At 71.0% G+C, this 56,906-nt stretch carries 50 protein-coding genes and 4 tRNA genes (2 of these 54 cut by a window edge); 24 read left to right on the top strand and 30 right to left on the bottom strand.

Features of this window, described 5'->3' with window-relative positions; translation table 11 throughout:
* The 6 genes from BM339_RS06840 to BM339_RS06815 form a co-directional block, all read left to right on the top strand.
* Positions 1–408 carry the final stretch of an ABC transporter substrate-binding protein gene (locus BM339_RS06840; RefSeq protein ID WP_235206398.1) on the top strand. Its footprint begins 888 nt before the window's first position, so only the last 408 of its 1,296 coding nucleotides appear in the window; its start codon lies beyond the left edge, outside the window; the stop codon is at positions 406–408.
* Positions 409–519: 111 nt separating this feature from the next.
* On the top strand, positions 520–1,506 hold the full coding sequence (locus tag BM339_RS06835) for a carbohydrate ABC transporter permease (RefSeq protein ID WP_021595657.1): 987 nt from the start codon (positions 520–522) through the stop codon (positions 1,504–1,506).
* Between the two features lie 77 nt (positions 1,507–1,583).
* Positions 1,584–2,405 (top strand): carbohydrate ABC transporter permease, encoded by an 822-nt coding sequence (locus BM339_RS06830; protein WP_033331439.1) that lies wholly within the window; start codon positions 1,584–1,586, stop codon positions 2,403–2,405.
* Positions 2,402–3,826, top strand: a complete 1,425-nt coding sequence (locus BM339_RS06825; protein ID WP_075020270.1) for a GH1 family beta-glucosidase — start codon at positions 2,402–2,404, stop codon at positions 3,824–3,826. The genes BM339_RS06830 and BM339_RS06825 overlap by 4 nt, the downstream gene beginning before the upstream one ends.
* A gap of 35 nt (positions 3,827–3,861) precedes the next feature.
* On the top strand, positions 3,862–4,872 hold the full coding sequence (locus tag BM339_RS06820) for a LacI family DNA-binding transcriptional regulator (protein ID WP_021595654.1): 1,011 nt from the start codon (positions 3,862–3,864) through the stop codon (positions 4,870–4,872).
* Between the two features lie 145 nt (positions 4,873–5,017).
* Positions 5,018–5,500 (top strand): tRNA-specific adenosine deaminase, encoded by a 483-nt coding sequence (locus BM339_RS06815; RefSeq protein WP_033331437.1) that lies wholly within the window; start codon positions 5,018–5,020, stop codon positions 5,498–5,500.
* A 12-nt stretch (positions 5,501–5,512) separates the two neighbouring features.
* On the opposite strand, the gene BM339_RS06810 is transcribed toward BM339_RS06815, so the two are convergent.
* From BM339_RS06810 to BM339_RS06800, 3 genes are all read right to left on the bottom strand, one after another.
* On the bottom strand, positions 5,513–5,836 hold the full coding sequence (locus tag BM339_RS06810) for a protealysin inhibitor emfourin (RefSeq protein WP_075020269.1): 324 nt from the start codon (positions 5,834–5,836) through the stop codon (positions 5,513–5,515).
* Between the two features lie 73 nt (positions 5,837–5,909).
* Complete coding sequence (locus BM339_RS06805) at positions 5,910–6,302, bottom strand: SSI family serine proteinase inhibitor (RefSeq protein ID WP_083597359.1); 393 nt, start codon at positions 6,300–6,302, stop codon at positions 5,910–5,912.
* 236 nt (positions 6,303–6,538) lie between these two features.
* Positions 6,539–7,267: an SDR family NAD(P)-dependent oxidoreductase gene (locus BM339_RS06800; protein WP_075020585.1), complete on the bottom strand. Its 729-nt coding sequence runs from the start codon at positions 7,265–7,267 to the stop codon at positions 6,539–6,541.
* On the opposite strand from BM339_RS06800, the gene BM339_RS06795 reads away from it, so the two are divergent.
* On the top strand, positions 7,260–8,207 hold the full coding sequence (locus BM339_RS06795) for a helix-turn-helix transcriptional regulator (protein ID WP_337959904.1): 948 nt from the start codon (positions 7,260–7,262) through the stop codon (positions 8,205–8,207). The genes BM339_RS06800 and BM339_RS06795 overlap by 8 nt on opposite strands.
* A 33-nt stretch (positions 8,208–8,240) precedes the next feature.
* Here the strand turns inward: BM339_RS06795 and BM339_RS06790 are convergent, their stop codons facing one another.
* The 14 genes from BM339_RS06790 to BM339_RS06730 all read right to left on the bottom strand — a co-directional run bounded on the left by BM339_RS06790 (position 8,241) and on the right by BM339_RS06730 (position 28,340).
* Positions 8,241–11,075, bottom strand: coding sequence for a beta-galactosidase (locus BM339_RS06790; protein ID WP_075020268.1), 2,835 nt, complete (start codon positions 11,073–11,075; stop codon positions 8,241–8,243).
* 60 nt (positions 11,076–11,135) lie between these two features.
* Positions 11,136–14,123, bottom strand: coding sequence for a glycoside hydrolase family 3 protein (locus BM339_RS06785; protein ID WP_256255235.1), 2,988 nt, complete (start codon positions 14,121–14,123; stop codon positions 11,136–11,138).
* 91 nt (positions 14,124–14,214) lie between these two features.
* Positions 14,215–15,222 (bottom strand): LacI family DNA-binding transcriptional regulator, encoded by a 1,008-nt coding sequence (locus tag BM339_RS06780; RefSeq protein WP_024935069.1) that lies wholly within the window; start codon positions 15,220–15,222, stop codon positions 14,215–14,217.
* Complete coding sequence (locus tag BM339_RS48475; RefSeq protein ID WP_021595645.1) at positions 15,206–15,946, bottom strand: hypothetical protein; 741 nt, start codon at positions 15,944–15,946, stop codon at positions 15,206–15,208. Before BM339_RS48475 ends, BM339_RS06780 begins: the two co-directional genes overlap by 17 nt.
* A gap of 464 nt (positions 15,947–16,410) precedes the next feature.
* A complete protein-coding gene (locus BM339_RS06775; RefSeq protein WP_075020267.1) occupies positions 16,411–17,775 on the bottom strand; it encodes a GH1 family beta-glucosidase in 1,365 nt (454 codons plus the stop codon).
* A complete protein-coding gene (gene yicI, locus BM339_RS06770; protein WP_075020266.1) occupies positions 17,775–20,066 on the bottom strand; it encodes an alpha-xylosidase in 2,292 nt (763 codons plus the stop codon). The genes BM339_RS06775 and yicI overlap by 1 nt, the downstream gene beginning before the upstream one ends.
* Positions 20,066–20,959, bottom strand: coding sequence for a carbohydrate ABC transporter permease (locus BM339_RS06765; protein WP_083597357.1), 894 nt, complete (start codon positions 20,957–20,959; stop codon positions 20,066–20,068). The genes yicI and BM339_RS06765 overlap by 1 nt, the downstream gene beginning before the upstream one ends.
* Positions 20,956–21,867 (bottom strand): carbohydrate ABC transporter permease, encoded by a 912-nt coding sequence (locus BM339_RS06760; protein ID WP_075020265.1) that lies wholly within the window; start codon positions 21,865–21,867, stop codon positions 20,956–20,958. The genes BM339_RS06765 and BM339_RS06760 overlap by 4 nt, the downstream gene beginning before the upstream one ends.
* Positions 21,864–23,153 carry an ABC transporter substrate-binding protein gene (locus tag BM339_RS06755; RefSeq protein ID WP_075020264.1) on the bottom strand — a complete coding sequence of 430 codons (1,290 nt, stop codon included), beginning with the start codon at positions 23,151–23,153 and terminating at the stop codon, positions 21,864–21,866. Before BM339_RS06755 ends, BM339_RS06760 begins: the two co-directional genes overlap by 4 nt.
* Positions 23,154–23,314: 161 nt before the next feature.
* Positions 23,315–24,799, bottom strand: coding sequence for a protein kinase domain-containing protein (locus tag BM339_RS06750; RefSeq protein WP_075020263.1), 1,485 nt, complete (start codon positions 24,797–24,799; stop codon positions 23,315–23,317).
* Positions 24,800–24,819: 20 nt separating this feature from the next.
* Positions 24,820–25,611 carry a putative hydro-lyase gene (locus BM339_RS06745; RefSeq protein WP_075020262.1) on the bottom strand — a complete coding sequence of 264 codons (792 nt, stop codon included), beginning with the start codon at positions 25,609–25,611 and terminating at the stop codon, positions 24,820–24,822.
* The gene (locus tag BM339_RS06740; protein WP_075020261.1) at positions 25,608–26,498 is read right to left on the bottom strand and encodes a 5-oxoprolinase subunit C family protein; all 891 of its coding nucleotides are present in this window, start codon (positions 26,496–26,498) and stop codon (positions 25,608–25,610) included. Before BM339_RS06740 ends, BM339_RS06745 begins: the two co-directional genes overlap by 4 nt.
* A complete protein-coding gene (locus BM339_RS06735; protein WP_075020260.1) occupies positions 26,495–27,103 on the bottom strand; it encodes a 5-oxoprolinase subunit B family protein in 609 nt (202 codons plus the stop codon). The genes BM339_RS06740 and BM339_RS06735 overlap by 4 nt, the downstream gene beginning before the upstream one ends.
* A gap of 7 nt (positions 27,104–27,110) precedes the next feature.
* Positions 27,111–28,340, bottom strand: coding sequence for an NRAMP family divalent metal transporter (locus BM339_RS06730; protein WP_021598762.1), 1,230 nt, complete (start codon positions 28,338–28,340; stop codon positions 27,111–27,113).
* 158 nt (positions 28,341–28,498) lie between these two features.
* Between BM339_RS06730 and BM339_RS06725 the strand changes: the two genes are divergently transcribed.
* The gene (locus BM339_RS06725; protein ID WP_021598761.1) at positions 28,499–29,194 is read left to right on the top strand and encodes a GntR family transcriptional regulator; all 696 of its coding nucleotides are present in this window, start codon (positions 28,499–28,501) and stop codon (positions 29,192–29,194) included.
* Between the two features lie 22 nt (positions 29,195–29,216).
* Here BM339_RS06725 and BM339_RS06720 read toward each other — a convergent pair whose 3' ends face one another.
* Positions 29,217–29,849 carry a GntR family transcriptional regulator gene (locus BM339_RS06720; RefSeq protein WP_021598760.1) on the bottom strand — a complete coding sequence of 211 codons (633 nt, stop codon included), beginning with the start codon at positions 29,847–29,849 and terminating at the stop codon, positions 29,217–29,219.
* A 209-nt stretch (positions 29,850–30,058) separates the two neighbouring features.
* Here BM339_RS06720 and pdhA point away from each other — a divergent pair, with 209 nt between their 5' ends.
* The 10 genes from pdhA (at position 30,059) to BM339_RS06670 (ending at position 41,176) form a co-directional block, all read left to right on the top strand.
* Positions 30,059–31,162, top strand: a complete 1,104-nt coding sequence (gene pdhA, locus BM339_RS06715; protein ID WP_075020259.1) for a pyruvate dehydrogenase (acetyl-transferring) E1 component subunit alpha — start codon at positions 30,059–30,061, stop codon at positions 31,160–31,162.
* A gap of 11 nt (positions 31,163–31,173) precedes the next feature.
* Entirely contained in the window at positions 31,174–32,190 is a 1,017-nt protein-coding gene (locus BM339_RS06710; protein WP_021598758.1) for an alpha-ketoacid dehydrogenase subunit beta, read from the top strand.
* Complete coding sequence (locus tag BM339_RS06705) at positions 32,187–33,449, top strand: dihydrolipoamide acetyltransferase family protein (RefSeq protein ID WP_024935065.1); 1,263 nt, start codon at positions 32,187–32,189, stop codon at positions 33,447–33,449. The genes BM339_RS06710 and BM339_RS06705 overlap by 4 nt, the downstream gene beginning before the upstream one ends.
* Before the next feature lie 243 nt (positions 33,450–33,692).
* Entirely contained in the window at positions 33,693–35,249 is a 1,557-nt protein-coding gene (locus tag BM339_RS06700) for a DUF4331 domain-containing protein (RefSeq protein ID WP_075020258.1), read from the top strand.
* Between the two features lie 8 nt (positions 35,250–35,257).
* Positions 35,258–36,568, top strand: a complete 1,311-nt coding sequence (locus tag BM339_RS06695; protein ID WP_143118307.1) for a tetratricopeptide repeat protein — start codon at positions 35,258–35,260, stop codon at positions 36,566–36,568.
* Positions 36,565–37,959, top strand: a complete 1,395-nt coding sequence (locus tag BM339_RS06690) for a sulfite exporter TauE/SafE family protein (protein WP_075020256.1) — start codon at positions 36,565–36,567, stop codon at positions 37,957–37,959. The genes BM339_RS06695 and BM339_RS06690 overlap by 4 nt, the downstream gene beginning before the upstream one ends.
* Positions 37,960–38,024: 65 nt before the next feature.
* The gene (sigK, locus tag BM339_RS06685; RefSeq protein WP_075020255.1) at positions 38,025–38,636 is read left to right on the top strand and encodes an ECF RNA polymerase sigma factor SigK; all 612 of its coding nucleotides are present in this window, start codon (positions 38,025–38,027) and stop codon (positions 38,634–38,636) included.
* The gene (locus BM339_RS06680) at positions 38,633–39,367 is read left to right on the top strand and encodes an anti-sigma factor (RefSeq protein WP_024935060.1); all 735 of its coding nucleotides are present in this window, start codon (positions 38,633–38,635) and stop codon (positions 39,365–39,367) included. Before sigK ends, BM339_RS06680 begins: the two co-directional genes overlap by 4 nt.
* Positions 39,368–39,407: 40 nt before the next feature.
* Positions 39,408–40,058 carry a nicotinamide riboside transporter PnuC gene (gene pnuC, locus BM339_RS06675; RefSeq protein ID WP_075020254.1) on the top strand — a complete coding sequence of 217 codons (651 nt, stop codon included), beginning with the start codon at positions 39,408–39,410 and terminating at the stop codon, positions 40,056–40,058.
* A 14-nt stretch (positions 40,059–40,072) separates the two neighbouring features.
* The gene (locus BM339_RS06670) at positions 40,073–41,176 is read left to right on the top strand and encodes an AAA family ATPase (protein ID WP_075020253.1); all 1,104 of its coding nucleotides are present in this window, start codon (positions 40,073–40,075) and stop codon (positions 41,174–41,176) included.
* 21 nt (positions 41,177–41,197) lie between these two features.
* Here BM339_RS06670 and BM339_RS06665 read toward each other — a convergent pair whose 3' ends face one another.
* The 4 genes from BM339_RS06665 to BM339_RS06650 all read right to left on the bottom strand — a co-directional run bounded on the left by BM339_RS06665 (position 41,198) and on the right by BM339_RS06650 (position 46,976).
* Positions 41,198–41,419, bottom strand: a complete 222-nt coding sequence (locus BM339_RS06665) for a hypothetical protein (protein ID WP_143118306.1) — start codon at positions 41,417–41,419, stop codon at positions 41,198–41,200.
* Between the two features lie 62 nt (positions 41,420–41,481).
* A complete protein-coding gene (locus tag BM339_RS06660; RefSeq protein ID WP_075020251.1) occupies positions 41,482–41,790 on the bottom strand; it encodes a hypothetical protein in 309 nt (102 codons plus the stop codon).
* Positions 41,791–41,869: 79 nt separating this feature from the next.
* Positions 41,870–45,601, bottom strand: coding sequence for a glycoside hydrolase family 2 (locus BM339_RS06655; protein WP_075020581.1), 3,732 nt, complete (start codon positions 45,599–45,601; stop codon positions 41,870–41,872).
* Positions 45,602–45,776: 175 nt separating this feature from the next.
* A complete protein-coding gene (locus tag BM339_RS06650) occupies positions 45,777–46,976 on the bottom strand; it encodes an ROK family transcriptional regulator (protein WP_218163584.1) in 1,200 nt (399 codons plus the stop codon).
* Positions 46,977–47,102: 126 nt separating this feature from the next.
* On the opposite strand from BM339_RS06650, the gene BM339_RS06645 reads away from it, so the two are divergent.
* On the top strand, positions 47,103–48,386 hold the full coding sequence (locus BM339_RS06645; protein WP_075020249.1) for a Gfo/Idh/MocA family protein: 1,284 nt from the start codon (positions 47,103–47,105) through the stop codon (positions 48,384–48,386).
* Positions 48,383–49,666 carry an ABC transporter substrate-binding protein gene (locus BM339_RS06640; RefSeq protein ID WP_075020248.1) on the top strand — a complete coding sequence of 428 codons (1,284 nt, stop codon included), beginning with the start codon at positions 48,383–48,385 and terminating at the stop codon, positions 49,664–49,666. The genes BM339_RS06645 and BM339_RS06640 overlap by 4 nt, the downstream gene beginning before the upstream one ends.
* A gap of 60 nt (positions 49,667–49,726) precedes the next feature.
* Here the strand turns inward: BM339_RS06640 and BM339_RS06635 are convergent, their stop codons facing one another.
* From BM339_RS06635 to BM339_RS06615, 6 genes are all read right to left on the bottom strand, one after another.
* Entirely contained in the window at positions 49,727–51,571 is a 1,845-nt protein-coding gene (locus BM339_RS06635) for a glycoside hydrolase family 3 protein (RefSeq protein WP_143118305.1), read from the bottom strand.
* 59 nt (positions 51,572–51,630) lie between these two features.
* Positions 51,631–51,702 (bottom strand) — tRNA-His (locus BM339_RS06630).
* Between the two features lie 2 nt (positions 51,703–51,704).
* A tRNA-Arg gene (locus BM339_RS06625) sits at positions 51,705–51,777 on the bottom strand.
* A gap of 13 nt (positions 51,778–51,790) precedes the next feature.
* Positions 51,791–51,863, bottom strand: a tRNA-Met gene (locus tag BM339_RS49640).
* 1 nt (position 51,864) lies between these two features.
* Positions 51,865–51,949, bottom strand: a tRNA-Ser gene (locus BM339_RS06620).
* A gap of 195 nt (positions 51,950–52,144) precedes the next feature.
* Entirely contained in the window at positions 52,145–52,993 is an 849-nt protein-coding gene (locus BM339_RS06615) for an oxidoreductase (protein ID WP_024935055.1), read from the bottom strand.
* An 81-nt stretch (positions 52,994–53,074) separates the two neighbouring features.
* Here BM339_RS06615 and BM339_RS06610 point away from each other — a divergent pair, with 81 nt between their 5' ends.
* Complete coding sequence (locus BM339_RS06610; RefSeq protein WP_075020247.1) at positions 53,075–53,953, top strand: LysR family transcriptional regulator; 879 nt, start codon at positions 53,075–53,077, stop codon at positions 53,951–53,953.
* On the opposite strand, the gene BM339_RS06605 is transcribed toward BM339_RS06610, so the two are convergent.
* Positions 53,941–54,204 carry a sigma factor-like helix-turn-helix DNA-binding protein gene (locus BM339_RS06605; protein ID WP_235206397.1) on the bottom strand — a complete coding sequence of 88 codons (264 nt, stop codon included), beginning with the start codon at positions 54,202–54,204 and terminating at the stop codon, positions 53,941–53,943. The two genes, BM339_RS06610 and BM339_RS06605, sit on opposite strands and share 13 nt — an antisense overlap.
* A gap of 262 nt (positions 54,205–54,466) precedes the next feature.
* On the opposite strand from BM339_RS06605, the gene BM339_RS06600 reads away from it, so the two are divergent.
* The 3 genes from BM339_RS06600 (at position 54,467) to BM339_RS48470 (ending at position 56,440) form a co-directional block, all read left to right on the top strand.
* On the top strand, positions 54,467–54,688 hold the full coding sequence (locus tag BM339_RS06600) for a hypothetical protein (RefSeq protein ID WP_075020246.1): 222 nt from the start codon (positions 54,467–54,469) through the stop codon (positions 54,686–54,688).
* Positions 54,681–55,280: a DUF2637 domain-containing protein gene (locus BM339_RS06595; protein ID WP_256255234.1), complete on the top strand. Its 600-nt coding sequence runs from the start codon at positions 54,681–54,683 to the stop codon at positions 55,278–55,280. The genes BM339_RS06600 and BM339_RS06595 overlap by 8 nt, the downstream gene beginning before the upstream one ends.
* Before the next feature lie 290 nt (positions 55,281–55,570).
* Complete coding sequence (locus BM339_RS48470; RefSeq protein ID WP_143118304.1) at positions 55,571–56,440, top strand: hypothetical protein; 870 nt, start codon at positions 55,571–55,573, stop codon at positions 56,438–56,440.
* 139 nt (positions 56,441–56,579) lie between these two features.
* Here BM339_RS48470 and BM339_RS06590 read toward each other — a convergent pair whose 3' ends face one another.
* A protein-coding gene (locus tag BM339_RS06590) for a DUF4238 domain-containing protein (protein ID WP_075020245.1) crosses the window boundary here: on the bottom strand, positions 56,580–56,906 show its end. The gene runs 585 nt beyond the window's last position; 327 of the gene's 912 nt are visible here — the last part of the coding sequence; its start codon lies off the right edge, out of view — the gene reads right to left on this strand; its stop codon occupies positions 56,580–56,582.

The raw sequence follows: 56,906 nt of genomic DNA, 5'->3' as shown, positions 1-56,906 counted from the left end.
TGGGACGTGGCGACCACGCCCGGCGGCTCCGGTTACTGGGGCGGGTCGTGGCTGGCCGTGCCGAAGCAGACCAAGCACGCGAAGGCCGCCGCCGAGCTGGCCAAGTTCCTGACCTCCCCCGAGGGCCAGGTGGGCGCGTTCAAGGCCGCCAACGTCTTCCCGTCCTCGCCGCAGGCCGCGCAGGACCCGGCGGTCGCGGGCGCGAAGAGCGCGTACTTCAACGACGCCCCGATCGGCCAGATCTTCGGGCAGCTCGTGGCCTCGGTGAAGCCGGTCCACCTCGGGCCGAAGAACGAGGACGTGCGGTCCGCGGTGGAGAACGTCCTGATCTCCGTGGGCCAGGGCAAGCAGAAGCCGGAGGACGCGTGGTCGAAGTCCGTCGAGGAGGCCGAGAAGGCCGCCCGGTGACCCCCCGGGCACGCTGACCACGGCGGCGGCGCCGCGCCGTCACCTCCCCGCCGGCGCCGCCGCCGTTCCCATCCTCTGCTCAGACCGTCCTCGGAAAGGAGGCGCACGACGATGACCACCGATCTGCGCCCCAGCCGGAACGGCCCGCCGCCCACGCCGGCGCAGGCCCGCCCGGCACCCCGCCGCACCTGGCGGGCCCGCCTGGCGCGGCTCGATGTGAAGGGCGCCCCCTATGCCTTCATCTCGCCGTTCTACATCGTCTTCCTGCTCTTCGGCGCGTTCCCGCTCGTCTACACGCTGTGGGTCTCCCTCCACGAGTGGGAGCTGGCGTCCGGCACGCGGGAGTTCATCGGCCTCGACAACTACGACTACCTGCTGACCGACGCCGACTTCTGGCACGCCACGGTCAACACCATCGGGATCTTCGCGGTCTCGACCGTCCCGCAGCTGCTGATCGCGCTGATGATCGCCAACGCGCTGAACCGGCGGATGCGGCTGCCGACCCTGTTCCGGATCGGGATGGTCGCGCCGCTGGTCACCTCGACCGCCGCCGTCGCGATCGTGTTCACCCAGATGTTCGACACCGACTGGGGCATGATCAACTGGGTGATCGGGCTGGTCGGCATCGACCCGATCAACTGGACGAGCAGCCGCGGCTGGTCCTGGATCGCCATCGCGATGATGGTCGACTGGCGCTGGACCGGCTACAACGCGCTGATCTACCTGGCCGCGATGCAGGCGATCCCGAAGGACCTGTACGAGGCCGCCGCGATCGACGGCGCGTCGCGCATCCGGCAGTTCTGGCAGATCACCGTGCCGATGCTGCGGCCCACGATCATCTTTACGGTGATCATCTCGACCATCGGCGGGCTCCAGCTGTTCACCGAGCCCGTGCTGTTCAGCGTCGGCACGCCGAACAAGATGGACGGCGGCGCGTCGCACCAGTTCCAGACGATCACGATGTACATGTACGACAACGCGTTCGGCCATGACCGGTACGGCTACGGCGCCACCGTCGCCTGGGCGCTGTTCGTGATGATCATCGTGTTCTCCCTGATCAACTTCCTGGCCGTGCGGCGCACCGGAGGCACCAAGTGACCACGCTCCTGGCCGGCCCGGGAGGCCGGCGCACCGACGCCAAGCACGCCGCCGCGCGTCCCGGCCGCTTCCGCGGCATGTGGAACGCCAGCCCGCTGACCTACATCACGCTGATCGTCGCGCTGGTGCTGTCGATCTTCCCGATCTACTGGATGATCATCGTGGCGACCCGCACCAACAGCGTGGTCGCCGACGTCCCGCCGCCGCTGCTCCCCGGCGGGCAGGGCGCCGACAACGTCGGACGGCTGTTCGACAACCCGGAGGCCTACTTCGCCAAGGGCCTGCTGAACTCCGCGATCGCCTCCGCCGCGGTGACGGTCTCCACGGTGTTCTTCGCCTCGCTGGCCGGGTTCGCCTTCGCCAAGCTGCGCTTCCGCGGCAAGAACGGGCTGATGCTGACGATCATCGCGACGATGATGATCCCGGTGCAGATGGGCATCATCCCGCTCTACATGATCATGGTGGAGCTGGGCTGGCAGAACCAGCTCCAGGCCGTCATCGTCCCGTTCCTCGTCACCGGGTTCGGCGTGTTCATGATGCGGCAGTACGCCGACCAGGCCGTCCCGGACGAGCTGATCGAGGCGGCCCGCGTCGACGGCTGCACCACGTTCGGCATCTACTGGCGCGTCGTGCTCCCCGCGCTGCGGCCCGCCGCGGGCGTCCTCGGGCTGTTCACGTTCATGCAGACCTGGAACGAGTTCATGTGGCCGCTCGCGGTGCTGAACCCCGACAACCCGACGGTGCAGCTGTCCATCAACAACCTGGCGAACGCGTACTTCAAGGACTACACGCTCATGTTCGCCGGGACCAGCGTGGCGATCCTGCCGCTCCTCATCGTGTTCATCGTGTTCGGCCGCCAGATCATCGGCGGAATCATGGAAGGTGCAGTGAAAGCGTGACCTCCCTACAGGACGACACCAGCGCGGCTCCCGCCGCACCCTTCCCGACCGGGTTCCGCTGGGGGGCCGCCACCGCCGCCTACCAGATCGAGGGCGCCGCGGGCGAGGGCGGACGCGGACCGTCCATCTGGGACACGTTCTGCCGCACCCCGGGCAAGGTCCTCGGCGGCGACAGCGGCGACGTCGCGGTCGACCACTACCACCGCTTCCCCGAGGACGTGGCGCTCATGTCCGGCCTCGGGCTGACCGCGTACCGGTTCTCGATCTCCTGGTCGCGGGTTCAGCCGACGGGTACCGGCGCTTTCAACCAGGAAGGCCTGGACTTCTACCGGCGGCTGGTGGACGCGCTGCTGGAGGCCGGCATCGAGCCCTGGCCGACGCTCTACCACTGGGACCTCCCGCAGCCCCTGGAGGACAAGGGCGGCTGGCCCGAGCGGGAGACCGCGCACCGGTTCGCCGAGTACGCGTCCCACGTGCACGCGGTGCTCGGCGACCGCGTCCGGCAGTGGATGACGGTCAACGAGCCGTGGTGCGCGGCGTTCCTCGGCTACGCGTCCGGGGAGCACGCGCCCGGGCGCCTCGACCCGCCGGCGTCGCTGCTGGCCGCGCACCACCTGATGCTCGGCCACGGGCTGGCCGTCGAGGCGATGCGGGCCCGGCACCCGGACAACCGGTTCGGCGCGGCCGTCAACCTGTACGCGGTGTCCCCCGCGACCGACGACCCCGCGGACGTGGACGCGGCGCGCCGCATCGACGGGCTGCAGAACCGGCTGTTCCTCGACCCGCTGCTGCTCGGCCGCTACCCCGAGGACGTCCTCACCGACACGGCCCGGTACGGGTTCGCGCCGCCGGACGCGGACACCGCGAAGATCAACCAGCCGATCGACCAGCTCGGCATCAACTACTACTCGCGGCACACCGTCGCCGGCACGCCCGGCGAGGCGGCGCAGACCGCGTCGTCGCCGTTCTCGACGCACTCCCCCTGGGTCGGCAGCGACCACGTCCGGTTCGTCCCGGCCGGCCGCCCGGTCACCGGGATGGGCTGGGAGATCGACGAGCGCGGCCTGTACGAGGTGCTGACCCGGCTGCACCGCGAGTACCCGTCCGTCCCGCTGTACATCACCGAGAACGGGGCGGGCTACGACGAGACGCCGGACGGCGATGGCACGGTCCAAGACGCGGGGCGCATCGCCTACCTCGACGCGCACCTGCGCGCGTGCCACGACGCCATCTCCGAGGGAGTGCCGCTTCACGGCTACTTCACCTGGTCCCTGCTGGATAATTTCGAGTGGGCTTGGGGCTACTCCAAGCGTTTCGGGCTGGTCCACGTCGATTACGCCACGCAGCGCCGGGTGCCCAAGGACAGCGCACGGTGGTACGCCGGGGTGATCCGGCGGGGCGGGCTGCCCGAACGCGGCTGACCGCGGGCGGGCGAGGTACGGACGGAGGGGGCCAGATGACGGGCAGGAGCACGCGCCCGACCCTGGAGGAGGTCGCGTCGCGGGCCGGCGTGGGCCGCGGGACGGTGTCCCGGGTGGTCAACGGCTCGCCGCGGGTCAGCCCGCAGGCCCGCGAGGCGGTGCTGAAGGCGATCGAGGAGCTCGGGTACGTCCCGAACCGCGCGGCGCGCACGCTCGTCACCCGCCGCACCGACACCGTGGCGCTGGTCGTCGCCGAGTCGGACCAGCGGCTGTTCGGCGAGCCGTACTTCGCCGGGATCATCCGCGGGATCAGCAACGGCCTCGGCGACACCGGGCTGCAGCTCCTGCTCGCCCTCGCCCGCTCCCCCGCCGAGTACGGCCGGCTGGAGGAGTACCTCACCACCCAGCACGTGGACGGGGTGCTCCTCACCTCCCTGCACGCCGAGGACCCGCTGCCCGCCAAGCTGGAGGCCAACGGCGTGCCGACCGTCCTCGGCGGCCGGCCGCCCGGCCTGCACCCGGTCAGCTACGTCGACGTCGACAACCGCAGCGGCGCCCGCGAGGCCGTCTCCCACCTCATCGCGGGCGGCCGGCGGCGCATCGCGACCATCGCCGGCCCGCAGGACATGGGGGTGGGCATCGACCGGCTGGCCGGCTACCGGGAGGCGCTCGGCGAGGCGGGCCTGCCCGAGTACGTCGAGTACGGCGACTTCGGCGAGGCCAGCGGCATCGCCGCCGCGGAGCGGCTGCTGGCCGCCGAGCCGGCCCTGGACGCGGTGTTCGCCGCGGACGACCCGATGGCGCTCGGCGCGATGCGCGTCCTGCACCGGCACGGCCGCGCCATCCCGGGCGACGTCGCGGTGATCGGCTTCGACGACTCGGCCGCCGCCCCGCTGGCCGACCCGCCGCTCAGCACCGTCCACCAGTCGCCGGAGGAGATGGGCCTGGAGATGGCCCGGCTGCTGGTCTCGCGGATCCGCGGCGAGACCGTCGAGGAGCCGGTGATCATCCTGCGGCCCCACCTGGTCCTGCGCGAGTCCGCCTGAGAACGTGCCGGTGAGGGGGCGGCGCCGCCCGTCGGCGCCCCTCAGCGGGCCCCCTCACCGGCGCCCTCGGGGAGACGCGGTCCGCGCCCTCCGCGTCCCCGGCCTATGATCATTGGCGGTCCGCCACGCCGAGGAGCTGACGTCCATGACCTACGAACCGACCGCCGCCGAGCTCGTCCACCTGAACCGCTGCGTCGAACTGGCCGCCGAGGCCCTGGAGGCCGCGGACGAGCCGTTCGGGACCGTGCTGGTGTCGGCGTCCGGCGAGGTCCTGTTCGAGGACCGCAACCGGACCGCGGACGGCGACCAGACCCGCCACCCCGAGTTCGAGGTGGCCCGCTGGGCGGCGCGGAACATGGCGCCCGAGGACCGGGCGGACGCCGTGGTGTTCACCTCCGGCGAGCACTGCCCGATGTGCTCGGCGGCGCACGGCTGGGTCGGGCTCGGCCGGATCGTCTACATCCACTCGTCCGCGCAGGTCTCCGCGTGGCGCTCCGAGCTCGGCGTGCCGCCCGGGCCGGTCAACGCGATCCCGATCCAGGAGGTCGTGCCGGGGATCCGGGTGGACGGGCCGGTCGCCGCCCTCGAAGCGGCGATGCGCGAACTGCACACCCGCGCCTGCTCCTAGGGCGGCGAGCGCCTAGCGCCCGGCCAGTGCCTCCAGCCTTGTGACGGCCGCCCGCCAGTCGAGGGGCAGCCGGCACCGCGTCGTGCGGTGCCCGCGGTAGGTGAGCGTGTAGGTGAAGTGGTCGGCGACCTCGCAGCCCCGCGTCGAGGACCGCGTCGTCGTCACCTGCCCCAGCGCCTCCCGCAGGCCGCGCATTTCCTCGTCCTTCAGCTTGACCTTTCTGTCGTTGACCAGAGCCGTGCCCGCGGCGTCGACGGTCACCTTTTCGCGAATTCCGGCGAAACCGCCGGAGCGCTCGTAGGCGACCAGCACATCCGGCCCGGTGAATGCCAGCATGGACGCTCCTTTTCATGCGGGCCGCCGGACAGCACCCCGCTCCCCATTCCGGCGGCCCGCGGTCTGTGGGTGGTTATCCGTCGAAAAGGATTCCGCCGGTGTCGCGCACCGCGGCGCACCGGTTGGGATACGTCCGCGCGAAATGGCGGGCGGCGCCGCGCCACGAGCCGTCCGCGGTCACCCTGACGGGCGCGTACTCCAGCGTGCAGGCCCCGGGCCTCGCGGGAACGCGCCCCACGTCGCCGTCCACGGCCTCCAGCTGGTCACAGGCCGCGGACGCCGCGCCGTGCGTCCCGCCGTCCGGGTCGCAGGACAGGCTCCACGTGCTGGTCGGACCGTGCTGCGGCGCCATGGTGAGCAGGTAGACGCCGACCGGTTCGGCCGCCTGCGCCGGTGTGGCCGAGGTGACGGCCGCCATCCCGGCCAGCACGGCCGCCCACCGGAAACGGGCACGCGACATGTGCATCTCTTCCTCCCTGGATTCGCCACCGCGATCTGCGGTATCGGCCGGCCGGACGCCGAATTGTGGTGGGCGCCCCGCCGCATCCAGACATTAGGTGCCGCAAACTCCCCCAAACAAGGCCGAACTCCGGCCCAACCTGGCCACCGGTTCACTCTTAAATCAAGTCTGCCCACCTGTGCAATGCCGATTGCCCGCACATTACCCCGACAATGTGATATTCGGGCGAACGGGCGCGTCGCTTACCAGGGATAGATTCCGCCGTTCTCGTTGAGGAAGGCCCCGCTCTCGGGGCGGGAGAGCTGCTCGGCGATGCAGGCGCCGCCCTCGTCCGCGGTGAGGACTCCGGTGTGGCCGTTGAGGTCGGTGGCGCAGAAGCCCGGTGAGAGCGCGTTGACCCTGATGCCGGAATCGCGGAGGGCGTTGGCGTAGATCAGCGTGACCGCGTTGAGGGCCGCCTTGGACGAGTTGTAGCCGAGCAGGTTCGCGTACTCGCCGAACTCCTCCTCCGGCTCGCTCAGGAACGCGAACGTGCCGAGGCCGCTGGAGACGTTGCCGATGCAGGCGGACGGCGACCGGCGGAGGAGCGGGAGCATCGCGTTGGTGACGGCGATGACGCCGAGCACGTTGGTCTCGTAGACCTCCCGCAGGGCGGTGACGGGCAGCTCGTCCGGTGGGCAGTGGCCGCCCTGGGCGATGGCGGCGTTGTTGACGAGGACGTCCAGGCGGCCGTAGCCGGCGTCGATCAGCTCGGCGGCGGCCGCGATGGTCGCGGGATCGGTCACGTCCAGCCGGACGAACCGGGCGTCCAGCCCCTGCTCGGACAGCCCGGCGGCGGCAGCGGTCCCGCGCTCCGGATCGCGGGCCCCGAGCAGAACCGTGTGCCCGGCCCGCGCCAGGGCGCCGGCCGTCCCGAGGCCGATGCCCTTGTTGGCACCGGTGATGAGGACGATCTTGTTGGTCGTGGTCATGGGGCCCACCCTCGCCGCCGGCGGGCGGTACCGGGAGAGCACCGTCGAGGCTGGTATCGGCGGTCCCATGGTGACCTCGCGGGTCCGCGGCCACACTGGAGGGGTGGAGCACAGAGACCGGGCGGAGCTGGCCGCCTTCCTGCGGCGGTGGCGGGCGCGGGTGCAGCCGTCCGAGGTCGGGCTGGAGCGGGGACGCCGCCGCACGCCCGGCCTGCGGCGGCAGGAGGTGGCGAACCTCGCCGGGATGTCGGTGGACTACTACGTCCGGCTCGAACAGGGCCGGGGACCGCGGCCGTCGAGGCAGATGCTCGCCGCGCTCGGGCGGGCGCTGCGGCTGACCGACGACGAGCGGTCCCACCTGCACTACCTGGCGGGTGAGATGCCCGGGCCGCCGTCCACGCCGGTGCGGGAGGTGCGGCCCGGCCTGCTGCACCTGCTGGACCGGCTGGACGACACGCCGGCGCTCGTCTGCGACGCCAAGTACGACATCCTCGCGTGGAACCCGATGGCCGCCGCCCTGCTCGGCGACTTCTCCGCGGTGCCCGAGCGCGAGCGCAACGTCGTGTGGCGGGCGTTCACCCGGCCGGAGAGCGATGACCGCATCGATGCCGCCGACGCCCGCCGCTTCGCCCGGGGGGCGGTGGCCGACCTGCGCGCGGTGGCCGCCCGCTACCCGCGGGATCCCGGCGTCCGCGATCTGGTCGAGCGGCTGCTCGCCGCGAGCGCCGAGTTCCGGGCGCTGTGGCACGAAGGGGACGTCCAGGTCAGGCACTCGACCCGCAAGCGGATCCACCATCCGGTGGTCGGCCGGCTCGATCTCGAATGCGAGGCGTTGCACGACCCGGCCTCTGACCAGTGGACCGTCTTCTACACGGCGGCCCCCGGTTCCGCCGCGTCCGAGGCGCTCCGGTCGCTGAGAGGGCTGGCCGCGAGCGGGTGACCCCGGCGCCGGAGAGCCGGGGTCATGCGCGGGTCAGGGGGCCGGGGCGCCTCCTCTCACGTTGGCGGCCGCCTTCAAGGAGACGCGGCCCGGCTTTGAGTCTTCTTCTGCGATGACGGCGAGGGTCACGGTGTTGTGGCCGCGCGGGCGGAGAACTCCCTCCGGAAGGGTGAAGTCGTGCTGGACCCCGCCGTTCACGTATTCGCCCATGTTCCAGCCGTTGATGAAGATGAGGGTTCGGTAGCGGCCGGTGCCAGGTTCGAAATGGAGGGTTACGGGGACGTCCTGGTCCTTCGGAAGGGCCAGGTGGGTTCTGGTGCTGTACCAGTGGACGCCTGGTCCTATGAGGTCGGCCGGTGATGTGGCGGACCAGGTCTTTGCGGGGGCGGACGGCAGGTGCCAGCCTTCTCGTTCGCCGTACAGGCCGCCCGTGTTCAGCGGGCCGCGCAGCGGATCGCTGATGCGGGTGCCCTGGATGCGCCAGGTGATCGGATTGGTCGTCACTTCGGCGTTGACCAGGCCGCGCGGCTGTTTCTGGCGGTAGTCGTCGGCGGTCCAGTCGTCGTTGTGGCCCATGTTCTCGACCAGGACGGAAAGGACGGCCTTCTCGCCCTTGGGAAGGGCGCCGGCGGGGATTTCAAAGGTCCCCGGGCCGGGATCGTCGTTGATGGGGGCGTCGGCGTCCTTCTGTTCGCCGCCGGCGGCCGAGCCCAGGTAGCGGCCGTTGAGCCAGACCTGGTAGATGCCTCCCTTTCCGGTGATGGCGTTGAGGTTGACCGTTGTCTCGTCGCCGGTCGCGGTGAAGTGGCCGCGGTACCAGACGTGGCCGTAGTGGAATCCGTAGTCGTCGGCGTAGAGGACGGGTGGCTTCTTCGGTTTGATCGGGCCGGCCGTGGTGGTGTGGTCGGCGGGTTTCCAGGACGAGTCGTCGAAGCCCGGGGACGACTCGGGGGCTCCTTCCTCGCCACGCCAGTGCTTCAGGGCGGGCAGCGTGATGGGGCGGGGACCCTTGGTCCGGGCCAGGAGCGTCCCGCTAGGGGTCGTCCTGGTGTGGAGCCGTTCGCCGTTGAGGGTGATGCGGCGGGCCGATGCGAAGACCTCGATGTCGCCTGTCTCGGCGACGTCGGCTCTAATCACCGCCGTGTCGTTCTTCGTTTCCGCCGAACGGACCAGATCGGTGCCCCGGACAAGCGTGTTCCCCGAACGCCAGAACTTGGCCGCTTCCGCCTCCGTGCCGAGAAGGAGCAGTAGGGGCCTACGGCCACCTCCCGTTATCTGGACGCGGGCCAATCCCTGATGGGTGTAGTCGAGCCTGAGGTTGCCGTTGGAGTAGGTGGGCTTCACCGAGCCGCTGAGGACCTTGACGTCGGGCCGGGTGTTGTAGCGGAGGACGGTTGTTCCTTCGACCCCTTCGGTGCCGTAGAGGACTGCCATGTCTCGCCCGTTGGCGGTCGTGTGGGTGAGGAGTTCGGACGTCGATGCCGCGAGGCGCTGGCCGCCCATGTCATAGCCGGCGACGAGGATCTTGGCGTCGCGGCCCTTCAGGGTGACCGGAACGTCGTAGGTGCCGTCCGGTGTGTTCCAGGCGAGGTTCGCGGATTGGTCGTCGTCGGTCTTCCGGTCGGCGTGCCGGACGAGGACGAATTGCGTTCCGGTGTCGGGGTTGGCCCGCGCCTCGGTGTGGACGGAGGAATTGCCGGACGCGGGGGCCGCCGCCGGATCGGTCTTCGCGAGCGGTGCGACGGTGGTGACGAAGAGGCCCTGGCGTTTGAACTCGTCGTACTTGGCGGTGAGCCGCCGGTTCTCGGTGATGGGCGCGCCGTAGTCGTAAGACGTGTAGACGTCGTTCGGCTGGGCGAGCCGTCCCCAGTTCGTCCCGCCGAAGGCCATGTAGTAGCCGAACATCGTGGCGCCCGAGGTGATGAGGTTCGACTTGTAGTAGACCTTCATGTAGTTCGGGCCGGTGAGTTCGCGGCATTTCTCGTAGCCGGCGCGGTTCAGGTCGATGGCGCCGGCCTGGTATTCGGCGGCGTAGGCGGGGGCGTCCGGGCTCAGGCGTTCGGTGACGCCCTCTCCCCACGTTCCCCAGGTGTCGGGGTCGCGGCATTCGAAGGCCTGCGGATAGTCGTCCACGCCGGGTATCTGCACGGCTCCCCGGCCGGTCGCCCAGGTGGGCGTCCAGGACGCGTCGCAGCATTGGTTATGGCTGATGGGAACGTCGATTCCATGGGCGCGGGCCTGACGCTGGAGGTCCTCCATATAGGCCGGGTCGGTGTTGGCGGCGTACTCGTTCTCGGCGTTGTAGACGATGACCGATCCGCCACGCGTGACCTGGTGACGGGCGATGATCGGGTCGATTCGGGCGAGCCATTCCCGGTAGGCGCGGGTGTAGTTCGGGTCGCTGGAACGGGCGCGTCCCGGGACGGTCTTCAGCCACGCGGGAAAGCCGCCGCCGGTGGTCTCGGCGTTGATGTACGGGCCGGGACGCGCGACGACGTAGAGGCCGATCTTCTCGGTCAGGCGGAGGAGCCGGTCGACGTCCCTGACGCCGGTGAAGTCGTATTTCCCAGGGGCCGGTGAGTGGTAGGCCCAGTCGAAATAGAGCGACACTCCGTTGAATCCGGCGGCCTTGATCTTTTCCAGGACGTCCCGCCAGAGGACCGGGCTGGGGAGCCGGAAGTAGTGGAATTCGCCCGACCACAGCAGGACGCGCCGCCCGTCCACGGTGAGCGAATGGCGGTCGTAGGCGACGTGATGTGCCGCGGCCCCGGCCGGCGGAGCGGGAGCCGGGGCGAAGAGGAGCGCGGCGGCGGTGAACAGGGCGGCCGCGGCGGCGAGGGGGGCGGCGAGTTTGCTGTTGGCACGCATGGGTGGCGTCCTTTGCAGCGGACCGGCCCGCCCCGGGCGAACCGGGGCGGGCCGAGGGATTCATCGAGTGAGGGAGAAGGTGCTCAGGCGCGTTTCACCGTTGAAGACCAGGTAGACGTCACGGTTTCCGCGGGCGTCGCCGAGCCGTGCGGTGATCTCCTTGTAGGCGTACCTGTCGCCGGTGGACGGCACGGTCAGCGTTCCGGCCAGGGGGCCGTCGGGGCCGTCCAGGCGGACCTGGATCGTGGTCGCCGACGTGCCCGCGACGCGTGCGGTGATCGTGCCGGCGGACCCGCCGAGATCGGCGTCCGCGAACTTCAGCCAGGAGCCGGCCGTGCCGGCCACCGCGTCGCCCTTCGCCTTCGACTCGTCGACCAGCTCGATGCCGTTCTGGTCGTCGAAGTCGGCGGCGCGGGTCGGCTTCGACAGGTCGCGATCGGGGATCGTCTGGCCGCGCACGTCGAGCGTGGTGCGCTGCCGGATGTCGGTGGACGAGGAGCCGATCAGCAGGTCGTGCTTCGACTTCTCCACCGTCCACGTGTTGCGCGTGACGTCCCAGATCGCGAGGTCGGACGCGGTCAGCCGCAGTTTCGCCGTCACCGTCTTCCCGGGTTCGACATGGACCTTGTCGAAGGCGCGCAGCCTCTTCACCGGCTGCTTCACGCGCGAGTCGCGCTGGTGCGTGTAAAGCTGGACGACCTCGTCTCCGGCCTCCTTGCCCGTGTTGGTCACCGGCACGGTGACCGTCACCGTTCCGTCGCGTCCCACGGAATGGCCGTTGAGCCTCGGCTTGCCGTACCGGAAGCTCGTGTAGGAGAGGCCGTGACCGAACGGGTAGAGCGGCTGTCCCTTGAAGTACTGGTACGTCCGGTCCGACTTGATGATGTCGTACTCGAGAATGTCGGGCAGGTCGCTCTCGGAGCGGTACCAGGTCTGCGGAAGCTTGCCCGACGGGCTTTCGTCGCCGAACAGGATGGACGCGAGGGCGTTGCCCGTCTCGGCGCCGGCGTGGCTCGTCCACAGGATCGCCGGAACGTTCTGCTGCTCCCAGGTGAGGGTCGTCGGATAGCTGTTCTCCACCACGACGACCGTGTTCGGGTTCGCCTTCCGGACGGCCTTGACGAGTTCCGACTGCCCTTCGGCGAGCGCCATCGTGGTGCGGTCGTGGTCCTCGCGGCCGTTGATGAACGGCATGCTGCCGACCACGACGACGGCGCTGTCCGCGCCGGTGACGGCCTTGACCGCCGAGTCGACGCCACTGCTGACGACGTCCTTGGCGAACCGGGAGGCGTCGTCCTTGGTGGTCAGGGCCAGCGTGCCGTCGTCCTGCGTCTTCACGTAGGTCTTCGCCGGGTCGGCCCAGTCGTACGCCTTCTCGTAGCCGGCGTAGCGGAGCAGGTATTCGCCGTCGTCCTGCTTCTCCAGCTTGAACATCTGCTGGACGAACCAGTTGTTCGGCTGGTCCTGGTCGTTGGCGAAATTGTCGCCCCAGTTGTAGCGCCCGACGGTCTTGCCGTTGGCGGCGCTGCGCAGGGTGACGATCCCCTGGCCCCAGTCGAACACGTCGAACTGGGTGGTCACGTCGGCCGACGAGGCAGGCCCGGTCTTCAGAATGGAACCGGGGCCCGTACCGCCCGCGATGTACTCGCCGGTCTCGACGTCCTTCAGCGCGATCCGGTCGACGCCCTCGCTGGACGCCACCGAGCCGGCCCGCTTCTTGATGCCGTCCAGCGGCGTGACCCGGTACGGCAGCGAACCCGAGTACCAGTCGGTGTAGAGCGTGTTCGAGAGCGGCCCCACGACTGCGACCTTCCCGGACGAGAGGGGCAGCGCCCTGCCCTGGTTCTTCAGCAGCACCATCTGCTCGGCCGCGGCCTTGCGGGCGAGGGCGCGGTGGGCGGGACTGTCCACCACGTCCTTGGTGATCTTCCCGTAGGGACCGCCGCCCGGGTCGAACTCGCCGAGCCGGACCCGGATGCTCAGGATGTGCCCCACGGCCCGGTCGATGTCGGACTCGGCGAGCAGCCCGCGCGACAGCGCCTCCTTCACCGCGTTGATCGTGATCGAGGAGTTGGCGTCGTCGCTGGTGAAGCTGTCCACGCCCGCCTTGATGATCGCCGCGTCGCCGGTGGCGAGGTCGGGGTGGTACCGCTGGGAGTTGATCAGGCCGTTCGGCGCGCCCGCGTCGGTGACGTTGAACAGCGTCCGGTCGCTCCACGAGCGGACCAGGCCGCCCGCGTCGGGCGTGACCGTCGCGGGACGCCCGTTGACGAGGTTGTAGGACGTCATGATCCCGGTCGCGGCGTCCCGGGTCAGCGGCATCTTGAACGGGACCTCGTCGTACTCCTTCTTCACCCGGGGCCGCAGGCTGGAGGACGTCTGGTCGCGGCGGATCTCGTTGTTGTTGGCCATGTAGTGCTTGAGGACGGGCGCGGCCCGGAGGCGGTCCGGGTCGTCGCCCTCGATGCCGCGGCCGTAGGCGGTGGCGAGCAGGCCGGTGAGCAGCGGGTCCTCGGAGTAGCCCTCCTCGTTGCGGCCCCAGCGCGGGTCGCGGAGCAGGTTGACGACCGGCGCCCACAGCTGAAGGCCCCAGACGTCGGGGTTCTCGCTGTGGTAGCCGCGGGCCTCGTCGCCGACGGCCGAGCCGATCCGCTTCAGCAGCGCCGGGTCCCAGGTCGCGCCGAGCCCGACCGACTGCGGGAACACGGTGCCCTTGGCGGTCACGACCGCACCGTTGTTGTGGACGTCGGTGGACCACGCGACCCCGTGCAGCGCCTCGGTGCCGGTCTTGAACCGGCCGATGCCGAGGCGCGGGATCGCGGGCTGGTACTGGTGGAGCAGCGAGACCTTCTCGTCGAGCGTCAGCCGCCCGACCAGGTCGTCCACGCGGGCGTCGACGGACAGCCGCGGGTTCCGGAAGGGCAGGGTCTCGCGGGCGGCGGCGGGCGCCGTCCACGCGACCGGGGCCACCAGCGCGGCGGCCAGGACCAGGGTCAGCGACCGGCTGCGCCGGCCGGGGGAACGGGGACTTCGATGGATTCCGTACACCGATTCTCCTCTTGGACTAGCCCCCCGAGCATGACTGTCGAAGCGCTTCGATAACGGGCCGGAACGGCCCCTCACCTCCTTGTCGTGCCGGTCAGCGTGCGGCGGGCGCGCTGCTGGCGCGCCTGGTCAGGGTGGGCGGAAGCAGGGTCGCGGCCGGGACGGGGACGCCGTCGAGCTTGTCCATCAGCAGCTCCACGGCGCGCCCGCCGACCTCCTCGGCGGGGATCGCGACGGACGACAGCGGCGGCTCGGCGTGCTCGGCCATCTCGTCCGGGCACAGCGCGACGACGGACACGTCCTCGGGGACGCGGCGGCCGGCGGCGCGCAGCGCCCGCACGACCGGGCCGACGACCGGCTCGTTGTGGACGAGGACGCCGGTGAGCCCGGGACGGTCGGCGAGGAGCCGCGCGACCAGCTCGCGGGCGGCGTCCGCGGTGGCCTCGCAGGGGTGGACGTCCCCGGTCAGGCCGTGCTCGCGGACCGCCTCGGCGAACCCGTCCGCGACGCGCTGGGCGTAGCCGGTCTGCCGCGCGTACACCTCGGGCGGCGAGCCGATCAGCGCGATCTCCCGGTGGCCGAGGCCGGCCAGGTGCTCGACGCAGACGGCGCCGGCGGCGTGGAAGTCGAGGTCGATGCAGGTCAGGTCGTCGGCGTCGGCGGGGAAGCCGATGAGCACGCTCGGCCGGTCGAGGGAGCGCAGCAGCGGCAGCCGCGGGTCCTTCATCTGCACGTCCATGACGATCAGCGCGTCGACGAGGGCGCTGTCGGCGACGCGGCGCAGGCCGTCCTCGCCCTCGTCCTGGGTGAGCAGCAGGACGTCGTGGTCGTGGCTCCGGGCGGCGGTGACGACCGACACGGCGAACTGCATGACGACGGGCACCGCGATGCCCGAGCGCAGCGGGATCATCAGCGCGAGCACGTTGGAGCGGCTGCTGGCGAGCGCGCGGGCGCCCGCGTGCGGCCGGTACCCGAGTTCGCGGATGCTCTCCCGGACGCGCCGCCGGGTCTCCTCGGAGATCGAGCGCTTCCCGCTCAGCACGTAGGAGACCGTGCTCGGCGACACTCCCGCGTGCCGCGCCACATCAGTGATCTTGACCACGGACCGTCCCGTCGTCCTCGAAGGGGTGCAGAGTGCGAACGATGCTAGCCGTGCCGGCCCCGGTCGGAGCGCGGGCGCGCGACGGCCGTTCCAGCCCGATCACGGCGACGGCGGCACCGGCGGCCATCGCACCGGCGAGGGCGGTGCCGCGCGTGCTCATTGCATCGCTCTCCTCCTTCGGGCCTGGGGGCCCTCCATCGTCGAGCAACGCGGCGATCGCTGGCATCGCTCCGGCTCGCCTTGCGGCTCGCTGCGCGATCAGGTTCTCGCAAGCTCGAACCTGGCTTCGCACGCGATCGCGACGCCTGCGATCTGTGACGGTGACGAGGTTCACTGGCGCAACCACGGCGACGCGCCTGAACATCACGTATGAGCGTGCAGCGGCTGGACACGGGGCGGGCAAGGCAAGCGCCGGAACGACGGTCGGCACCGCGTGCTGAGCGAGTAGGCCGCGGTCCGCAACGAGGTCGGCCATGGCCGGTTCAGCCTTGCCGCTCATCAGCAGGAGCGAGCTGAGGGTAGAGCCAGGGATGTCTTTCACACGGGTGAGAACATCGGCGACATAGATATGGGCTGTGCAGACTCCGCCGACTACCGCCGTGATCGTGACCACCGGTGTTCTGAAGCCTGGCGCGTGCGGCGAGGCCGCGGTGATGTGGTACAGGCCGCCCGTGCTGTCGCCGGGCAGAATGGCGGTGATTGCTGCGAAGCAGATGAGGGCCATGACGCCGAGGGCAGCGACGAAAGCGCGCCGGCCAGCGGCTGGACCGAGCCGGGCAACGAACGAAACACCTCGGACGATGGCCAGCGCCCCGCCCGTGGGCTCGCAGGCGGCGGTCCTACCCCGCGACCTTGGCGGCTGCGGGAGGAGGCGTCGCGTGCCCGGATGGGGCGTGGCGAGGCGATCTCGCCCACCTGCGCAGATCTCATGCCACCAGCGACCGTAACCGTTGCGATCGCGTGCGAAGCCAGGTTCGAGCTTGCGAGAACCTGATCGCGCAGCGAGCCGCGAGGCGAGCCGGAGCGATGCCAGCGATCGCCGCGTTGCTCGACGATGGAGGGCCCCCAGGCCCGAAGGAGGAGAGCGACGCGATGAGCACCGCAGCCCGATCGGCAGCGTCTCGGTCGTGCCGAAGCAGAACGCGGCCAGGGCCAGCGCCGCCACCGCCATGCCCCCGCGTCCGATCGTCATGACGGTCCGCGGGCGATCGTGTCGCGGTACCAGGAGGCACTGTCCTTCCAGGTGCGGTCACCGGTGGCGTAGTCGACGTGGACGAGGCCGAAGCGCTTGGAGTAGCCGTAGGCCCATTCGAAGTTGTCCAGCAGCGACCAGGCGAAATAGCCGCGGACGTCGGCGCCGGCCTCGCACGCCCTTTCGACGGCCGCGATGTGGTCGCGCAGATAGGCGATGCGCCGGTCATCGTGGACGCGGCCACCGTCTTCCAGGACGTCGTCGAACGCGGCACCGTTCTCGGTGACCATCAGTGGAGTGTGCGGGTACTCGCGATGCAGCCGTAGAAGCAGTTCTTCCATGCCGGTCGCGTCTATGGGCCAGCCCATCGCCGTGTAGGGGCCGGGCTGTTCGGCGAACTCCACCTTGTCGCAGCCGACGAACGGGGTCGCCGCGCCCTGCCGGTGGCCGTCCGCGTGTGCGCGCGGGGAGACACCGTCCCAGTCCCGCACGAGCGTGGGCGAGTAGTAGTTGACGCCCAGCACATCGAGCGGCGCGGCGATGATCTCCTCGTCGCCGTCGCGCAGGAAGCCCCAGTCGGTCAGGGACGCCGTGTCCTCCAGAAGGTCGGCGGGATAGCCGTTGCCCAGCATCGGATCGAGGAACACGCGGTTGGAGACGGCGTCCACCCGCCGGACGGCCTCCGTGTCGCCGCGCAGATGGTGCAAGTTGAGGGTGACCGAATGCCTGGCGGACGCCGGGACCACGCCGCGCAGCGCCCGGACGCCCAGGCCGTGCGCGAGGTTGAGGTGGTGGGCGGCCGCGAGCGCGGCGGCCGGGTCGGTGCGGCCGGGCGCGTGCACACCGGACGCATAGCCGAGGAACGCCGAGCACCACGGCTCGTTCAGCGTCGTCCACGTGTGGACGCGGTCACCGAGGACGCGGCCGATGCGCTCGGCGTAGTCGGCGAACCGGTGGGCCGTGTTGCGTTCGGGCCAGCCGCCCGCGTCCTCCAGGACCTGCGGCAGGTCCCAGTGGTAGAGGGTGGCGACCGGGGCGATGCCGTGGTCGAGCAGCTCGTCGACCAGGCGCGAGTAGAAGTCCATGCCCTTCTGGTTGGGAGTCCCGTCCGGGAGGACGCGCGACCAGGAGATGGAGAACCGGTAGGCGCCGATGCCCAGCTCGGCCATCGTCGCGACGTCGTCCTGCCGGCGGTGGTAGTGGTCGGTGGCGACGTCGCCGGTGTCGCCGCCCAGGACCTTGCCCGGCGTGTGGCTGAACGTGTCCCAGATGGACGGCGCACGGCCGTCCTCCCGGGCCGCGCCCTCGATCTGATAGGCGGCGGTGGCCGCTCCCCATAGGAACCCCTTTGGGAACCCCATCAGTTCTCCTCTTCCAGCGTGATGAGCAGTTCGCCACCGGTCGCCTTGATGAGAACACCGAGCGGATGGTCTGCGACCTCGCCGCCCTCTACCCCGGCCACCCGTGCGTTGACGAGAAGAACGTTCCAGGCCCCCTCTCCTGTCACGCGCACGTTTTCACCGTTTCTCGTTGTGGTGAACGAGGTGTCGCCGATCTGGGTGACCACGGCGCTCCCGTCGGAGGGCTCGTACACGCGCAACGTGACGTCATCCGCATGGTCGTAGTCCGGGCGGTCCTCCACCGCGCCCACCGGGATGACCGCTCCTGGACGGACGAGCAGCGGCACACTGTCGAACCCGTGCCGCTCCCGAACCCAACGGCCGCCCTCAATACGCTCACCCGTGAGGTAGTGCGTCCACACACCCCCCGGCACGTAGTACGAGACGTCACCATCGGACGAGAACACGGGCGCGACGAGCAGATCCTCACCGAGCATGTACTGGCGTTCCAGATGCGTGCAGCCAGGGTCGTCCGGGAACTCGACGACCATCGCCCGCATCATCGGCAGCCCTTCGCCGTACGCCTGGCGGGCGGCGCCCGCCAGGTAGGGCATGAGCCGCATCTTCAGGCGGGTGAACTCCCGCAGAACGTCCACGGACTCTTCGTCGAAGAGCCACGGCACCCGGTAGGAATGGCTGCCGTGCAGCCGGCTGTGCGAGGACAGCAGCCCGAACGCTATCCACCGCTTGAACAGCGCCGGGTCGGGCGTCCCCTCGAAACCGCCGATGTCATGGCTCCAATAGCCGAACCCCGACATCCCCAGGGAGAGGCCGCCGCGAAGGCTCTCCCCCATGGCCTCGAATGTCGATTCGGCGTCACCGCCCCAGTGAACCGGGAAGCGCTGCCCGCCGGTCGTCGCGGACCGGGCGAACACGACCGCGTCGCTCTCACCGCGCTTCTTGCGGAGCAGGTCGAAGACCGTCTGGTTATAGAGATAGGTGTAGTAGTTGTGAGCACGCTCCGGGTCGGAGCCGTCGTGGTAGACGACATCGGTCGGAATGCGCTCGCCAAAGTCGGTCTTGAAGCAGTCGACGCCCATGTCGAGGAGCGCTTCCAGCTTGGCCGCGTACCACTCCCGCGCCTCGGGGTTCGTGAAGTCGACGACCGCCAGGCCGGGCTGCCACTTGTCCCACTGCCACACGTCCCCGTTCGGTCGCTTGAGCAGGTACCCGTGCGCGCGGCCCTCCTCGAACAGCGGGGACCGCTGCCCGATGTACGGGTTGATCCAGACGCAGGTCCGCAGGCCACGGTCGCGAAGCCGGCGCAGCATCCCCTCCGGGTCGGAGAACACGCGCGGGTCCCATTCGAAGTCGCACCACTGGAACTCGCGCATCCAGAAGCAGTCGAAATGGAAGACGCTGAGCGGCAGGTCGCGTGACGCCATCCCCTCGATGAACGAGGTGATGGTCTCCTCGTCGTAGTCGGTGGTGAACGACGTGGAGAGCCACAGCCCGAACGACCAATCCGGCAGCCGCGCGGGGCGCCCGGTGAGCGCCGTGTACTTGCGCAGGATCTCCTTGGGGGAAGGCCCGTAGATGACGAAGTACCGCATCGACTGGCCCTCGACGCTGAACTGCGTCCGGGCCACGGCCTCCGACGCCACCTCGAACGACACGCGCCCCGGATGGTCGACGAACACCCCGTAACCCGCGTTCGTCAGGAAGAACGGCACGTTCTTGTACGCCTGCTCACTGGCCGTCCCGCCGTCGGCATTCCACACGTCCACGGACTGGCCGTTCTTCACCAGCGGCCCGAACCGTTCACCGAGCCCGTAGACGAAATGGTCGACGCCCAGATCGAGCTGCTCCCGCACATAATGGCGCCCGTCGTCGGTGTCGATGACGGCCTGCGCCTTGGGAGCACTGCCGGTCAGGCGGCGTCCGTCCACAAGGAAGTCGACACCCCACTCCTCACCGCGCCCCACCCGCACCGACAACGCGCCGGACGTCAGCGTCGCCGCGTCGTCGTCCACGGACACGTCCCCGGCCGGGTCGGTGGCCAACTCGAAATGGGGCCCGCGCCGCCGCTCCCCCGCGAAGTGGGTGAGGGTGACGCCGATGACGTCCGGCATCGGCGACTCGCACGTCACCGTCACCACCGGCCCCCTGAGCAGGTCGCCGCGATGCCGGATCCGCTGCACGGGCGCGTACACCCGGAACGAACCGGGCCCGGCGTCGACGTCGAGGACCTCCACCGGATGAAACGCCCGCACACCCTCGCGCATCATCCAGTAGCCGTCACTGAACTTCATTACTTGATGGCTCCTGCGGTCAGTCCGCGCGCGAGTGTGCGCTGGAAGATGAGGAAGAAGACGACGGTCGGAAGGAGGCCGAGCAGCGACGCGGCGCTGGACATGGTGGCGTCCATGAGGCGCTGCCCCTGCAGCACGCCGAGCGCGACCGAGACCGTCTGGTTCTCGTTGGAGATGAGGAAGACCATGGGGATCAGGAACTCGTTCCAGGTCCACACGAAGAAGAAGACGAGCAGCACCGACAGCGTCGGCCGGACGACCGGGACGACCACCCGCCACAGCACCTGCCAGCGGCCCGCGCCGTCGATCCGCGCCGCCTCCAGCAGCGGGCGCGGGAACGCCGACAGCACCGACGACAGCAGGTAGGTGCCGAAGGCCGACTGGATCACCGTGAACACGATGATCACGCTGATCCTGGTGTCGTACAGGCCGACCTGCTTGGACAGGTAGTACAGCGGGTAGACGAGCGCCTCCTGCGGCAGCGTGTTCGCCATCAGCAGCAGGACCAGCACCCACATCCGGCCCTTGATCCGGCCGATGCCGAGCGCGTACGCGTTCAGCACCGACAGCAGGACGGCGAGGACGGCCACGGAACCGCTGATGAACACGCTGTTCAGCAGGACGTTCCCGAAGTCGACCCGCTCCCAGAACTGCCGGACGGCGTCCAGGTCGAAGCCGTCCGGCGGCGACAGCGGCCCCTGCGAGGAGTACTCGTCCGGCGTCTTCAGCGCGTTGAAGACGACGACGACGAACGGGATGAGCATCACTCCGGCGAGTGCGGCCAGCGCCACCAGCACCGCGTAGGCGGACGGCCCGCGGCGGCGCTTGCGGCCGGCCGGGCCCCGGTTCTCACGGGGCGGCGCGCCCGCCTCGGGGGTCACCGTCGCCGTCATGAGGTCTCCAGCTCACGTGCCTGCATGCGCAGGAAGACGATGGTCAGCGCGACGATCACGAGCGTCAGCACGGTCGCGATCGCCGAGCCGTAGCCGACGTCGGACTTCTCGAAGAAGTTGACCCAGGAGTAGTAGGACGGCACGTTCGTCGCCCCGCCCGGCCCGCCCTTGGTGAGGACGAAGATCTGCGGGAAGGCCTTGAGCGCGGCGATCGTCGTCCACAGCAGGACGACGAAGATCTCCGGGCGAATCTGCGGGACCGTGATGTGCCAGAAGCGGCGGGCCCAGGTGGCGCCGTCGATCTCGGCGGCCTCGTAGAGGGAGGGGTCGACCCGCTGGAGACCCGACATGAAGATCACCAGCGGGAAGCCGATCTGCATCCAGACCATGACGCCGACGACGGTCCACAGGGCCGTGGCCGGGTCGCCGAGCCAGTCGTGCGCGAGAGAGCCGAGGCCGATCGCGTCCAGCAGCTCGTTGACCGCGCCGTTCTCCGGTGCCAGCAGCCAGCTCCACACCACGCCCGCGATGACGACCGGCAGCACCTGCGGCAGGTAGAGGCAGGCGCGCAGGACGCTCGCGGTGCGCGGCCCGAAGTGCCGGCCGACCAGGTCCGTCAGCGCCGAGGCCAGCACCAGCCCGATCGCCGTCGGGACGATCGCCATCCCGATGATGATGATCGCGTTGTGCCGGAACGACGCCCAGAACTGCCCGTCCTGGACCAGCTCCCGGTAGTTGCCGAGCCCGATCCACGTCGGGCGGCCGACGCCCGTCCACTCGGTGAAGCTGGTGCCGAGGTTCATCAGGAACGGCACGCCGATGACGGCGGTGAAGAGCAGCAGGCCGGGGAGCAGGTACGGCAGGTACGCCAGCTGCTCCCGCGGCCGGCCGCGGCCCGGCCGAGTCACTTCGGCAGGCCGCCGTCGTAGGTCTTCTGGATGCTGCCCAGCACCTCGCCGGGCGGGGTGCCGTTCATGAGCTTCTGCGTCTGCGACACCCAGGCGTCGTAGAAGCCCGCCACCGGCCAGTCCGGGTAGTACGCGAGGCCGCCGGACTTCGTGAGCGCGTCGAAGTCGGCGATGAGCTTCTTGGCCTTCGCGTCGGTGACCGCGGACGCGTCCGCCGCGACCGGGACGCCGCCCGCGTTCGCCAGGGTGTTCTGCGCCTTCTTCTTCATCGTGATGTCGATGAAGTCATAGGCGAGCTCCTTGTTCTCCGAGCCCTTGGGGACGACCCAGAGGTTGCCGCCGGAGCCGAGCGTCATCTTCGCGCCGGGCCACACGGCGGTCTCCCAGTCGAACTTCGCCTCGGAGGCGACCCGGCCGAACCACCAGCTGCCCGAGAACATCATCGGGAACTTGCCGCTCATGAACGCGACGCCCGCGTCCTCGGCCTTGAGGCTGACGGACTTCTTGGCGATGTACCCCTTCTTCACCCAGTCGGCGAAGGTGGTCGCCCCGTACGTCCAGGCGGCGTCGTTGAAGTTCGTCTTGCCGGTGTAGCGCTGGAAGGCGTCCACCCAGGTCTGGTCGGCCTTGTCGAGGGCGAGCTGGTAGACGAACTGGTGCGCCATGTACTCGGCGCCCGCGTTGGTCAGCGGTGTGACGCCCTTCGCGACGAACTCGTCCATCGCGGCCGTGAGTTCGGCGAACGTCGTCGGGATCTCGACGCCGTGCTTCTTGAACAGGTCCTTGTTGTAGTAGACCTGCACGTACTCGGCGTAGTTCGGTACGCCGAACCACTTGTCGCCGCCCATCGTGCCCTTGGCATCGTACTTGGCGGTGACCTGGACGTTCGGACTGATCAGCTTGTCCCAGCCGCGCTTGGTCACCTCGGAGGTGAGATCGGTGAGCAGGCCCTGCTTGGACAGCATGCCGGCGGTGGCGTTGCCCTTGTTGTACTCCATGACGTCGGGGGCGTCCTTGGAGTTCAGGACCATCGGGGCGGTCTTCTGGATCTGCTCGAAGCCCTTCTCCTCGAACGTCACCTTCACGCCCGGGTGGGTGGCCTCGAACTCCTTGATGGCCTCGTTCCAGGCCTTGCCCATGGCGCTTTCCGGGGCCTCGTAGTGCCAGAGCTTCAGCTCCTTGCCGCCGGAGCCGTCGCCGCCGCCGTCGCCGCCGCACGCCGTGAGCGACAGCGCCGCCGCGGCAAGGGCGGCGAGCACCGCCGCGCTCCTGCCTGCCTTGATCATGGGTCTTCCTCCGGGGTGGGACCGAGTGCCTGTCGAAGCGCTTCGATTGCCGGGATCGTAAGCCCCGGATCGGCCGCGAGACAATAGGTCCGGCCGCATCAATTCGAGCGTGACCCTTTTGACCTGCGACGACGAGCTGGGAGCGCTCCCATTGCGGGAGGTCAGCCGCGGCACTCCGCGCCGTTCAGCGTGAACCGCGACGGGGACCCGTTGTCTCCGTCCTGGCTGCCGAGGAACCCGAACTCCGCGGTCCCGTCCGGCGGGATCGACCGGTTCCAGTCCGCCGCCGTCACGGTGACGGACGCGTCGTCCTGCTCCTGGGAGCCGTTCCAGATCTGGGTGATGGCCTGCCCGTCCGGGAACGTGAAGCCGAGCTTCCAGCCGTCGATCGCGGTGTCGCCGACGTTCGTGATCCGCACGGTCGCCTTGAAGCCGTCCGGCCACGACCCGTCGACCCGGTACGCCACCGAGCACGCGACCGCCGCCGCCGTCTCCGTGGGCGAGGCGGTGTCCGGGGGCGGCGCCGCCGCCCCTCCGTCGTCGGACGATCCGGGCGCCAGGGCGGCGAGCAGGAGCGCGACCACCGCGGCCGCCCCCACCGCGCCGCCGGCGATGACCAGCGGCTTGCGCGTCGAGGTCCCGGCCGCGCCGTGCTCGTCGGCCGCGCCTCCGCCTTCGCGCCGGGCCGGAGGCGGGGGCGCGGGCGGCTCCGCCTCTTCGCCGGCAGGGTCCGCGCCACCGGGCTCGTCCTCCCCGTCCAGCGGCTCTTCCGGTGGAGCGGGGTCGTCCAGGACGCGGGTCGGGGCCTCGGACGGGGGCGCCGCCGCCTGCTCCGCGGACTCGTCCGCGCCGCCGGGCGGCAGGTGCGCGAGCTGGACCCCGGCACTGCCGGCCAGCCGCCGGGCGGCCTCCGCCGCGGTGGGACGGGCGCCGGCGTCCGGCGACAGGCACTCCCGGCAGAGGTCGGCGACCTCGTCCGGGGTGTCCTTCCTGAAGGTGGACGCGGGGGTGGGCGGGGCACCGGTCAGGCACTCGTGCAGGACGACGCCCAGCGAGTAGATGTCGGCCGCCGCCGTCGGCGCCGTACCGGTCAGCAGTTCGGGGGCGACGTAGGCGGGCGTGCCCATGATCTGGCCGTCGGGCGAGCCCGTGAAGGCGATGCCGAAGTCCAGGACCTTCACGCCGACGGGGGTGAGGAAGACGTTCGCGGGCTTGATGTCGCGGTGGACGATGCCGGCGGCGTGGGCGGCGGCCAGGGCGTCGGCGACGCGGGCGCAGGTCCCGGCCGCCTCGCGCCAGGGAAGCGGGCCGCGGGACAGCCGCGTCGCCAGGGTCTCCCCGTCCAGCAGCTCCATGACCACGTAGGGGATGTGGCCCTGCCAGCCCACCGGCCCGGCGTCGTGCTCGCCGTAGTCGTAGACGCCGGTGATGTTCGGGTGGGTGAGCGCCGCGGCGGCCTGCGCCTCCTGGCGCAGCCGCCGGGTGAACTCCGCGGGCCGGCCCTCCATCGGCACCTTGACCGCGACGGCGCGGTCGAGGACGAGGTCGACCGCGCGCCAGACGGTCGCCATGCCTCCGGCGCCGAGGGGCCGTTCCAGTCGGTAGCGCTCCCCGAGGCGGTCGCCCGGGGCGACGATGTCCGGCATGGGGCGAAGCCTATGCCGGTTCAGGGCACGAGGTACCGGGTGTCTCGAACGTCGGTGATCGCCATGTGGCCGGGGGCGTGCCCGATGGCGAGCTTCGGGCGGGACGCCATCACGGCCGCCTGCGGGGTGACGCCGCACGCCCAGAACACCGGGATCTCGTCCACCCGCACGTCGACCGGGTCGCCGAAGTCGGGGGCCGACAGGTCGTCGATGCCGAGCTCGACGGGGTCGCCGACGTGCACGGGCGCGCCGTGGACCGACGGGTACCGGGCCGTCACCCGCACGGCGTCGGCCACCTGCGCGGCCGGGACCGGGCGCATCGAGACGACCAGCGGGCCGCCGAAGTCGCCGGCGCGGCGGCACATTCGGTTCGTCCGGTACATCGGGACGTTGCGGTTCTGCTCGATGTGCCGGACGGGGACGCCGGCCTCCTGGAGGGCGTCCTCGAAGGTGAAGCTGCACCCGATCAGGAACGCGACCAGGTCGCCGCGCCAGAAGCCGGTCACGTCGGCCACCTCGGCGACGGGTTCGCCGTGCTCGTAGACGACGTAGCCGGGCAGGTCGGTGCGCAGGTCGCCGGCGAACAGCGAGGCGGAGACCTCGCCGGGCTCGGTGACGTCCAGGACGGGGCACGGCTTCGGGTTGCGCTGCGCGAACAGCAGCAGGTCGTAGGCCTGTTCCCGGGGGACGGCGATGAGGTTCGCCTGCGTCCAGCCCGCGCACCATCCCGAGGTGGGCACGCGCAGGCCCTCCCGGAACAGCGCCCTGGCCTGGTCGGGCGACAGCGCGGCCGGGTCGAGGGGGGCGGTCATGGTCTCTCCTTTCCGAGAGGCGGCGCGGGCTGCGGGAGGAAGCGGAGCCGCTGCCCGGGGCGGGCCTGGGCGGCGCGCCCGACGTCGGCGCGGGCGACCACCGCGATCACGGGGTACCCGCCGGTCAGCGGATGGTCGGCGAGGAACAGCACCGGCAGGCCGGACGGCGGGACCTGCAGCGCTCCGGTGACCGTCCCCTCGCTGGGCAGTTCGCCGCGGCCGGCGTGGGCAAGGCCGGGTCCGTCCAGCCGCATCCCTACCCGGTCGATCTCGCTGGTCACCGTGAACGGGGCGGTGAAGAGGACGTCCAGCGCGCCGGGGGCGAACCAGTCGGCGCGCGGTCCGGGCATCGCGCGCAGTTCGAGGTCCCCGGTGGGCGGCGGGCGGACGGGCAGGACGTCCAGGAGCGGCGCGGCGGCGGGCGGCGGGCCGACCGGGAGGAGGTCGCCGGGTTTGAGGGGCGCGGGGCCGAGCCCGGCGAGCGTGTCGGCGGAGCGGGACCCGAGGACGGGCGGGACGGCGATCCCGCCGCGGACGGCGAGGTAGCTGCGCAGCCCGGCGGGCGGTGCGCCCATCCGCAGTTCGGCGCCGTCCGGGACGTGGAGGATCGCGTAGGGCGCCTCGGGGCGGCCGTCCACCAGGAGCGGGGCGGGTGCGCCGGTGACGGCGGCGAACACCCCGCCGCGGCAGCGGACGCGCAGGCCGCCGAACGTGACCTCGATCGCGGCGTCGCCCTCGGGGTTGCCGAGCAGCCGGTTGGCGAGGCGGAGCGAGCCCGGGTCCGCGGCGCCCGACACCCCCACGCCGAGCGCCGCGCGACCCGGGCGGCCCAGGTCCTGGACTGTAGCCAGCGGCCCTGTCGCGACAACGTCCAGCCCTCGCTTCATGGTTCCCGCTGGACGAAGCGGACCCGGACCCCCGGGCGCAGGAGGGCGGGCGGCTCGCGGTCGAGGTCCCAGAGGACGGCCTCCGTGCGTCCTATGAGCCGCCACCCGCCCGGGGACTCGACGGGGTAGACGCCGCTGAAGCGCCCGGCCAGCCCGACCGCGCCGGCCGGGACGCGGACGCGCGGGGTGGCGCGGCGCGGGACGTCCAGCCGCGGGTCCCCGCCCTCCAGGTAGCCGAAGCCGGGCGCGAAGCCGGTGAAGGCCACCCGCCACGGCGTCCCGGTGTGCGCGGCGACGACCCCGGCCGGGGTGAGGCCGGTGAGGCGGGCGACCTCGCCGAGGTCCTCGCCGTCGTAGACGACGGGGATCTCGGCGGTACCGGCGGCGCCGTCCGCCGTCCCGGGCCGGGTCGCGCGCACCGTGGCGGCGACCGCGGCCGGGTCGGCGGACGGGTCGAGAAGCAGGGTCAGGGTGCGGGCCGCCGGGACCATGTCGGCGACGCCTTGGGGCGGGGCCGCCGACAGCGCCGCGTACAGGCCGAGCATCGCCGGCAGGTCCGGCAGTTCGACCAGGATCGCCGCGTCGCCGCTCGGGAGGATCCGCACCCGTCCCTCACCTCCACAGGTCGTCGAGCCCGGACAGGCTGTTCCAGCCCAGGTAGAGGGAGAGCAGCCAGGCGGCGGCGCCGAGGACGAGCAGCCAGACCGGGTACCGGTAGCCGCCGAGCAGGTCGCGGCGGCGGCCCGCCGCCCACAGCAGCACGGCCAGCCCGAACGGCAGGATCAGGCCGTTCAGCGCGCCCGCGAGGATGAGCAGCTTGGCCGGGGTCGTGCCGATCGCGAGGTAGATGGAGGCCGAGACGAGGATGAACGCCACGACCAGGTGGTTGCGGTGCTTCTCGACGAACGACGAGAAGGACACGAGGAACGACACCGAGGTGTAGGACGCGCCGATCACCGAGGTGATCGCCGCCGACCACATGATCAGGCCGAAGAGGCGCAGCCCGGCCTCCCCCGCCGCGTGCTCGAAGGCGGACGCGGGCGCGTTCTCCTTGGCCAGCGTGACGCCGCCGGCGACGACGCCGAGGACGGCGAGGAAGAGCAGCACCCGCATCAGGCCGGTCACGAGGATGCCGGTGACGGCGCTGCGGTTGATCTCCCGGACGTTCTCCCTGCCGGTGAGCCCCGACTCGATCATGCGGTGCGCGCCCGCGTAGGTGATGTAGCCGCCGACCGTCCCGCCGATCAGGGTGGTGATGACGAGGAAGTCGACCGTCTCCGGCGCGACGCTCTGCCTCAGCGCGTCGCCGAGGGGCGGATCGGACACGAACGCCACGTACAGGGTGAGCAGGATCATCAGGGCGCCGAGCACGACCACGATGCGGTCCATCGCGACGCCGGCCCGCCGGATCAGGAAGATCGCGATGGCGGTGATCGCGGAGATCGCGCCGCCGATCTTGACGTCCAGGCCGAGCAGCGCGTTCAGCCCGAGCGCGGTGCCGGCGATGTTGCCGATGTTGAAGACCAGGCCGCCGAACACGTCCAGCGCGGCGAGGCCGTAGCCGGCGCCGGGCAGCACCCGGTTGCCGAGTTCCTGCGCGCGCATGCCGGAGACGCCGACGACGCGCCACACGTTCAGCTGGATCGCGATGTCCACCAGCACGGACACGACGATCGCGAACGCGAAGGCCGCGCCGAGCTGCGCGGTGAACACGGTGGTCTGGGTGATGAAGCCGGGGCCGATGGCGCTGGTGGCCATCAGGAACATCGCGCCGAGGAGGGCGGCGCGGCGCGAGGGGGTGGCCGGGGCGGGGGTCTTGTCCAGGGTGGTCCGGTCCGTCATGGGCTGGGCCCCTTCCAGGGGGTGAGCTTTCCGACAGCGTAGAGATTGTTCAACAATCCGGCAATCCCCTTGTTGAGGTATTTACGTCCCGATGGGATACGCTGGCGGGGCACACCCGTCCGCGGCGGCGCTCCGCCGCGCTCTCCGGAAGGACGCCGATGACGGTGCGGGAGCCGTGGCTCGACGAGATCGCGGCCGCGCGGCACGGCCTGGACCGGTCGAGCACCGCCGCCCGCGTCGCCGACCTGCTCCGCGCCCAGATCACCGACGGCCGGCTCGTCCCCGGGACGCGGCTGCCCGACAAGGAACTGGCGAAGGCCATGGACGTCTCGCGCAACACGATGCGCGAGGCGTTCCAGATGCTCGTCAAAGAGCGGCTGCTCGTGCACGAGTTCAACCGCGGCACGTTCGTGCGTCGCGTCCCCGCCGACGACCTCGCCGACCTCTACCGCGTCCGGCGCCTCCTGGAGTGCGAGGCCGTGCGCGACGCGGCGGACGGCGCCCCGGCCGCGCTCGGCCGGGTGGAGGCCGCCGTGCTGGAGGGCGAGCGTGCCTCCGCGGCCGGGAACTGGAAGGACGTCGGGACGGCCGACATCCTGTTCCACAAGGCGATCGTCGCGCTGATGGACAGCCCCCGGGCCTACGAGGTGATCGAGCACCTGCTGGCCGAGATGCGCCTCGTCTTCCACGAGATGGGCTCGCCGCGCGAGTTCCACGAGCCGTACCTCGCCCGCAACCGGCGCCTGTACGACCTGATGGCCCGGGGCGACTTCGCGGAGGCGGAGCGGGAGTTGCGCTCCTACCTGGACGACGCGGAGGAACAGCTCACGAAGGCGTACCGCGAGAAGGCGTGACCGCGCCCACGTCCGGTGGGGGTCACGGGGCGTAGTTCATGACGTGGTCGTGGAGGAGCTGCGGGGCCCGCGGGTCCTCGCGGCGGAACGCCTCGATCAGCTCGGCGTGCTCGGCCGACTTGGAGTAGATCTCCGTGTGGTGCAGGCGGAGGGACAGGGTCGTCCACAGCTCGATGCCGAGGCCCTCCCAGACCGACACCAGCAGCCGGTTCCCGGCCGACTCGACGATCTCGCGGTGGAAGGCGATGCTGAGCCGCATCTGCTCGTGCAGGTCACCGCCCCCGGCGGCCTCACCGAGCCGGCGGTTGTGCTCCTCCAGCGCGTCCAGGCAGCCGGCGAGGCGGGGCAGCGCCAGCTCCACCGCGGTCCGCTCCAGCCCGGCGCGGACCGGGAAGATCTCCGCGAGGTCCCGCTCGGTGAAGTCGCGGACGCGGGCGCCCCGGTTCGGCAGCGTCTCGATCAGCCGCTGCGCCTCCAGCTGGCGCAGCGCCTCCCGGACGGGCCCCTGGCTCACACCCAGCTCGCTCGCGATGCGCCGCTCGACGATGCGCTCGCCCGGCTCCCACCGCCCCGAGCTGATGCCCTCGACGATGAACTCGCGGATCTGGTCGGCGAGTCCGGTGCGGAGGAGCTGGGCGGGGATCGGCGCGTTCACGAGATGACATGGTAGACGGCGCGTCGTTAAGTGCGCCGTTGCGGGCCCCCCGGCACGGCGCCCTTTGCCACGTCCACCGCCGCGGGAGGAGGTAAGTGACCCTTGACAGACGGCGAGGTAGAATCGGATATGATCGATCATAGATCAATGATGATCGGGAGCGTCGTGGCGATCCTACGGCGCTGCCCCGGACAGAGGGAAGATCGCCGATGGCTGAGACCGTCCAGGCCGCTCCGGCGCGGAGCCGGAGCGCGCGCGGCACCAAGGCTCCCCGCCCGAAGAGCGCCGCGGCATCGCCGAAGGCGCCCGACGCCGGCACCCTCGTCGGCTACTACCGGCAGATGCTGCTGATCAGGCGGTTCGAGGAGCGGGCGGCCCGTGCCTACACCGAGGCCAAGATCGGCGGCTACTGCCACCTGAACCTCGGCGAGGAGGCGACGGTCGTCGGGCTGATGGCCGCGCTGCGGCCCACCGACTATCTGTTCACCAACTATCGCGAGCATGGTTACGCCCTCGCGAAGGGCATCGGCGCGGACCGCGTCATGGCCGAGCTGTACGGGCGCTCGACCGGCGTCTCCAAGGGCTGGGGCGGGTCGATGCACCTGTTCGACGCCGAGGCGCGGCTGCTCGGCGGGTACGGGATCGTCGGCGGCCAGGTGCCGCTCGCGGCCGGCGCCGCGCTCGCCGTGTCCTACAAGGGCGGCGACGAGGTCGTCATGTGCCACATGGGCGACGGGACGACCGCCATCGGCGCGTTCCACGAGTCGCTGAACATCGCCGGCCTCTGGGACCTCCCGGTCGTCTTCGTCGTGATCAACAACGGCCTCGGCATGGGCACCACCGTGGAGAACAGCTCCGCCGAGCCCGAGCTGTACCGGCGCGGCGCCGCGTACCGGATGGAGAGCGCCCGGGTGGACGGCACCGACGTCGTCGCGGTGCGGGACGCCGCGCGCACCGCCGTCGAGCGCGCCCGGTCGCAGAGCAAGCCGTACCTGCTGGAGACCGTCAGCCCCCGGCTGAAGGGCCACTCGGTCGTCGACCCGGCCCGCTACCGGTCCAAGGAGGAGAAGGAGGCGCTGAAGGCCGCCGACCCGCTGGCCCGGATGGCGCTGGAGCTGGAGGAGGCCGGGATCCTCTCCCACGACGACCGCGACACGCTGGACGCCGAGGTGACGGCCGAGGTCGACGCCGCCGCCGCGTTCGCCGACGACAGCCCGGCCCCCGAGGTCTCCACGCTGTTCGACTACACCTACGCCACCCCGGTCCCGGGCGAGCTGCGCCGGCTCCCCGCCGACCCCGTCTTCGGTTCCTGAGAGGCACCCCCATGGCAACCGCGACCTACCGCCAGGCCCTCCGGGACACGCTCCGCGCCGAGATGCTCCGCGACGAGAACGTCTTCCTGATGGGCGAGGAGATCGGGCTCTTCGAGGGCTCGTACAAGATCACCGAGGGGCTGCTGAAGGAGTTCGGCCCCCGCCGCGTCAAGGACACCCCGATCGCCGAGGAGGGCTTCGTCGGCGCCGCGATCGGCGCCGCCATGCTCGGCCTGCGCCCCGTCGTGGAGATCATGACGATCAACTTCTCGCTGCTGGCGCTGGACCAGATCGTCAACCACGCCGCGAAGATCTACGGGATGTTCGGCGGGCAGGCCAGCGTGCCGATGGTGATCCGCACGCCGGGCGGCGGCGGGCAGCAGCTCGGCGCCACCCACTCGCAGAACGTGGAGCTGTTCTACTCGTTCATCCCGGGGCTGAAGGTCGTCGCGCCGAGCACGCCCGCCGAGGCGTCCGCGATGTTGAAGGCCGCGATCCGGGACGACGACCCGGTGCTGTTCCTGGAGAACCTCGCGCTCTACAACACCAAGGGCGAGCTGCCCGCCGCGGTCGAGGACATCGAGCCCGCCGAGATCGGCCGCGCCGCCGTCACCCGTCCCGGCACCGACATCACGATCATCGGCTACTCGCGGATGGCACGGGTCGCCGCGGACGTCGCCGAGACCCTCGCCGCGGAGGGGATCTCCGCCGAGGTCGTCGACCTGCGCAGCCTGCGCCCGCTCGACCGGCGGACCATCGTGGACTCGGTCCGCAGGACCGGCTCCGCCGTGGTGGCCGAGGACGACTGGCTCACCTACGGCATCGGCGCCGAGATCGCCGCGACCATCCAGGAGGGCGCGTTCGACTGGCTGGACGCCCCGGTCCGCCGGGTCGCGATGGCCGAGGTGCCGCTCCCCTACGCCAAGTCCCTGGAGACGGCGGCGCTGCCGTCCGCCGACTCCCTGCTCACCGCCGTCCGCGCCACGCTCCGCGCGACCGGCCGTCAGATCCTGGAGCCGACCTCATGACCGAGATCCTCATGCCCCGCCTCTCCGACACGATGGAGGAGGGCGTCATCAGTTCCTGGCAGAAGCAGCCGGGGGACGAGGTCGCGGTCGGCGACGTCATAGTCGACATCGAGACCGACAAGGCCGTCATGGAGTACGAGGCGTACGAGGCCGGCGTGCTCGAGAAGATCCTGGTGAAGGAGGGCGACTCGGCCGCGATCGGCGCCCCCATCGCGGTGATCGCCCCCGTCGGCGGCGCCAAGCCCGCCGCCGCTTCTGCACCGGCCGCCGAACCGGCCGCCGAGGCGGAACCGGAGCCCGCGCCCGCCGCCGAACCCGAGCCCGCCGCGGCTCCCGCGGCACCCGCGCCGGCGCCGCGGCCTCCGGGCGCGTCGCGTCCGCCGTCGTCGCCGCTGGCGCGCCGGCTGGCCCGCGACCACGGCATCGACCTGGCGACGCTGACCGGATCCGGACCGGGCGGGCGCATCGTCCGCGCCGACATCGAGGCCGCGATCCGCACCGGAGCCCCGGCTCCGGCTCCCGCCGCTCCGGCGCCGGCTGTACAGGCCCCGCCGGTCCAGGGCAGGGCCGACGACCCGGACGTCGAGGCCGTCCCGCTGAACCGGTTCCGGAAGGTGGCGGCCAAGCGGCTCGGCCAGAGCAAGCGCGAGGCGCCGCACTTCTACCTGAACCGCGAGGTGGACGCCGAAGCCCTGCTGGCGTTCCGCGCCACCCTGAACGAGGCGCTCGCCCCGGCGAAGGTCAGCGTGAACGACCTGGTCGTGAAGGCGGCGGCGACCGCGCTGCGCGAGCACCCGGCGGTGAACGTCTCCTACACCGAGGAGAACCTGCTCTTCCACAAGCGGATCCACGTGGGCGTGGCGGTGGCGGTCGAGGACGGCCTGGTCGTCCCGGTCGTCAGGGACGCCGACCGCAAGAGCGTCTCGGAGATCGGCCGGGAGGCCCGCGAGCTGGCCGGGAAGGCCCGCGAGGGCAAGCTGTCCGCGCAGGAGATGAGCGGCGGGACGTTCAGCGTCAGCAACCTCGGCATGTTCGGCGTCGACTCGTTCTCCGCGGTGATCAACCCGCCGGAGGCGGCGATCCTCGCCGTCGGCGCGGTCCGGGACGAGCCGGTGGTCCGCGACGGCCAGGTCGTGCCGGGCAAGCGCATGGCGGTGACCCTGTCGGTCGACCACCGCGCCACGGACGGCGCGACCGCCGCGAAGTTCCTCGCCCGCCTCGCCGAGCTGCTCCAGAACCCGCTGCTCATCGTGGCCTGACGACCAGAGCATCACCCGTCCCCGCCGGTGGTCGGCCGGCGGGGACGCAGATCGCCGGTCCCGGGTTCGCCGATGTCCGTATCCGGCCAAAGGGCGGAAGCGACCAATCACTTTCGGGCGGGCGCGCGAAGTATCCGCGGGCAAGGCGAAGAAACCGGTCGATCCGGCGTCGCGGCACCGAAGCCCAGCGCCACGGAACGGCGCCGCCGCGGCGGGCACCCGGAGACCGGCGAGGGTTCCACGATGCCGACACTCCATCCAGCCGGGGCACGGTCCAGAACGCGGGTCGCCGCGTTGGTCGCCGCCGGGGGCCTGCTGGTCGCGGGCGGGTTCGCCGGGCTCGCGCCGAAGCAGGGCACCGCGTCCAGCCACCGCGAGGCGCCGCTCATCTCCGGGCAGCCGCAGTACGACAACACCGACGTCTACGCGTTCGTCAGTCCGGACAAGCCGGACACCACCACGCTGATCGCGAACTTCATCCCGTTCGAGGACCCGGCGGGCGGGCCCAACTTCTACAAGTTCGCGCGGGACGCCCGCTACGAGCTGAACGTCGACAACGACGGCGACTCCCTGCCCGACCTCACCTACCGGTTCCGCTTCCACGACCGGCTGAAGAACGCGAACACCTTCCTCTACAACACCGGGCCGGTGACGAGCCTGGACGACCCCGACCTCAACTTCACGCAGACCTACGACCTGACCGTGATCCGGCGGGTGGGCGGCCAGGTGCACAGCACCCGCACGCTCGTCTCGGGAGCGCCGGTCGCACCGTCCAACGTGGGCAAGGCGTCGATGCCGGACTACGCGAAGCTGCGCGCCCAGGCCACCCGGCAGCTCGGCGACGGCGTGACGTCGTTCGCCGGGCAGGCCGACGACTCGTTCTTCCTCGACCTGCGGGTGTTCGACCTGCTGTACGGGGCCAACCTGAAGGAGGTCGGCAACGACACCCTGAGCGGCTACAACGTCAACACGGTGGCGCTGCAGATCCCGACGCGGCACCTCGTCAAGGGCAAGGACCCGGTGATCGGGGTGCACTCGACGGTGTCGCGGCTGGGCGCGTCCGGCGAGCACACGCAGGTGTCGCGGCTCGGGAGCCCGCTGGTGAACGAGGTGGTCATCCCGCGCGGCAAGAAGGACACGTTCAACGCGTCCGTGCCGTGGTACGACGCGCAGTTCGCCAAGTTCGTCACCGACCCGGAGCTGCCGAAGCTGATCGAGCAGATCTACAAGATCCCGGCGCCGGCCGGCCCGCGCAAGGACCTCGTCCAGGCGTTCCTGACCGGCGTGCCGGGGCTGAACCAGCCGGCGAACGTCCGGCCGGCCGAGCTGCTGCGGCTGAACACCTCGATCAAGCCGACCGCGACGCCGGACCGGCTCGGGGTGCTCGGCGGCGACAAGGCGGGCTTCCCGAACGGGCGGCGGCTCACCGACGACGTCCTCGACATCTCGCTGCAGGCCGTCGAGGGCGAGCTGCTCGGCAAGAAGAACGACCTCGGCGACGCGGTCAACACCAACGACGCCGCGTTCGGCAAGTCGTTCCCGTACGTGGCGCAGCCCCACTCGGGGTCGGACGTGCGCGGCCCGAAGAAGACCGGGGCGAAGGCGTCCGGCACGGTGAAGAAGGACGGCGAGACCGTGACCCTGCTCAACGCGGGCGCGACCGACAGCACCGCCGGGTCGGACGACGACGGCGGGATGATCCCGCTGCTGCCCACCGCGGCGCTGGCGGGCGCGGGCGCGTTCCTGCTGACCGGCGGGCTGCTGTGGTGGCGGCGCCGGCTTCCCGGGATGGGACGGTAAGCGAGCCGATGCGTCCCCTTCTCACCGGGGCCTCGGTGGCCGGGCTCGTCGCGGCGCTCACGCTCGGATCGGCGGTCGCGTTCGGCCGCCCGTCCGAGCGGCCCGCCGCGGCGGCCCCCGCCGGGGCCCCGGCCTCCGGAATCGCCGGCCTGCAGGAACGCGTGCGCGAGCAGCCGCATGACGCCGCGGCATGGGCGGCGCTCGGGATCGCGTACGTGGAGCAGGCCCGGCTCACCGCCGACCCGGCCTACTACCCGAAGGCGGACGAGGTGCTGCGCCGCTCGCTGCGGGAGGCGCCCGGCAACGACGGCGCGCTGGCCGGGCTCGGCGCCCTCGCGGCGGCGCGGCACGACTTCCACGGGGCGCTGCGGTACGCGGACCAGGCGCTCAAGGCGAACCCGCACGGGCAGAAGTCCGCGGCCGTCCGGGTGGACGCGCTGGTCGAGCTCGGCCGCTACGACGGCGCGCTGGCCGCGGCCCGCCGCGCGGACACCGTCCGGCCCGGCGTGCCGATCTTCACGCGGCTCGCGTACGTGCGGGAGCTGCGCGGGGAGGTGCGGGAGGCGCGGCGCGTCCTCGGGCTGGCGCGCTCGTCGGCGACCGACCCCGGCGACCTCGCCTACATCGCGACACAGCTCGGCGAGCTGGCCTGGAACGACGGCGACCTCGGCCGGGCGGGACGCGAATACGCCGAGGCCCTCCGCCTCTCCCCCGGCTACCTGCCCGCCCTGGACGGCCAGGCCCGTGTCAAGGCCGCGCGGGGCGACACGGCCGGCGCGCTCGCCGAGCGGGCCGAGATCGTCCGCCGGCTGCCGCTGCCGCAGTACCTGACCGAGTACGGGGAGCTGCTGGAGGCCTCCGGCCGCCCGGACGAGGCGAAGCGGCAGTACGCCGTCGCCACGGCGTGGGCGCGGATCGCCGAGGCCAACGGGGTCGACGCCGACCTGGAGACCGCGCTGTCCGAGAGCGACCACGGCGACCCGAAGGCGGCGCTGCGGGCGGCGAGGGCCGAGTACGAGCGCCGCTGCCCGGACCCCGGCGTCCGGCAGTGCAGCGTGCACGCGGCGGACGCGCTGGCCTGGGCCCTGCACGTCAACGGGCGGGACGAGGAGGCCCTCCGCTACGCCCGGCAGGCGACGGCGACCGGGTACCGCCGCGCGCAGTTCCGCTACCACCTCGGCGCCATCGAGAAGGCGCTCGGGAAGCGCGCCGACGCCCGCCGCGACCTGGCCGATGCGCTGCGCGGCAACCCGCGGTTCTCGCCGCTGTGGGCGCCCCGCGCCAAGGCCGCTCTGGAAGACCTGGGAGGGACCCCGTGATCGGTTCACTGCTGGCGGCCGGGCTGATCGCCGCGCATCCGCTGGGGAACTTCACCGTCAACCACTACGACGGGCTGGTCGCCGCCCCGCACGAGCTGCGGATCGACCACGTGGAGGACCACGCCGAGATCCCCGCCGCGCAGGCGATGCCGGCGATCGACACCGACCATGACGGGCGCCCGTCGGGCGGCGAGCTGTCGGCCTGGGCGCGCGGCGCCTGCGGGCGGGCGGCGTCGTCGCTGCGCATCGCGGTGGACGGGCGCGCGGTCACCGCGTCCGTCGCGTCCGCGACCGCCTCCGCGCCGCGCGGCCAGGCGGGACTGCCGACGCTGCGGCTCGAATGCCGGCTCACCGCGCCCGCCGGGCCGGGGAAGATCACCTTCCGCGGCGGCGGCGCGGACGGCCGGATCGGCTGGCGGGAGATCACCGCGCGCGGCGACCGGATGACGCCGGCGGCGTCCGACGTGCCGGAGGCGTCCCGCAGCCGGCGCCTCACCGCCTACCCGGACGGCATGCTCAGCTCGCCGCTCGACCAGCGGTCGGCGACCCTGGACGTGCGGGCGGGCGGGCCGCCGCTCGCCGCCCCGGCGTCCGGCGGCGGCGCCGAGCGGCTGCTGCCCCGCGGCACGGACGGGCTCACCCAGCGGTTCACGTCCCTGGTCGCCCGGCACGACCTCACGCCCGGCTTCGCCGCGCTCGCGTTCCTCATCGCGCTGGTGCTCGGCGCCCTGCACGCGCTCGCCCCCGGCCACGGCAAGACGATCATGGCGGCGCACGCCATCGGGACGGGGCGGCGGCGGACCCGGGACGTCCTCACCCTCGGTCTGACGGTCACGCTCACCCACACGGCCGGGGTGCTCGCGCTCGGCCTGCTCGTGACGACCGGGACGCTCCTCGCGCCCGAGACCCTGTTCCCCTGGCTCGGCGCGGCCGGCGGGGTCCTCGTGACGGCCGCCGGGGCGCTGCTGCTGCGCCGCGCGCTGCGCAACCGCCGCCACGCCCACGGGCATGGGCACGGCCACGGACATGGCCACGGGCATGGGCATGGGCATGGGCACGGCCACGGGCACGCGTCTTCGCGGCGGGGCGGGGTCGTGCTGATGGGACTGGCGGGCGGCATGGTCCCGAGCCCGTCCGCCGTGGTGGTGCTGGTCGGCGGGGCGGCGATCGGCCGGGCCTGGTTCGGGGTCGTCCTCGTCCTGGCGTACGGGCTCGGCCTGGCCGCCGCCCTGGTGTCGGTCGGGCTGCTCGTCCTCGGCTCCGGGCGCGCCCTGGCGCGGCGCATTCCGGCCATGCGGCCGCGGCTCCCAACCGGAATGATGCCGATAGGAACGTCCGCGACGGTCGTCGTCCTCGGGCTGGGGCTGACGTTGCGCAGCCTGGTGCCGTGATGTTCGATCCGAGGCGGCCCCGGATGCGTAGTGCCGGACGGACGGCCTACCGAGGGGAGCGCCGCATGCCGCCTGAGACGAGACCGCCGGACGACGGGACGGTGGCCGGGCACGACGTGGACGCGCTGCTGGGCCGGACGGCCCGCGGCGACGAGCGCGCGTTCGAGCTGCTGTACGACGTGGTGGCGGCTCCCGTGTACGGCCTGGTGCGGCGGGTGATCCGCGATCCGGCGATGGCGGAGGAGGTGACGCAGGAAGTGATGATCGAGGTGTGGCGGTCCGCGACCCGGTACGACCCCGGCCGCGGCGGCGCCATGGCGTGGATCATGACGATCGCGCACCGCCGGGCCGTGGACCGGGTGCGGCGCGAGCAGGCCGCGGGCGACCGCGAGGCGCGGGCCGGCCACCCCGCCGAACACCCCGCCGCCCACCACGGGGCGGGCACCGCGCACGACCCGGTGGGCGAGCGGGTCGAGGCGCGGCTGGAGCACGAGCGGGTGCGGCGCTGCCTCGGCACGCTGACGCACCTGCAGCGCGAGTCGGTGACGCTCGCCTACTACGGCGGGCACTCCTACCGCGAGGTCGCCGAGCTGGTCGGGGCCCCGCCGAACACGGTGCGGACCCGGATGCGCGACGGCATCATCCGCCTGCGCGACTGCCTGGGGGTGGAACGATGACGGCGTACGACCTGCACGCCCTCGCCGGCGCGTACGCGCTAGACGCGATCGACGACGCGGAGGAGCGGCGGCTGTTCGAGTCGCATCTCGCCGGGTGCGAGACCTGCGAGACCGAGCTGCGCGAGTTCCGGGCGACGACGGCCCGGCTGGGAATGGCGGTCGCCGAGGCGCCCCCGCCGCGGCTGCGCGCCCAGGTCATGGCCGACATCCGCAACGTCCGGCAGCTGCCGCCCGCCCCGGCGCGCCGGGAGGCCGCCGTGCGGCCGCTCCGGCCGCGGCGATGGCGCCGCGCGGCCGCCGCCGGGCTCGCCGCCGCGGCGTGCCTGGTGACGGCGGCGTCGGTCGGGGTGGCGATCAACGAGCGGCAGAAGGTGGAGCGGTCGGAGGCCGCCTACCGGGACGTGGCGTCCGTGCTGTCGGCGCCCGACGCGCGGTCGGCTACGGGCCGGGCCGCGGGCGGCGGGACGGTGACGATCGTGGCGTCCGCGTCGCGCGGCCGGGTGGTCGTGGCGTCCTCGGGGCTGCGGACGCTGCCGTCCTCGCAGGCGTACCAGCTGTGGCTGATCGACGCGGCCGGTCCCCGCTCGGCGGGCCTGCTCCCGGGCGACCGGAGCCGTCCGGTCGTCGCCGGGACGTGGCGCCCGTCGGACAAGCTGGGCGTCACCGTCGAACCGGCCGGCGGCTCCGCGCAGCCGACCACGACACCGCTCGTCCTGCTCAGCGCCACCTGACCACTTGTCGTCCTTCTGACGATATGTGATCATTGCGGGCATGTCGGTGAACGTCCCGCTGGGTCCGCTGCTCGATCCCGCCTTCCATCTCGGGGATGTCCCCACCACGTGGGCGGAGCTGCTCGGCTTCGCGACCGGCGCGGTCAACGTGTGGCTCGTCGTCCGGCAGAACATCCTGAACTGGCCGATCGGCATCGCCAACGTGATCCTGCTCGGGCTGGTGTTCCTGGACGGCGGCCTCTACGCCGACTCCGGGCTGCAGGTCGTCTACGTCGCGCTGCAGCTGTACGGGTGGTGGGTGTGGCTGTACGGCGGGGACGGCCGCGACCGGCTCCAGGTGCGGCGCACGCGGCGGGGCGAGTGGGCGGCCCTCGTCGCGGCGGGCGCGGCGGGCACCGCGTTCCTGACCTGGGCGCTGTCGGCGTGGACGGACTCGACCGTGCCGTTCTGGGACGCCCTGACCACGGCCATCTCCCTCATGGCCGTCTACGGGCAGTCGCGGAAGCTGCTGGAGTCGTGGTGGCTCTGGATCACCGCCGACCTCGTCTACATCCCGCTGTACTTCTACAAGGACCTCAAGCTCACGAGCGCCCTCTACGTCATCTTCCTGACCCTGTGCGTGTTCGGGCTGCTCGCCTGGCGGCGCGACCTGCGCTCCCAGGCCGCGAGCCCGGCGGCAGTACCCGCATGAAGGACGCGGCCCGCATGAGGTACGCGCACGGCCTCGTCATCGGCAAGTTCTATCCGCCGCACGCCGGCCATCGGCACCTGGTCGACACGGCCGCGGCGGCCTGCGCGCGGGTGAGCGTGGTGGTCGCGGCGTCGACCGTGGAGAGCATCCCGCTCGCGCTGCGGACGGCCTGGCTGCGGGAGGCCCACCCGCAGCCGCACGTGGAGGTCTTCCCGGTGGTGGACGACGCCGAGATCGACTACGGCTCGGACGAGCTCTGGTCGACGCACGTCATGGCGTTCCGGGCGGGACTCGCGATGCGGTCGGGTCTCGGCGTGTCCGTCCCGCCGGTGGACGCGGTGTTCAGCTCGGAGGAGTACGGGCCGGAGCTGGCGGAGCGGTTCTCCGCCGTCCATGTCGCGGTCGACCCGCCGCGCGGCCGCTTCCCGGTCAGCGGCACGGCCGTCCGGGACGATCCCGTGGGGAACTGGGAGTTCCTCGCGCCGCCCGTCCGGGCGTACCTGGCGCGCCGGGTCGTGGTGGTGGGCGCCGAGTCGACGGGGACGACGACGCTGGCCCGCGCCCTCGCGGCCCACTACGCGGAGCGGGGCGGCGTCTGGGCCGCGACCCGGTGGGCGCCGGAGTACGGCCGGACGTACACCGAGGAGAAGCTGGCCGCCGCGCGCCGGGAGTCGGGCGATCCGTCGCTGTGGCTGGACGACCTCCTGTGGGAGTCGGCCGAGTTCACCCGGATCGCCGAGCGCCACGCGGCCCTGGAGGACGCGGCGGCCCGGTCGGGTTCACCGCTGCTGGTCTGCGACACGGACGCGTTCGCCACGGCCCTCTGGCACGAGCGGTATCTCGGCGCTCCGGCCCCCGAGGTCGAGGCCGTTCACTCGCGCGTCCGGCACGACCTGTGGATCCTGACCGATCCGGAGGGCGTCCCGTTCGAGCAGGACGGCTGGCGGGACGGCGAGTCGATCAGACTGTGGATGTCGGGACGCTTCACCGACGAGCTCAAGAGGCGGGGCCTGCCGCACCTCACCGTGACCGGCCCCCACGACCACCGCCTGGCCACCGCGGTGGAGGCGACCGACGCCCTGCTGGCCAGGGGATGGGCTTTCAACACTCCTCTGTAAGCCCGGCCCCTGGCCGCTCGGTCACCCGAGCCACACCAGCCGCGTGATGCGGAACTCCTGGATATCGGCGAGCACCAGGTAGTCGAAGAACACTGAGGCGCCATCGACCACCATGCTGTACGCGACACCAGCGTCGTCCTGCGGCTCACCCGGCGGACGATCTCCCGAGCTGATCGCCGTTCCGGCTGCGAACGCGAAGTCGCAGAAAAACTTGATCATGCAGTTCTTCAGCGAAGTCGGCATGCACTCGATGGCATCGGACGCCTCTGGAACGCAGAAGACCGTCCAACCACTTCTGCCCGCGGTCACGTGGCGTTGGCCTCCGGAAACCACCGGCGCCTGAGGTCCTCCAGGGAAACCAATTCGCTCCTGTCAGCGCACATCGCCCGGCGCCGACGCTCCTCGCGGTAAGGGTCCTGAGCCAGATGGGCCTCGGCCCACCAGCTGTCGAGAACCTCCTTGTAGTCCTCCTCCTCCTTGGCGGCCATGACCTCTTCGAGGAAACGCTCCCGCTTCTCCTCGGGCAGCCAGTCGCTGATCCCCCCGATCGTCCTCGGGACCCGGTGGACCCGGCCCGGAGGCGGCAGGGGCGGTTCGAGTGGTTCTGCGCTCATGTCTCTCCCGTCCGTCTTGTTCGGTCCCCGCTCACCCGTACACCGGGACCCTACAGCGCCCCACCGACAGGACGGAGCGTCATTTCGCGGAACGCAGCGTATTGATCTCTGCCCGCGTCAGAGGAGACAAAAGCGTCTTGTAGGTATAAGTGCGATCCGGACGGGTCTGGTATTCGGGCCGGACCGGGTTGGGCGTGTCGCCCACTCCGGTGACCGAGTGGTCGATATGGAGGGTGTTCCAGCCTGGGTTCCGTACGCGGGCGAAGGGGTAGAGCGCGCGGTCGAGGTCGTCGTACGGCGTGACGCTCGCCTCGATGGTTCCGTCCAGCCCGGCGGCCAGCAGACCGGAGCGGCCGTCGGTCAGCATCGTCCAGCGGACGTCGTCGTGGTTGCCGTAGTCCTGGGGCCGGTAGTACGAGACGTACTGCTCGTCGACCGTGGACGACCACACCCCCATGGGCGTGCCGTCCTTGCGGTCGTTGTAGTTGCCGACGGGGCCGCGCCCGTACCAGGCGAACCGCTTGTACCGGTCGGGCACCTTGAGCGTGTAGCCGACGCGGGCCAGGTAGGGCAGGCTTCTGACCTGGCCTTGCGGGACGACCTGATGCGTCAGTTCGATCCGTCCGGCGCCGTCGACGGCATAGGTGGCGGTCTGGTCGAACCAGGCGTCGGGATGGTCGGGCGCGGCCGTCCTCGCGGCGATCTCGACCGTCACGCGCTCGCCGCCGGTGACGGTGACGCCGGTCGGTGTGGTGGCGAGCCGGTCGAGGCCGAGCCCGCGCCAGTCCTCGCCCTCGGCGCGCCCCCAGGTGTAGGTCTCGTTGCTGATCGGGGGACGCCACACGTCGAGTTCCGGTCCGGTGCGGAGCAGTTCCCGCCCGCCGGCGCGCATGGACGTCATCGTGCCCTTGGCCTTGTCGAAGACGTACCGGAAACCCTTGCCGGTGACGATGATTTCCTTTCCGTTGTCTTCGCTCTTCACTTCGCCGGTGGCTTTCTTCTTTATTCCGGGGACCTCCGTGCCGCCCACCGAGAATTGGCCGAATCCTGTCGCGCGGCCATTCTCCACGGGCTCCACCGTCAGCCACCGTTCGGCATTCGACGGATTGGTGGGAGGCGCGGGGATTTCCACTTCGCTTGAGCCACCAGGCGGCAGTTTCACCGACGACCTGCCCGAGGAGAGCGTCCGGGCGCCCTCGGTGTACCGCCAGCGCATCTGGACGGGGCTCGTGGCGAAGACCCGCTCGCTGGAGACGGACACCGTCCCGTCACCGGCCCGGGTCACGCGGAACGGCGACTGCACCCACGTCAGCTGGGCCGTCTCCGGCTGGACGTACCGGTCGGAGCCGACGAGCCCGTCATCCCCGGACAGGCTCTCGCCGCTCGACAGGAACGAGCCCCTGGTGTCGAAGCGGTCGAAGTCCAGGGCGAGGATGGCGTCCTTCTTCGGGTCGGCGCCCGACCCCAGCTCGTCCGCCGTGAGCGCGCGGCCGTAGATGCGGACCTCGTCGATCGTGCCGTGCGCCATCCGCCCCCGGTAGCCGTCCTGCATGGTCTCGGAGTTGCGGGCGATGTTGACGTCCCCGGACGACCGGTCGATCTTCCCTGTGAACGGCACGGACGCTGCCTCGCGGCCGTCGACGTACAGCCGGATCGCCGTCCCGTCGTAGGTCCCGGTGACCCGGTGCCACGTGTCGTACCAGTTCGCCGGGACGGGCGCCCGGACCGTCCGCCACGTGCCGCTGTGGACGAAGAACTCCAGCGTGTTCTCGTTCGACATCTTCAGCGCGTACGAGTGGTCGCCCTTCCCCATGATGGTGAAGTCGCCCGTCCACGGCCGGGCGGGCTTCACCCACGAGTCCAGCGTGACGGACGTGCCGGTGAGGTCGAAGCGGCGGTCGCGGTAGACCTCGACGAAGTCGTCCAGGCCCGAGAAGTAGAGGGCCTTGCCGCGGTGGCCGTCCACGGTCTTCGGCAGGCCCTGCAGCCAGGCCCGGATGCCGTTGCCGGAACCGTCGGGCGTGGTGATGAGCGGGTGCCGCGGATTGCCCTCGGCCCAGTCCCAGATGAACCCGCCCTGCGTCTGCGGATGCCGGCGGATCACCTCCCAGAACTCGCGGAAGTTGCCGAGGCTGTTGCCCATCGCGTGGGCGTACTCGCCCATGATGATCGGCTTCGTGGTGGCGGCGGACTGCGCCTCCAGGCGCGCGGGCGTCGGGTAGCGCGGCCCCCACACGTCCGCGAACGGCGCGTCGCCGTCCGGGCTGTTCGACTGGTGGTACAGCGGGCGGGGCGGGTCGGTGGCGCGCGCGTGGTCCGCCATCTTGTAGTGGGCGGCGCCGAGCCCCGCCTCGTTCCCGGTGTCCCACATGAGGACGCTCGGGTGGTTCTTGTCGCGCGCAAGCATAGCCTTGAACCGGTCGAGGAACGGCTTCTGCCACTCGGGGCGGTCGGCGAGGCAGTCCTGGTCCCCGGTCCGGCCGCAGTCCTCCCAGTTGTGGGTCTCGATGTCGACCTCGTCGTCGACCCACAGGCCGCGCCGGTCGGCCAGCTCGTACAGGTAGGGGTCGGACGGGTAGTGCGCGGTCCGGACGGCGTTGAGGTTGAACCGCTTCATCAACGCCACGTCCGACTCCATGCGGGCGCGGGTCTGGTGCCGTCCGGTGTCGGGATCGGTCTCGGGCCGGTTCACGCCCTTGATGAGGATGCGCTTCCCGTTGACGAGGACCTGCCGGTCCTTCACCTCGATCTCGCGGAAGCCGAGGGTCTCGGCCGTTGTGTGGACGACGCGGCCCCGCGCGTCGGCGAGTTCGAGGACGAGCGTGTACACGTTCGGCGTCTCGTCCGTCCATTTCGACGGGTTCGTCACCGGTGCGGTCAGCCGCACGGACGTCCCGTCGCCCGTGACGGACGTCCTGCCGGAGAAGCGCTGCACCGTCCGGCCTTCGGGATCGACCAGGGTGGCGCGGACGGTGTGCTCGCCCTGGGGACCGCCCCGGCTGCCCACGACGAGGCCGACGTTCAGCGTGGCGTTGCGGTAGGCGCCGTCCAGGTCGGTGGTGATGGTGGCGTCACGCAGGTACGTCTTCGGCGTGGAGTACGCCCACACGGAACGGAAAATGCCGCTGTACCGCCACTGGTCGACGTCCTCCATGTAGGAGCCGGAGCTCCAGCGGTGCACCTGGACGGCGACCGTGTTGGCGCCCTTGTGCACGAGGTCGGTGACGTCGAACTCGGCGGGCGTGTAGCCGCCCTGGTCGTAGCCGGCGTACCTGCCGTTCACCCACACGAAGTACGCGCTGACGACGCCTTCGAAGCGGAGGAACGTCCGGCGTCCGTCCCAGTTCCCCGGCACGTTCAGCGTCTTGACGTACGCGCCGGTCGGGTTGATGTCGCGGGGCGTCTTCGGCGGGTCGTCCGGCCACACCTCGGTCGGGATGTTGCGGAACATGGGGTGGTCGAGCCGGTCGCTCTGCCACGTGTGCGGTACCTTCACCCTGCGCCAGTCGGACGTGTCGTAGCCCTGCTCGTAGAAACCCGACGGCACCTCGGCGGGACGGTCGGCGAGAGCGAAGCGCCAGTCGCCGTCCAGCGATCTCGTCCAGCGCGAAGCCTTCCCGCCGGCCGCCTGTCGGGCGTCCTCGTAGGGCCGCAGGACGGCGTGCGGGGCCTCCTGCCCCTCCCCCACCATCTCGGGATCGTCCAGGTAGGTGTAGACGTCGGACGGCGGCGCGGATCCGGGCTGGGCGGCGGCGAGGCCCTGGAGCGCCGACACCACGAGCGCCGGCACCGCGAGGCACACCACGAGCATGCGGTACACGTGACGATCATGTCGGCCGCGGGCACGGAGTCGGGGGAACGCGGTCATCGGCGCGGCGCCTCCTCGCGGGCAGGCCCCCTGACGACACCCGTATCTCGATCACCTACGTCTGGGACGCTAGGTGCGTGTCAGGCCGCGGTCAACGCATCGCGTCAGGTGTGGCGTTTCATGACAGCGGGGACGGCCGTGCTTGGCGGTCCTCGCCGAAGACCGCCTCGCCGTCCGGGTCGGGGCGCCGGTCGAGGCGGAAGAGGTCCTCGTCGATCCGGTCCAGGGCGAGCCGGACGGCGCCGAGGGCGACCGACTCGTCCCCGAGCTCGGACGCCTCGATGCGGACGGGGCTCAGGCACAGCGGCCGGACCCGCCGGCGCAGCTCCGCCACGAGCGGGGAGCCGGGCCCGATCAGCGGGCCGCCGACGACGACCATCTCGGGGTCGAGGGCGAGGGCCATCGCCGCGATGCCGCGCGACATGCGTCCGGCGAGCCCCTCCACCACGGCCATCGCCTCGGGGGAACCGCCCAGCGCCGCGTCCAGGACCTCCTCCGCCCGCTGGAAGGCCGGGCCGGGCGGGGTGCCCCGCACCAGCGTCTCGGTGGTGCCCTGCAGGCCCAGCTCGTCCAGGACGCCGATCTCACCGGCGGCGCCCCAGCGACCGCGGTGCAGCCGCCCTCCGATGAGCGCCCCCATGCCGGTGTGCAGGGCCGCGTGGACGCAGACGACGTCGTCGGCGTCGCGGGCGGCGCCGCGCCACCGCTCGGCCATCGCGGCGAGGTTCGCGTCGTTCTCGGCGAGGACCGGGCAGGAGAACGAGCGGCCGAGCTCGCGCGCCAGGTGGACGCCCTCCCAGCCGGGCACGACCGTGCAGGACGTGACCGTCCCGTCGGGGGCGACGACGCCGGGGGTTCCCGCGGCGACCGCCCACAGCGACCGCCGGTCGATCCGCGCGGCGGCCAGGCACGTCCGGACCGCGGCGCGCACCGCCGCGATCCGCTCGCCGGGCGGGGCCTGCGCGTCCAGGACGGCGCTGTGGCCGCCGGCGACGTCGCCGGAGAGGTCGGCGACGAGCAGCCGCACCCGGTGCGCGTCGATGTCGATGCCGAGGGCGTGGCCGGCCTCGGCGCGGAACCGGTAGCGGCGGGCGGGGCGGCCGAGCCCGGCGCCGGGCCGCGGCGCGTCCTCGGTGACGAGGCCGCGGGCGATCAGCCCGCCGAGGACGCCCTCGGTCGTCGGCCGGGACAGCTCGACCCGGCGGGCCAGCTCCGACAGGGTGGCCTCGCCGCCGTCGCGCAGCGCGCGCAGGGTCGCGGCCGAGTTGAGGCGGCGGAGCACCGAGGGGTCGCCCCCGTGGAGAGAGTGTTGCGGCACGGCACCCCTTGACAGCGATCGGCGGACGGACGACATTATTGCCAACCTACTTATGAAAGGTACTTGCGTAATACCGGTGCCGGGCCCGGTGGCGCCCAGAATACCCAGGTCAGGAGAGGTCACTCGATGCACGAGACGGGCCCCGCGATCGCCGTGGCCGGAGCCGGACTGCGCGGCCGCGGCTACGCCGCGCGGATCCGCGCCACCGGCGCCGGCCGGATCGTCGCGGTCGCCGAGCCCGCCCCCGCGCGGCGCGCCCGGTTCGCGGAGGAGCACGGCATCGCGCCGGAGCGCGCGTTCGCCGGCTGGCGGGAGATGGCCGCCGCCGGCCGCGTCGCCGACGGCGTGATCATCGCGACGCAGGACGCCGAGCACGCCGAGCCCGCGATCCGGTTCGCCGGCCTCGGCTGCCACATCCTGCTGGAGAAGCCGATGGCGACGTCCGAGGCCGACGCGCTGCGCATCGTGGAGGCCGTCGAGCGCGCCGGGGTGATGCTCGCCGTCTGCCACGTGCTGCGGTACACCGCGTACACGCGCGCCCTCGCCGGCCTGATCGAGGGCGGCCGGATCGGCGCCCCGATCAGCGTCCAGCACCTCGAACCGGTCGGCTGGTGGCACCACGCCCACTCCTACGTACGCGGGAACTGGCGGCGCGCGGACGAGTCCGGGCCGATGCTGATGACCAAGTCGGTCCACGACGTCGACTGGCTGATCCACGTGATGGGCGAGATCCCGGCGCGAGTGTCCTCGTTCGGGCGGCTGTCGCATTTCCGTCCGGAGAACCGGCCGCCCGGCGCCGCCGCCCGCTGCGTCGACTGCGCGGTCGAGCCGCGCTGCCCCTACTCCGCGACGCGCCTGTACCTGTCGTGCCTGGGCGACCCCGGCCGCGAGGCCTGGCCGCTCGGTGCGGTCACCGACGACCGCACCGAGGAGGGCGTCCTGCGGGCGCTGCGCGAGGGGCCGTACGGGCGCTGCGTCTACGCCTGCGACAACGACGTGGTCGACCACCAGGTGGTGAACATGGAGTTCCCGTCCGGGGCGACGGGCGTGTTCACCATGACCGCGTTCTCCCCGGCCGCCCAGCGCCAGACGCGCGTCTTCGGCACGTCCGGCTGCCTGGAGGGGGACGGCGTGCGCATCTCGGTCCGCGACTTCGTCACCGGGGAGCTGGAGACCGTCGAGCCCGGCGAGGCGTCCCCGGACGGCCGGCACGACCACGCCGACGACGCCCTCGCCGACGCCTTCGCCGCCGCGCTGGCCGGCGGCGACCCGGCCCCGCTCAGCTCCGGCCCCCGGGAGAGCCTCGCCTCGCACCGCGTCGTCTGGGCCGCCGAGCGGGCGCGGCTGGCCGGCACGGTCGTCGACCTCGCCCGCGACCCCACCCCCGCGAAAGGCACGGTGCGCCCATGACGACCAGACCCCTGTGGTGCGGAGCCGCGGCGGCGCTGTCCCTGACCCTCGCCCTGGGCGCCTGCGGCGACTCCGGCGGCTCGGGCGCGCCCGCGAGCAACGACGGCCGCGGCCCGATCACCGTCGCCACCGGCAAGGACCTCACCCAGACCGTCCAGAGGCTCGTCGCCGCGTGGAACGACCGGCACCCCAAGGAGCGGGTCCGGCTCGTGGAGCTGCCCGAGGACGGCGACCAGGCGCGCCAGCAGCTCGTCCAGAACATGCAGATCAAGTCGGACGCCTACGACGTCGTCCGGCTGGACGCGGTGTGGACGGCGGAGTTCGCCGCGCGCCGCTGGGTCCTCCCGCTGCCGGACGGCCTGCTCGACACCTCCTCCTTTGTCCCGGCGGCACTGGAGACCGGCAAGTACCGGGGGAAGCTGTACGCGGCGCCGTGGCTGACCGGCACCGGCGTCCTCTACTACCGGGAAGACCTCCTCTCCAAGGCCGGCATCGAGAACCCGCCGAAGACATGGGCCGACCTGACCGATGACTGCGCCAAGGTGCAGAAGACCCCGGAGGGCAAGGGCATCGGCTGCTACGCGGGCCAGTTCGGCAAGTACGAGGGGCTGACCGTCAACTACTCCGAGGCCGTCCAATCGGCGGGCGGCGAGGTCTTCGACGCGTCGGGCGAGCCGCGGGTGAACACCCCGCAGGCCAAGGCGGGTCTCCAGTTCCTCGTGGACGGCTTCGAGAACGGCACAATCCCCGAGAAGGCCATCACCTACAAGGAGGAAGAGGGCCGCCGCGCCTTCCAGGAAGGCGACCTCCTCTTCCACCGCAACTGGGCCTACGTGTACGCGCTCGCGTCCGAGAAGGACGGCTCGAAGGTCGCCGGCAAGTTCGGCGTCGCCCCCATCCCGGGCAAGGACGGGCTTGGCTCAGGCACCCTCGGCGGCAACAACCTGGCCGTGTCGGCGTTCTCCGAGCACCAGGCGACCGCGCGCGACTTCATCGCCCACATCGTCAGCCCGGAGGTCCAGAACGAATACGGCCGCGCGCAGTCGTTCCCGCTCTCCCTGGCCGCCCTCTACACCCAGCCCGAGATGATCGAGAAGTACCCGTACCTGCCGGTGCTGAAGGAGGGCATGGACAAGGCGAAGCCGCGGCCGGTGGTCGTCCGGTACAACGAGGTCAGCACGGCCATCCAGGAGCACGTCACCGCGGCCGTCACCGGGAAGAAGCCGGTCGCCCAGGCGGCGGAGGATCTCCAGAAGGCGTTGGCGGCGCTGGCCGACTGACCGGCGTCTGTCTGGGGGCATGCGGCTGGGGCCGGGCATGGCAGGCGCCGACGATCATGCTCACTCGTAGGTGAGGCCGTGGCCGAAGGGGAAGAGGGGCTTCTTGCCGTCCCCCCTGTTGATCGGCTGCTGGGACGCGCCGCGCATCCAGGTCACCGGGAGCCGGCCGGTCGGGGCGGTCTCGCCGTACAGGACGTCGGCGACGCCCGCCCCCTCGGTCCCCGGCAGCCAGGACGCGACGAGCGCGTCCCACCCGGGCAGTTGCGCGGCGATGTCGAGGGGGCGGCCCGACACCAGCACCACGATCACCGGGACGCCGGACGCGCGGAGCCGGCCGATCGTTCTCGAATCCGTGTCGTCGAGGCCCATGGCATCCGTCCGGTCGCCGTGGTGCTCGGCGTACGGCCGCTCCCCCACGACCGCGATCGCCGCGTCGTAGGACCCGTCGATGCCCGTGCCGTCCCGGCTGTAGGTGACGGTCGCGGACGGATCCGCGACCTCGCGGATGCCGTCCAGGATCGTGGTGCCGGGCGTCACCGGGCCCGTCCCGCCCTGCCAGGTGATCGTCCAGCCGCCGGACTGCATGCCGATGTCGTCGGCCGCGCGCCCGGCGACGAACACCTTGTCGTCTTCGTACAGCGGGAGGGCGTCGTCGTTCTTCAGCAGCACCTGCGAGGCGGCGACCGCGCGCCGGGCCAGCCCGCGGTGCGCGGCGCTCCCGACCGAGGCGAGGTACGCCCGGTCGGCCATCGGGCGCTCGAACAGGCCGAGCTGGAACTTCCTGGTCAGGATGCGGCGATTCGCGTCGTCGACGCGGGCCATCGGGACGTCGCCGTGCTTCACCGCGTCCCGCAGGTAGTCGATGAACCTGCGCCAATCCACGGGCACCATGACCATGTCGATGCCGGCGTTGACCGCGATGGCGACCTCTTCCCTGGTGAACCCCGGTCGCCCGTCGATCGTGTCGATGCCGTTGTAGTCAGAGACGACGAACCCGTCGAAACCCAGCTCGCGCTTGAGGACGTCCGTGATCAGGTACCGGTTGCGGTGCATCTTCAGCCCGTTCCAGGAGCTGTAGGAGACCATCACCGCGCCGACGCCTCTCCGCACGGCGGCGCGGAACGGCGGAAGATGGACCGCGCGCAGCTCCTTCTCCGAGATCCGCGCGTCGCCCCGGTCGTCTCCGCCCTCGGTGCCGCCGTCCGCCACGTAGTGCTTCGCGGTGGCCAGGACGGACGCGGGGCCCGGCTCGTCGCCCTGCAGCCCGTCGATGAGCGTCGTCATGGCGGCGGGCAACTCGGGCACCTCGCCGAACGACTCGTACGTCCGTCCCCAGCGGTCGTCGCGGGCGACGCACACGCACGGTGCGAAGCTCCAGTCGACGCCCGTCCCCGCCATCTCCTCGGCGGTCGCCGCCCCGATCCGGCGGACGAGGGCAGGGTCACGGGACGCGCCCAGCCCGATGGCGTGCGGGAAGATCGTCGCGCCGACCACCGTGTTGTGGCCGTGCACCGCGTCCACCCCGTACATGAGCGGGATGCGCAGCGGCCCGGCGAGCGCGGCCCTCTGCAGGCCGTCGTACATGTCCGCCCAGTTCCGCGGCGTGTTCGGGTCGGGCGCGGAACCGCCGCTGGACAGCACCGACCCGATCCGGTGGCGGGTGATCTCCCCGGTGGTGATGTACCGGCGCTCGGGCTGCGTCATCTGGCCGAGCTTGTCGTCCAGGCTCATCCGATCCAGCAGGTCCTCGACCCGGTCCTCGACCGACAGCCGCGGATCGAGGTACAGCGCGGGCCCCGGCTCCGCCCGGACGGGACCGCCCTGGGCGACGAGCGCGAGCACGCCGAGCACGCCGAAGGCGGCCAGGCGCACCCTTGACGACGAGATGTCCATGCGGAAGGGCATTTCCGGAATTGATCAAACGCACGGCAACCGGACGCCAGCGCCTGGGCAATATCTGGCAGGGCCTCCGACCGGAATCGAACCGACACCTCCGGCACCACAAACCGGCGTGCGAACCACTACACCACGAAGGCCGTGTCTCCGGCAGGAATCGAACCTGCGACCTCCGGGTCCGCAACCCGGCGCGCTCTCCACTGCGCCACGAAGACGTGTTTTCAAGCGTGCTGAGCGCAGGAATCGAACGTACCTGATGCGGCTTATGAGACCGCCGGACGCACCAGCGTCCCTGCTCAGCGCGGAGGGTGCGAGATTCGAACTCGCGCAGGGATGACCCTGACGACGGCTTAGCAAGCCGCTGCCTTCCCGCTCGGCCAACCCTCCGGAAAACAAAAAGACCGCCCGTCATGCTCCGGGCGGTCAGGCGTCAGGACGTGTCACGTCCTTCGGCGGCTCCCGCGACCGGAAGGGCTGCTGTGCACTCGATGACCGCGCATCTTTCCCTCTCCTTCCGGTCTCGCTGCCTTCGACGTCCATGGTGCCGGGACGGTTCCCGCCCCGGCAACCCATTTTATCGGCTCATTCGTCGAAATCGGTTCCGCGCGCCGTGCCCTCCCAGGCCTCGAACTCCTTCTGCGCCCCGGCGAGCGCGGACACGACGGCGTCCGCGGCGTCGTTGCCCAGCGGCAGCCGGAGCGGCGTGTCCTCCGCGTCCAAGGCCGTCACGATGGCCGCCGCCGCCTTCGCCGGGTCGCCCGGCTGCTTGCCGTCACTGCCCGGCAGCCCGGCGCGGACCGCGCCGACGCTCTCGGCGTACTCCGGCATCGCGGCCGTCTGGTAGAGACCGCCGCCGGCGAACGACGTCCGGAACGAACCCGGCTCGACCACCAGCACCTTGATGCCGAACGGCGCGACCTCCTGGGCCAGCGCCTCCGACAGCCCCTCCAGGGCGAACTTGGTCGCCGAGTAGGCGCCGACGCCGGGGAACGAGAACCGGCCGCCCATGCTCGACATCTGCACGATCGCCCCGCCCCCCTGCCTGCGCATGTGGGGCAGCACCGCGCGGGTCAGCGCCGCCGGGCCGAAGAAGTGCAGCTCCATCAGGTCGCGCAGTTCCCGGTCCGTGGTCTCCTCCACGGCGCCGACGAGCCCTCGCCCCGCGTTGTTGACCAGCACGTCGACGCGCCCGTGCCACAGCACGGCGTCCGCGACGACGTCCGCGGCCCGCGCCGGGTCGGTGACGTCCAGGGCGACCGCGTTGACCCGCCCGGGGTGGCGCGCCACCAGGTCGTCCAGCGTCTCGGGCCGCCGCGCCGCCGCGACGACCGTGCCGCCCGCGGCCAGCGCCGCCTCCGCGATCGCCCGCCCGAAGCCCGAGTTCGCCCCGGTGATCAGCCAGACCCGTCCGTTCTCATTCGTGTTCGTCATGCGACGGTTATCGCAGACCACGAAGCTCCCCGTCCAAGACAAAGATCAACTCACCCGATAAAGAACCTTTATGATCGCAGCATGGAGCTGCGCCAGCTGCGTTACTTGATCGCGATCGCGGACGAGGGCAACCTCGGCCGTGCCGCCGCCACCCTCTACGTGAGCCAGCCGGCGCTGTCCTACGCATTGCGAAGGCTGGAGACCGAACTCGGCCTGCGCCTCTTCGACCGGCACCCCGGCGGCGTCACCCCCACCCCCGCCGGACGCGACGTGATCGCCGAGGCCCGCCGCACCGTCCGGCAGGCCGCCCGCGTCACCGCCGTCGCCGACCGGCACCGGCGCGGGCGGACCGGCGTCCTGCGCGTCGGCTTCGAGGCCAGCGGCGCCGGGGAGCTCACCACCCGGTCCCGCGCCGAGTTCGCCCGCGCCCACCCCGACGTCCGCGTCGAGCCCAAGCGCTTCGACTGGGGCGGCGAGACCGCCGCCCTCCGCGCCGGCGACGTGGACGTCGCCTTCGTGTGGCTGCCCGCCGACCTGACGGGCCTGCATTCGGAGCTCGTCCACACCGAGCCCCGCGTCGTGGGCCTCCCCACGACCCACCCGCTCGCCTCCGCGGCGAGCGTCTCCATCATGGACGTCAACGACGAGCCCCTCATGTGGACCAGGCGCGCCCCCCGCGCCTGGGTGGACTGGTGGGCGGTCAACCCCCGCCCCGACGGATCCGAACCACGCTGGGGACCCACCAACGACAACGTCGAGGAAATGCTCGAACAGGTCGCCGAGGGCACGGCCATCTGCTTCGCGCCGTCCAGCATGGGGCTGTACTACACGCGCCCCGGCCTCACCTGGGTGCCCCTCACGGACGTGGAGCCGCTACGCGTCGCGCTCGCCTGGGACGACGACGGCCCGCTCGTCCAGGCGTTCGCCACGATCGTCCGAGAACTCTCTCAGACGGTCTGACGCGGCGCCTCCACGGCCGCGCTCAGCGCCCGCAGCGCCTGGTAGACGCGGACCTTCACCACGTCCACCGGCACCCCCAGCGAGGCGGCGGCCTCATTGACCGACCGGTCCCTGAAGACCGTCTCGGTGAGGATCTCGCGGTGCGCCGACGGCAGCGCCTGGAAGGCCCGGGCCACCACCGCGGGGCGCATCCGCTCCCCCGGCGAACCGGGGGCGAACGAACCGGTGTCTTTGCCCATTCGCAGTGCCACGCCAAGAACCTCCCATCCCCACCCCCTCAAGCCGCCCTCCTTATGCCCGCGTTAAGGAAGGAATGAGGAGGACTTATCCGCCCCTCGTCCGGCTGAGTCTCGGGAAGTCGTCTAAGGAGCCGCTCACCTGCGAAAACAAGGGATGGATGCCAGAGGAACCGTCCGGCACCGTCGATCATGGTCGGCTTAACCCGACCTACGTTGGCTCCCGAGATTGGCTCCCTTGGCTCCCCTCCCTCTCAGCAGGGAGGAGGGGGTCTTCATGGCCCTAGAAATCACCGAGACGACGATGACCGCCACAGCAAACGGCAAGGTCATAGCCACCGCCACTCGCACAGACTGCGGCTGGCACACCACCACAAGCCCACGCCCCCTAGACCGCAACACGGCCATCACAACCCTGATGCTCGCCGAACGCCGCATCACCCACGGCGAGGACGACCCATGCGTGATCGAGTGGCGGAGGGAGCTTGGCCGTGACTGACCGCCTCATCCGCATCACAACCGCGCTCGCCGTGGTCGCGGTAGCCGCCGTGGCAGCCGTCATCTCATACCGCCACGCCTACGAACTCGTCCACGCACACGGCGAGTCCGGCCCCACGGCCCGCCTCGTCCCGTTCACGGTGGACGGCCTCATCTGGGCAGCGTCCATGGTGATCCTGGACGCCAGCCGCCGGAAGCACCCCGCACCACCGTTGGCCAAGTGGAGCCTCGCCGTGGGCATCGTGGCCACCGTTGGCGCCAACGTGGCGCACGGCGCGTCCCACGGCGTCATAGGCGCGATAGTCAGCGCATGGCCGGCACTCGCACTCGTGGGCAGCTTCGAACTCCTCATGACACTCACGCGCAGCGCCACGCGTGGCGACGTCGTCGAGGCCGGGGAACGCACCGACTCGGAACAGCCTCGCACCAAAGTGGAGCAGACACCGGAACAGGCAGTGCTGGACGAGTACAGGGCAAGCTTGCAGGGCCCTGGCCGCCCAGTCTCTCAGCGCTACCTCGCCGAGAAGCACGGCATCGACCGCCGCAAGGTGAAGCAGATCATCACTAACGCGGAGCAGCCTGCCCCAGCGTGAACCAGGGAGCCCCAGTCACCTCCACCTCGGGCCGTGACTGGGGCTTCTGCGTGCCGCCAGTACCCACTTGGCCCCCAGAACGGCACGGAAGAAGTCTTTGCAGCTCAGAGCGATAGGCGAATATGTGTTCGAAGTACAGCTTCCACAGCCTGCTTGCTCAGGTGCATAGCGTATGGCCCTTACCTGACCCCAAGAGCGCCACCGAGAGGAGTCCCCCGACCATGCGCAACGATCGTGTTTCTTAGCCTTCGACGTCTATGCTGATACCTACAGGGCTACCTGTCCTCATCGTGAGCAAGAAACATCATGAAGGTGGTGGGCGCTATATGGATCAGTCACAATCAATGGAAGACGATGTTCTCAATTGGCTTCGAGTGCGAGGCTATCCACTGGAGATGAAAGTTGCTCAGCAGTTTAGACGCGAGAGTAGACACTTTCCGTTTGTAGGCCAGGGCTGGAATTATGTAGATCCAGTTACAAGGCAAGTGCGGAGTACCGACGTGGTTGCAGCAACAGGCGTTCACAACTATAGACACATTCGCGAGATAGATATTATGATAGTGATGGAATGCAAGGATCGAACTGCACCTTGGATCGTCCTAAAAGACGAACAAAATATATATGACCTTGAATATGAGCCTCACATTGTACTGTCTTCGCTACTTCCGAATACGGTTCCAGAAAAAGTAGTCGGAGAAATCTTTCCCGAGGAGGTAATGGACTATTATGACGACGGTACGTTGCTTTTGTCTGTGAATCCGGGATATGAGATCTGCGAAAAGAGAAATACTGAGAAGTCTAAGATTGATTACGCTTACGCGTCTACACAGCAGGTGGTATCGGCGTCCCTGGCAGACGTTATCCCAACATTCATGCGTGACGAGAATCAGACTTCACTGCCTCCTAAGGTTGTATTTCCCACTGTGGTGACCACTGCTCCGCTCTACGAAGTATGGCTGGACTCATCTGCAGATCTTAAGATTGCACAGGTAGAGCGTTCCAGCATCGTAACTCGGATCAGTTCTAGCTCTCCTGATGTCATGGTTAACGTGGTCACATTTGCTGCTTTGGGAAATTTCATCGCTGCTTGCGACTCTACTGCCCACATGCTGCAGACAGCTAATTACCAAAAAACTATTCTGCCAGAATCTGGTCATTGACGGTCTGGCGTATTTAGGTTTAATTCAAGATAGGCGTGGCTAACAGGGGTGGACGGTTACGGACTTGCGCAAGGGCGGGGCATCGTAGCCTGGACCGGTAGGCGGGCTGGCACTGCCGCCTGCCCCGTCTGGCCATCCATTAGACATTGCCTTTATATCCCCACATAAAAGTGGGGGCGACAATCCTTTGAGTGAATAGATTACTATGCAATTCGCTATTCAAGCTCGGATGTCTGGTCGGCCAGTCAGGGGCATACGCAATAAATTCCCGACTATTGAAGATAGTATATCGATTAAATTCGGCGGCGCGGATCCGATCAGCGTCGCGTTCGTCTCGCGATATCAGTAATCCCAGGTTAGAACCAAGGGGAACCGTGATACGTCTGGCATCATGGAATCCAGCCCCCACTCCGTGATCCAGATAGGCAGCAGGAACGTCAGCGGTGAACCCATCCCGAGCCCCGGA

The sequence above is a fragment of the Actinomadura madurae genome (assembly GCF_900115095.1).
Taxonomy (GTDB): Bacteria; Actinomycetota; Actinomycetes; order Streptosporangiales; family Streptosporangiaceae; genus Spirillospora; species Spirillospora madurae.
Note: the sequence above shows the minus strand (reverse complement) of the source record. Positions and strands in the feature narration are given on the sequence as shown.

Bases quoted from the DNA above. Each gene is read 5' to 3' on its own strand.
- BM339_RS06835 (WP_021595657.1), top strand. From the start codon at position 520: ATGACCACCGATCTGCGCCCCAGCCGGAACGGCCCGCCGCCCACGCCG.
- BM339_RS06830 (WP_033331439.1), top strand. From the start codon at position 1,584: ATGTGGAACGCCAGCCCGCTGACCTACATCACGCTGATCGTCGCGCTG.
- BM339_RS06820 (WP_021595654.1), top strand. From the start codon at position 3,862: ATGACGGGCAGGAGCACGCGCCCGACCCTGGAGGAGGTCGCGTCGCGG.
- BM339_RS06815 (WP_033331437.1), top strand. From the start codon at position 5,018: ATGACCTACGAACCGACCGCCGCCGAGCTCGTCCACCTGAACCGCTGC.
- BM339_RS06810 (WP_075020269.1), bottom strand. From the start codon at position 5,836: ATGCTGGCATTCACCGGGCCGGATGTGCTGGTCGCCTACGAGCGCTCC.
- BM339_RS06805 (WP_083597359.1), bottom strand. From the start codon at position 6,302: ATGCACATGTCGCGTGCCCGTTTCCGGTGGGCGGCCGTGCTGGCCGGG.
- BM339_RS06800 (WP_075020585.1), bottom strand. From the start codon at position 7,267: ATGACCACGACCAACAAGATCGTCCTCATCACCGGTGCCAACAAGGGC.
- BM339_RS06790 (WP_075020268.1), bottom strand. From the start codon at position 11,075: ATGCGTGCCAACAGCAAACTCGCCGCCCCCCTCGCCGCCGCGGCCGCC.
- BM339_RS48475 (WP_021595645.1), bottom strand. From the start codon at position 15,946: ATGGCCCTCATCTGCTTCGCAGCAATCACCGCCATTCTGCCCGGCGAC.
- BM339_RS06775 (WP_075020267.1), bottom strand. From the start codon at position 17,775: ATGGGGTTCCCAAAGGGGTTCCTATGGGGAGCGGCCACCGCCGCCTAT.
- yicI (WP_075020266.1), bottom strand. From the start codon at position 20,066: ATGAAGTTCAGTGACGGCTACTGGATGATGCGCGAGGGTGTGCGGGCG.
- BM339_RS06765 (WP_083597357.1), bottom strand. From the start codon at position 20,959: ATGACGGCGACGGTGACCCCCGAGGCGGGCGCGCCGCCCCGTGAGAAC.
- BM339_RS06755 (WP_075020264.1), bottom strand. From the start codon at position 23,153: ATGATCAAGGCAGGCAGGAGCGCGGCGGTGCTCGCCGCCCTTGCCGCG.
- BM339_RS06750 (WP_075020263.1), bottom strand. From the start codon at position 24,799: ATGCCGGACATCGTCGCCCCGGGCGACCGCCTCGGGGAGCGCTACCGA.
- BM339_RS06745 (WP_075020262.1), bottom strand. From the start codon at position 25,611: ATGACCGCCCCCCTCGACCCGGCCGCGCTGTCGCCCGACCAGGCCAGG.
- BM339_RS06740 (WP_075020261.1), bottom strand. From the start codon at position 26,498: ATGAAGCGAGGGCTGGACGTTGTCGCGACAGGGCCGCTGGCTACAGTC.
- BM339_RS06730 (WP_021598762.1), bottom strand. From the start codon at position 28,340: ATGACGGACCGGACCACCCTGGACAAGACCCCCGCCCCGGCCACCCCC.
- BM339_RS06725 (WP_021598761.1), top strand. From the start codon at position 28,499: ATGACGGTGCGGGAGCCGTGGCTCGACGAGATCGCGGCCGCGCGGCAC.
- pdhA (WP_075020259.1), top strand. From the start codon at position 30,059: ATGGCTGAGACCGTCCAGGCCGCTCCGGCGCGGAGCCGGAGCGCGCGC.
- BM339_RS06710 (WP_021598758.1), top strand. From the start codon at position 31,174: ATGGCAACCGCGACCTACCGCCAGGCCCTCCGGGACACGCTCCGCGCC.
- BM339_RS06705 (WP_024935065.1), top strand. From the start codon at position 32,187: ATGACCGAGATCCTCATGCCCCGCCTCTCCGACACGATGGAGGAGGGC.
- BM339_RS06700 (WP_075020258.1), top strand. From the start codon at position 33,693: ATGCCGACACTCCATCCAGCCGGGGCACGGTCCAGAACGCGGGTCGCC.
- BM339_RS06695 (WP_143118307.1), top strand. From the start codon at position 35,258: ATGCGTCCCCTTCTCACCGGGGCCTCGGTGGCCGGGCTCGTCGCGGCG.
- sigK (WP_075020255.1), top strand. From the start codon at position 38,025: ATGCCGCCTGAGACGAGACCGCCGGACGACGGGACGGTGGCCGGGCAC.
- BM339_RS06680 (WP_024935060.1), top strand. From the start codon at position 38,633: ATGACGGCGTACGACCTGCACGCCCTCGCCGGCGCGTACGCGCTAGAC.
- pnuC (WP_075020254.1), top strand. From the start codon at position 39,408: ATGTCGGTGAACGTCCCGCTGGGTCCGCTGCTCGATCCCGCCTTCCAT.
- BM339_RS06670 (WP_075020253.1), top strand. From the start codon at position 40,073: ATGAGGTACGCGCACGGCCTCGTCATCGGCAAGTTCTATCCGCCGCAC.
- BM339_RS06665 (WP_143118306.1), bottom strand. From the start codon at position 41,419: ATGCCGACTTCGCTGAAGAACTGCATGATCAAGTTTTTCTGCGACTTC.
- BM339_RS06660 (WP_075020251.1), bottom strand. From the start codon at position 41,790: ATGAGCGCAGAACCACTCGAACCGCCCCTGCCGCCTCCGGGCCGGGTC.
- BM339_RS06655 (WP_075020581.1), bottom strand. From the start codon at position 45,601: ATGCTCGTGGTGTGCCTCGCGGTGCCGGCGCTCGTGGTGTCGGCGCTC.
- BM339_RS06645 (WP_075020249.1), top strand. From the start codon at position 47,103: ATGCACGAGACGGGCCCCGCGATCGCCGTGGCCGGAGCCGGACTGCGC.
- BM339_RS06640 (WP_075020248.1), top strand. From the start codon at position 48,383: ATGACGACCAGACCCCTGTGGTGCGGAGCCGCGGCGGCGCTGTCCCTG.
- BM339_RS06635 (WP_143118305.1), bottom strand. From the start codon at position 51,571: ATGCCCTTCCGCATGGACATCTCGTCGTCAAGGGTGCGCCTGGCCGCC.
- BM339_RS06615 (WP_024935055.1), bottom strand. From the start codon at position 52,993: ATGACGAACACGAATGAGAACGGACGGGTCTGGCTGATCACCGGGGCG.
- BM339_RS06610 (WP_075020247.1), top strand. From the start codon at position 53,075: ATGGAGCTGCGCCAGCTGCGTTACTTGATCGCGATCGCGGACGAGGGC.
- BM339_RS06600 (WP_075020246.1), top strand. From the start codon at position 54,467: ATGGCCCTAGAAATCACCGAGACGACGATGACCGCCACAGCAAACGGC.